Annotated in this window: 51 protein-coding genes, 1 tRNA gene and 1 other annotated feature (1 of these 53 running past the window's edge); of the genes, 11 read left to right on the plus strand and 41 right to left on the minus strand. The window is 41.2% G+C overall.

Features of this window, described 5'->3' with window-relative positions; translation table 11 throughout:
- Positions 1-162: 162 nt before the first annotated feature.
- From QOW94_RS05390 to QOW94_RS05430, 9 genes are all read right to left on the minus strand, one after another.
- Entirely contained in the window at positions 163-1350 is a 1188-nt protein-coding gene (locus tag QOW94_RS05390) for an MFS transporter (RefSeq protein WP_283679225.1), read from the minus strand.
- Positions 1351-1647: 297 nt separating this feature from the next.
- The gene (locus QOW94_RS05395; protein WP_283679226.1) at positions 1648-2388 is read right to left on the minus strand and encodes a CAP domain-containing protein; all 741 of its coding nucleotides are present in this window, start codon (positions 2386-2388) and stop codon (positions 1648-1650) included.
- Positions 2389-2666: 278 nt separating this feature from the next.
- Positions 2667-3611: a Dyp-type peroxidase gene (locus QOW94_RS05400; RefSeq protein ID WP_283679227.1), complete on the minus strand. Its 945-nt coding sequence runs from the start codon at positions 3609-3611 to the stop codon at positions 2667-2669.
- An 85-nt stretch (positions 3612-3696) separates the two neighbouring features.
- Positions 3697-4344, minus strand: coding sequence for a CBS domain-containing protein (locus tag QOW94_RS05405; RefSeq protein WP_283679229.1), 648 nt, complete (start codon positions 4342-4344; stop codon positions 3697-3699).
- A 4-nt stretch (positions 4345-4348) separates the two neighbouring features.
- Complete coding sequence (locus QOW94_RS05410; RefSeq protein ID WP_283679230.1) at positions 4349-5053, minus strand: ABC transporter ATP-binding protein; 705 nt, start codon at positions 5051-5053, stop codon at positions 4349-4351.
- Between the two features lie 2 nt (positions 5054-5055).
- Positions 5056-5835 (minus strand): ABC transporter ATP-binding protein, encoded by a 780-nt coding sequence (locus QOW94_RS05415; protein ID WP_283679231.1) that lies wholly within the window; start codon positions 5833-5835, stop codon positions 5056-5058.
- Positions 5828-6790, minus strand: coding sequence for a branched-chain amino acid ABC transporter permease (locus QOW94_RS05420; RefSeq protein ID WP_283679232.1), 963 nt, complete (start codon positions 6788-6790; stop codon positions 5828-5830). The genes QOW94_RS05415 and QOW94_RS05420 overlap by 8 nt, the downstream gene beginning before the upstream one ends.
- Positions 6791-6799: 9 nt before the next feature.
- Positions 6800-7678 carry a branched-chain amino acid ABC transporter permease gene (locus QOW94_RS05425; RefSeq protein WP_283679233.1) on the minus strand — a complete coding sequence of 293 codons (879 nt, stop codon included), beginning with the start codon at positions 7676-7678 and terminating at the stop codon, positions 6800-6802.
- Between the two features lie 40 nt (positions 7679-7718).
- Positions 7719-8915, minus strand: a complete 1197-nt coding sequence (locus tag QOW94_RS05430; RefSeq protein ID WP_283679234.1) for an ABC transporter substrate-binding protein — start codon at positions 8913-8915, stop codon at positions 7719-7721.
- 527 nt (positions 8916-9442) lie between these two features.
- On the opposite strand from QOW94_RS05430, the gene QOW94_RS05435 reads away from it, so the two are divergent.
- A tRNA-Leu gene (locus tag QOW94_RS05435) sits at positions 9443-9527 on the plus strand.
- A 43-nt stretch (positions 9528-9570) separates the two neighbouring features.
- Here QOW94_RS05435 and QOW94_RS05440 read toward each other — a convergent pair.
- A complete protein-coding gene (locus QOW94_RS05440; protein ID WP_283679235.1) occupies positions 9571-11382 on the minus strand; it encodes an N-acetylmuramoyl-L-alanine amidase in 1812 nt (603 codons plus the stop codon).
- A gap of 177 nt (positions 11383-11559) precedes the next feature.
- A complete protein-coding gene (locus QOW94_RS05445; RefSeq protein ID WP_283679236.1) occupies positions 11560-12066 on the minus strand; it encodes a hypothetical protein in 507 nt (168 codons plus the stop codon).
- A gap of 91 nt (positions 12067-12157) precedes the next feature.
- Positions 12158-12409, plus strand: a binding site (T-box leader).
- Between the two features lie 61 nt (positions 12410-12470).
- Between QOW94_RS05445 and asnA the strand changes: the two genes are divergently transcribed.
- From asnA to QOW94_RS05460, 3 genes are all read left to right on the plus strand, one after another.
- Positions 12471-13478 carry an aspartate--ammonia ligase gene (asnA, locus tag QOW94_RS05450; RefSeq protein ID WP_283679237.1) on the plus strand — a complete coding sequence of 336 codons (1008 nt, stop codon included), beginning with the start codon at positions 12471-12473 and terminating at the stop codon, positions 13476-13478.
- A gap of 11 nt (positions 13479-13489) precedes the next feature.
- Complete coding sequence (asnS, locus tag QOW94_RS05455; RefSeq protein ID WP_283679238.1) at positions 13490-14785, plus strand: asparagine--tRNA ligase; 1296 nt, start codon at positions 13490-13492, stop codon at positions 14783-14785.
- Between the two features lie 259 nt (positions 14786-15044).
- On the plus strand, positions 15045-16823 hold the full coding sequence (locus QOW94_RS05460; RefSeq protein WP_283679240.1) for a phosphatase PAP2 family protein: 1779 nt from the start codon (positions 15045-15047) through the stop codon (positions 16821-16823).
- Positions 16824-16911: 88 nt separating this feature from the next.
- Here the strand turns inward: QOW94_RS05460 and QOW94_RS05465 are convergent, their stop codons facing one another.
- The 4 genes from QOW94_RS05465 to QOW94_RS05480 all read right to left on the minus strand — a co-directional run bounded on the left by QOW94_RS05465 (position 16912) and on the right by QOW94_RS05480 (position 21237).
- The gene (locus QOW94_RS05465; protein ID WP_283679241.1) at positions 16912-17448 is read right to left on the minus strand and encodes a hypothetical protein; all 537 of its coding nucleotides are present in this window, start codon (positions 17446-17448) and stop codon (positions 16912-16914) included.
- Positions 17449-17520: 72 nt separating this feature from the next.
- Complete coding sequence (locus tag QOW94_RS05470; protein ID WP_283679242.1) at positions 17521-18204, minus strand: endonuclease/exonuclease/phosphatase family protein; 684 nt, start codon at positions 18202-18204, stop codon at positions 17521-17523.
- 105 nt (positions 18205-18309) lie between these two features.
- The gene (locus tag QOW94_RS05475) at positions 18310-18672 is read right to left on the minus strand and encodes a hypothetical protein (RefSeq protein ID WP_283679243.1); all 363 of its coding nucleotides are present in this window, start codon (positions 18670-18672) and stop codon (positions 18310-18312) included.
- Between the two features lie 30 nt (positions 18673-18702).
- Positions 18703-21237 carry a M1 family metallopeptidase gene (locus QOW94_RS05480; RefSeq protein WP_283679244.1) on the minus strand — a complete coding sequence of 845 codons (2535 nt, stop codon included), beginning with the start codon at positions 21235-21237 and terminating at the stop codon, positions 18703-18705.
- A gap of 193 nt (positions 21238-21430) precedes the next feature.
- On the opposite strand from QOW94_RS05480, the gene QOW94_RS05485 reads away from it, so the two are divergent.
- On the plus strand, positions 21431-21700 hold the full coding sequence (locus QOW94_RS05485) for a hypothetical protein (RefSeq protein WP_283679245.1): 270 nt from the start codon (positions 21431-21433) through the stop codon (positions 21698-21700).
- Between the two features lie 75 nt (positions 21701-21775).
- Here the strand turns inward: QOW94_RS05485 and QOW94_RS05490 are convergent, their stop codons facing one another.
- The 3 genes from QOW94_RS05490 to coaA all read right to left on the minus strand — a co-directional run bounded on the left by QOW94_RS05490 (position 21776) and on the right by coaA (position 25191).
- A complete protein-coding gene (locus QOW94_RS05490; RefSeq protein WP_283679246.1) occupies positions 21776-22486 on the minus strand; it encodes a plasmid pRiA4b ORF-3 family protein in 711 nt (236 codons plus the stop codon).
- Positions 22487-22625: 139 nt separating this feature from the next.
- Positions 22626-24179: a glutamine-hydrolyzing GMP synthase gene (gene guaA, locus QOW94_RS05495; protein WP_283679247.1), complete on the minus strand. Its 1554-nt coding sequence runs from the start codon at positions 24177-24179 to the stop codon at positions 22626-22628.
- 82 nt (positions 24180-24261) lie between these two features.
- Complete coding sequence (gene coaA, locus QOW94_RS05500; protein ID WP_283679249.1) at positions 24262-25191, minus strand: type I pantothenate kinase; 930 nt, start codon at positions 25189-25191, stop codon at positions 24262-24264.
- A gap of 148 nt (positions 25192-25339) precedes the next feature.
- Between coaA and QOW94_RS05505 the strand changes: the two genes are divergently transcribed.
- Positions 25340-26278, plus strand: coding sequence for an AEC family transporter (locus QOW94_RS05505; RefSeq protein ID WP_283679250.1), 939 nt, complete (start codon positions 25340-25342; stop codon positions 26276-26278).
- 124 nt (positions 26279-26402) lie between these two features.
- On the opposite strand, the gene QOW94_RS05510 is transcribed toward QOW94_RS05505, so the two are convergent.
- Positions 26403-27305, minus strand: a complete 903-nt coding sequence (locus tag QOW94_RS05510) for a magnesium transporter CorA family protein (protein ID WP_283679252.1) — start codon at positions 27303-27305, stop codon at positions 26403-26405.
- Positions 27306-27317: 12 nt separating this feature from the next.
- On the minus strand, positions 27318-29615 hold the full coding sequence (gene helD, locus QOW94_RS05515) for an RNA polymerase recycling motor HelD (RefSeq protein WP_283679253.1): 2298 nt from the start codon (positions 29613-29615) through the stop codon (positions 27318-27320).
- Positions 29616-29802: 187 nt separating this feature from the next.
- On the opposite strand from helD, the gene QOW94_RS05520 reads away from it, so the two are divergent.
- Positions 29803-30456, plus strand: a complete 654-nt coding sequence (locus tag QOW94_RS05520; protein WP_283679254.1) for a histidine phosphatase family protein — start codon at positions 29803-29805, stop codon at positions 30454-30456.
- Between the two features lie 959 nt (positions 30457-31415).
- Here QOW94_RS05520 and QOW94_RS05525 read toward each other — a convergent pair.
- From QOW94_RS05525 to QOW94_RS05555, 7 genes are all read right to left on the minus strand, one after another.
- A complete protein-coding gene (locus QOW94_RS05525; protein WP_502867247.1) occupies positions 31416-32054 on the minus strand; it encodes an N-acetylmuramoyl-L-alanine amidase in 639 nt (212 codons plus the stop codon).
- 132 nt (positions 32055-32186) lie between these two features.
- Positions 32187-33152, minus strand: coding sequence for an ABC transporter ATP-binding protein (locus QOW94_RS05530; protein ID WP_283679255.1), 966 nt, complete (start codon positions 33150-33152; stop codon positions 32187-32189).
- On the minus strand, positions 33152-34249 hold the full coding sequence (locus QOW94_RS05535) for an ABC transporter ATP-binding protein (RefSeq protein ID WP_283679256.1): 1098 nt from the start codon (positions 34247-34249) through the stop codon (positions 33152-33154). Before QOW94_RS05535 ends, QOW94_RS05530 begins: the two co-directional genes overlap by 1 nt.
- Positions 34250-34260: 11 nt before the next feature.
- Positions 34261-35292 carry an ABC transporter permease gene (locus QOW94_RS05540; RefSeq protein ID WP_283679257.1) on the minus strand — a complete coding sequence of 344 codons (1032 nt, stop codon included), beginning with the start codon at positions 35290-35292 and terminating at the stop codon, positions 34261-34263.
- A 14-nt stretch (positions 35293-35306) separates the two neighbouring features.
- Entirely contained in the window at positions 35307-36227 is a 921-nt protein-coding gene (gene opp3b / locus QOW94_RS05545) for an oligopeptide ABC transporter permease (protein WP_283679258.1), read from the minus strand.
- Between the two features lie 120 nt (positions 36228-36347).
- The gene (locus QOW94_RS05550; protein WP_283679259.1) at positions 36348-37970 is read right to left on the minus strand and encodes a peptide ABC transporter substrate-binding protein; all 1623 of its coding nucleotides are present in this window, start codon (positions 37968-37970) and stop codon (positions 36348-36350) included.
- A gap of 405 nt (positions 37971-38375) precedes the next feature.
- Positions 38376-39998, minus strand: coding sequence for a peptide ABC transporter substrate-binding protein (locus QOW94_RS05555; protein ID WP_283679260.1), 1623 nt, complete (start codon positions 39996-39998; stop codon positions 38376-38378).
- 313 nt (positions 39999-40311) lie between these two features.
- Here QOW94_RS05555 and hflX point away from each other — a divergent pair, with 313 nt between their 5' ends.
- Both hflX and QOW94_RS05565 read left to right on the plus strand, forming a co-directional pair.
- Complete coding sequence (gene hflX, locus QOW94_RS05560) at positions 40312-41592, plus strand: GTPase HflX (protein ID WP_283679262.1); 1281 nt, start codon at positions 40312-40314, stop codon at positions 41590-41592.
- A gap of 15 nt (positions 41593-41607) precedes the next feature.
- A complete protein-coding gene (locus tag QOW94_RS05565) occupies positions 41608-42978 on the plus strand; it encodes an APC family permease (RefSeq protein ID WP_283679263.1) in 1371 nt (456 codons plus the stop codon).
- A gap of 52 nt (positions 42979-43030) precedes the next feature.
- On the opposite strand, the gene QOW94_RS05570 is transcribed toward QOW94_RS05565, so the two are convergent.
- From QOW94_RS05570 to QOW94_RS05620, 11 genes are all read right to left on the minus strand, one after another.
- A complete protein-coding gene (locus QOW94_RS05570) occupies positions 43031-44020 on the minus strand; it encodes a hypothetical protein (protein WP_283679264.1) in 990 nt (329 codons plus the stop codon).
- 161 nt (positions 44021-44181) lie between these two features.
- Positions 44182-44919 (minus strand): amino acid ABC transporter permease, encoded by a 738-nt coding sequence (locus tag QOW94_RS05575; protein WP_283679265.1) that lies wholly within the window; start codon positions 44917-44919, stop codon positions 44182-44184.
- Between the two features lie 13 nt (positions 44920-44932).
- Positions 44933-45574 (minus strand): amino acid ABC transporter permease, encoded by a 642-nt coding sequence (locus QOW94_RS05580; RefSeq protein ID WP_283679266.1) that lies wholly within the window; start codon positions 45572-45574, stop codon positions 44933-44935.
- A complete protein-coding gene (locus QOW94_RS05585; protein ID WP_283679267.1) occupies positions 45571-46404 on the minus strand; it encodes a transporter substrate-binding domain-containing protein in 834 nt (277 codons plus the stop codon). Before QOW94_RS05585 ends, QOW94_RS05580 begins: the two co-directional genes overlap by 4 nt.
- Positions 46405-46429: 25 nt before the next feature.
- The gene (locus QOW94_RS05590; RefSeq protein ID WP_283679268.1) at positions 46430-47170 is read right to left on the minus strand and encodes an amino acid ABC transporter ATP-binding protein; all 741 of its coding nucleotides are present in this window, start codon (positions 47168-47170) and stop codon (positions 46430-46432) included.
- A gap of 338 nt (positions 47171-47508) precedes the next feature.
- Positions 47509-48327, minus strand: a complete 819-nt coding sequence (locus QOW94_RS05595) for a DUF6681 family protein (protein WP_283679269.1) — start codon at positions 48325-48327, stop codon at positions 47509-47511.
- Positions 48327-48965: a hypothetical protein gene (locus QOW94_RS05600; protein ID WP_283679270.1), complete on the minus strand. Its 639-nt coding sequence runs from the start codon at positions 48963-48965 to the stop codon at positions 48327-48329. Before QOW94_RS05600 ends, QOW94_RS05595 begins: the two co-directional genes overlap by 1 nt.
- A gap of 67 nt (positions 48966-49032) precedes the next feature.
- Positions 49033-49476 carry a Fur family transcriptional regulator gene (locus QOW94_RS05605; RefSeq protein ID WP_283679272.1) on the minus strand — a complete coding sequence of 148 codons (444 nt, stop codon included), beginning with the start codon at positions 49474-49476 and terminating at the stop codon, positions 49033-49035.
- Between the two features lie 102 nt (positions 49477-49578).
- Positions 49579-50136 (minus strand): guanylate kinase, encoded by a 558-nt coding sequence (locus QOW94_RS05610; protein ID WP_283679273.1) that lies wholly within the window; start codon positions 50134-50136, stop codon positions 49579-49581.
- A gap of 1 nt (position 50137) precedes the next feature.
- Complete coding sequence (locus QOW94_RS05615; RefSeq protein ID WP_283679274.1) at positions 50138-50560, minus strand: bis(5'-nucleosyl)-tetraphosphatase; 423 nt, start codon at positions 50558-50560, stop codon at positions 50138-50140.
- 2 nt (positions 50561-50562) lie between these two features.
- Positions 50563-51720 (minus strand): cation:proton antiporter, encoded by a 1158-nt coding sequence (locus QOW94_RS05620; RefSeq protein WP_283679296.1) that lies wholly within the window; start codon positions 51718-51720, stop codon positions 50563-50565.
- A 139-nt stretch (positions 51721-51859) separates the two neighbouring features.
- On the opposite strand from QOW94_RS05620, the gene QOW94_RS05625 reads away from it, so the two are divergent.
- Both QOW94_RS05625 and QOW94_RS05630 read left to right on the plus strand, forming a co-directional pair.
- Positions 51860-54271: a Xaa-Pro dipeptidyl-peptidase gene (locus tag QOW94_RS05625; RefSeq protein ID WP_283679275.1), complete on the plus strand. Its 2412-nt coding sequence runs from the start codon at positions 51860-51862 to the stop codon at positions 54269-54271.
- A gap of 62 nt (positions 54272-54333) precedes the next feature.
- The gene (locus QOW94_RS05630; RefSeq protein WP_283679276.1) at positions 54334-55245 is read left to right on the plus strand and encodes a proline iminopeptidase-family hydrolase; all 912 of its coding nucleotides are present in this window, start codon (positions 54334-54336) and stop codon (positions 55243-55245) included.
- 607 nt (positions 55246-55852) lie between these two features.
- On the opposite strand, the gene QOW94_RS05635 is transcribed toward QOW94_RS05630, so the two are convergent.
- The 3 genes from QOW94_RS05635 to trpB all read right to left on the minus strand — a co-directional run.
- Positions 55853-56128, minus strand: a complete 276-nt coding sequence (locus QOW94_RS05635; RefSeq protein ID WP_283679278.1) for a hypothetical protein — start codon at positions 56126-56128, stop codon at positions 55853-55855.
- A 115-nt stretch (positions 56129-56243) separates the two neighbouring features.
- Positions 56244-57035 carry a tryptophan synthase subunit alpha gene (gene trpA / locus QOW94_RS05640; protein WP_283679279.1) on the minus strand — a complete coding sequence of 264 codons (792 nt, stop codon included), beginning with the start codon at positions 57033-57035 and terminating at the stop codon, positions 56244-56246.
- A protein-coding gene (gene trpB / locus QOW94_RS05645) for a tryptophan synthase subunit beta (RefSeq protein ID WP_283679280.1) crosses the window boundary here: on the minus strand, positions 57028-57671 show its 3' portion. It continues 559 nt past the right edge of the window; 644 of the gene's 1203 nt are visible here — the last part of the coding sequence; its start codon lies beyond the right edge, outside the window; the stop codon is at positions 57028-57030. The genes trpA and trpB overlap by 8 nt, the downstream gene beginning before the upstream one ends.

A 57671-nucleotide genomic window follows, 5' to 3' on the forward strand; every position in this document is an offset into this window, starting at 1 on the left:
TAATGTCTATACATAGAGATTCGCTCCTATCCTTGGGTTTTCGTCGATTTAAGAATAGCAGAGTTGAATTCTCTGTGCTACATAGAATTCAAAAAAGCTTCGGAAAAATTAATTTCCGAAGTTTTTTGCGTTAGCTGGGACTTATGTCCCAGCCTCTTTTGATCACATAACCCGGTTTCTAACCGTTCTGATCAATGTAAATCCAATTGCAATCGTAATCACGGATAGCACCATCAGCACCATCATCGTTGTCGTCCAACCACTTAAAACTCCCTCGAGAATTCCAAATAGAGTTGGTCCCACGCTAGCAAGTAAATATCCTACTGATTGAACAAGGCCCCCGATTTCACCAGCTTCTTGAGGAGTTGATGAAATAACGGAGATCATTGTCAAAGACACTGAGAACGAGCACGAAGTCGTGATTCCAATCAATGCACACGAAATCACCTGAAGGACAATGTTTGCCCCACCGAATGCCAAGATTCCCATCCCTGAGAGATAGCCGACAAATAGCAAGGTCATCAACATCAGCAAACCTTTTCTAGTTTCGGTCGCCCTTGGCACAAAGTAAGCAAACGGAACGCCGGCTAACTGAAATACCCCAAAGAGCATTCCAGCAACCGATGCTGAAATCCCGTGCGATGTTAGTACACTAGGAACCCACGCAACCAAAGTGTAAAAAATGAATGACTGCATCCCCATGAACCCAGCAAGAGCCCAAATTTCTGGTTTACGCCAGTGAGCCGTCTTCACTGGTTCCGTAGTTCCAGTAGTTACTTTTCGCTCGACTTGGCGCTCCGGTTTCTTACCAACAAACAGCCAGCAAACAAATGCTAGCACAGCAGGAATCGAAAAAATCTGAATAGTAAACCGCCAACCAATCGAAGTAGCGATTGGCACCGCAACAGCACCAGCCACAGCGGATAGCAAACTCAATGATGAGGTGTAAATTCCGTTTAGTTTAGCTGATTGTTCTGGATGCCACTCGACAATCAGTGTTGGCATCAAAACATTAAGCATAGCGATGGCAGCCCCAACTAATACCGTCCCAGCAAATAAGCTCCAACTAGTATATACCCGGAGCGTATTGGAAATAATTAAGAGCAACAAAGCAATTTGCAGCGTCATACTTGTACCAAGCCGGTTGATCATTTTAGAAACTACAACCGATAAAAAGGCAAAACAAAGTAGTGGAATCGTTGTTAGCACACCCATTTGGGCCGTGCTTAGTCCCAACGATTTTTGAATCGTACTAACCAAAGGGGGAATCCCCGTAATGGCCAGCCGCAGATTGGCCGACAGCATAAAAATCATGAAGGTAAAGTTAATTACCCGCTTTGAATTATTCATTTGAATAATCCCTCCCAAATATTTAATTGTGAGTTAAAAGTTTACCGACTAATCTTCATTCAAGTAACGCTTCCACCAATAAATTCTGCGATCATTTATCAACTGTTTCATTGAAACTTAGCTCGCTTTCTAATTATCAAATAGTGGGAAGCTCCGGCAAAGCGGCAGCTTCCGTTTACATTTGTTTTCAAAAAGTCATGATAGTAAAGAACTCCGCTTTCAATCCTAACACCCTAGTGGGAATAAAAACAACAGCAAAAAAGCGGCCTCATTTTGAAGACCGCCATTTTATCTAGATTATAGCTTGAATAACTGAGCCATCATCCCTGACCCATCTGGTTTAAAACTAAACGCGACATCACTGTACTTTGACCAGGTATTTAATTCTGTGTCCCGATGTTGAGCGTCAATCGTCAACAATTCATTGCTGGCCGTTTTTGCGGTCTTTTTGTAATCAATCGTTCCCTTAGAATTGTAAACGATTTTGGCTCCTAAGCTTTGAACGTAGCTGAAACAGCTTGGAAATACAGCCATGACCTCGGCATAACCACTATTATATGAATTGTATGATGTTCCGTCTGGTCTAGTGTGACTAGTCTTTATCCACAATTCATTAGCCCTGACCGTAGCCTGTTTTTGCAAACTAGCATTGTGCTTAAGTTTTGAAAGTCCCTGCTTAACTCGGTACGAATTGATTTGACTCATGTAGTACTTGGCCACTTTCTTCTGGACCGTTGAAATTTTGCTGTACCTTACCTTCAAGCTACTTGGACAATTATTGAAGGAAAACGTCTTCGTGCCATCGTATGGAACATATCCTTTTATGTACTGCGAATGAGTTGCCTCAGCTGGATTAAAAATCGTTAACCCGCCAGCAGGTAGGGTAATCTTCTTTGGTGATTTCAACACCTTTCCCGTCGTTGACACATAGTGAACAGTCACTGTTTTGGCACTCGCAAAGTTGCCAAACTGACTGCCGACGATCAGGCAGAAACATGCCGTTGCTAAAATATAGAAAATGTACCTTGATATCTTCATAATCATCCACCCCGAATGTATTAAGTCTGACTTTATTATTTCAGATGGTGATGAATAATTCAAGAAGTGAGGTGTAGTAAAGTAGTTGGGACATAGTTAGGTAAATCGAAAAAAAGTAGCGATAATTTTTTCTGCAAATTATCGTTACTTTTTTTCTTTTATCCAAATACTTACTACACGCAGTAAACATCAAGAGTGAATCCCGCTTTTCGCAGAATTCACTAATTGTTGTTCTTGCTGGGGCACTAAGACGAAATCAAAGATTTCTGTAGTGCTCCCTAATACTCACCCTCCGCAATCTTATCCATCGTATCTACCGACGGAATGAAGAACAGATTTCCAGTAATCGGAGTCGAAAAATCAAGTAACCGATCACTTTGAGTGAACATATTAGTCAGCATTCGTTTGGTAATACTAAACGTCTTTGAATAACCGATAAAGTACGTACCCTTAACGTTCTTAGCTGGATCGGCAAACGGGACGTTCATCCGAACAATTTTATGTTCAACGCCACCCTCTTCGTCCTTAGAGGCAACATTATGAGCGTTAGGCAACTTCTCATCATCATCCAACTCGCGGTCGTTGAACTTATGCCGACCAATCGCCTTTTCCTGATCCTCAGTCTTCATGCTATCCCAATCATCCATCTTATGAATGTATTTCTGGGCAAACGCATAGGAACCGTTAGCAAACTCTGAATCCTGGTCGTCATCAATTAACGTGTAGTCCATTGACTCGACGCCTGCTGGGTTTTCAGTACCATCAATAAACCCAATAATGGCTCGTCCTTCAATGTACCTAAAACCATGAGTCTCATCCTCAACCGTTACAATTGGGCGGAGAATCTTCATGAACTGGTCAACAATTTCATACGTAATTGCTTCGCTATTTGCCCGCACATGGATAAAAATATCGCCAGGGGTTGAAACAGCTGTGTACTTAGGACCTTTTATTTCTGCAAACGGCTCGAGTTCCTTAGGTTTTGGCGCGTTGGGAAACAGATAGTCCCAGGCTCCGGATGAAAATCCCCAAGCAACTGCTAGTTGTTCCTTGGGACTTCTAATTCGCATACTGTTGATGATTGATTTGGACATATCCGCAAAATCCTGAATTACTTCTCGGTCACTATCCAAATTCTCTCGTTTTAAATTAAGTGTGACAAAAATAACGTTCTCACCAGCGTCTTTATAGACATCCTGGCCTCGTTTGATATCAACTGTCAAAAAAATCATCCCCCTAAAATTATTCTTCTGTTCAATAATAGTATAACCTAGATTAGAATAATTCTAAAAGGATGACAATCAATAATTATCGTTCCTTGTAGTGTTCAGCTTGTTTGGCGGTAAACCCAGCTGCTTGTAACTTTTCGGCAACCGAGACCCCGTCCTCACCGTCAACATGAATTTCAATCACCCGAGTACCTCCCTGGTGGGTTACCATCATTGTCTGAATATTAAAATTATTATCGGCCATGATCTTGCCCACTTCATAAATAACCCCAGTTCTGTCCTTTTCAATGAACACCTGGACCACCGTGGCGTCCTCCTTATAGTCAGTTACATCCAAAAACGCATCCAAAATATCGTTGTTGGTTATAATCCCCACAACCGTATCCCCATCCATCACCGGTAGTACTCCAATCTGGTGAGTCCTCATCTGGTAAATGGCGTCTTCCAAAAACTGGTTACTATTGATTGTGACAACGTCCTTGGCCATCACGTCACTTACGGTCATTTTATTAAGTAAGTAATTATATTCATAGATTGATAAACTAGTTGCTTCGGATGGTGACGCCTTCTCAATATCCCGTTGCGTCACAATTCCCACTAATTTACCATTATCAATCACCGGTAACCGGTGAATATTATTATCGCTCATTGTATTAATTGCGATATTGACCTTTGTGTCCGGGACAACCGTCATCACCTTTTTGGTCATAAAATCCTCAACACTCATTCAACTAGCCTCCCAAATATGCCTTTTGGACATCCTCATTTTGTAGTAATTCCCCACCAGTCCCAGTCATCTTAATCTCACCAGAGGCAACTACATAACCCCTATCCGCAATTGATAATGCCTTCTTAGCATTTTGCTCGATCAGTAAAACTGTGGTTCCGTTACTATTAATTTCCTTAATAATGTCAAAAATCTCATTGATAAAAATTGGTGCCAGTCCCATTGAAGGTTCATCTAGCAAAATCAGCTTTGGTCTGGCCATTAGAGCTCGTCCCATTGCTAACATCTGTTGCTCGCCACCAGATAGAGTAGCCGCATCCTGATTTTCTCTTTCCTTTAAGACAGGAAACCGGTCATAGACTTCCTGAAAGCCTTGTCTGATTTTCGAGCTATCCTTAACTAAGAATGCTCCCATCTGTAAATTTTCCTTGACTGATAAACCAGGAAAGATATGGCGTCCCTCCGGCACCTGGGAAATTCCCGCAGCAACGATTTTAGGCGCCTTTTGCCGATTAATGCTCTTTCCCTCGTATTCAATCTGGCCACTTTTCGCTTTCAACAGTCCAGAGATACTCTTTAAAATCGTTGTCTTACCTGCCCCATTTGCGCCGATCAAAGTCACGATTTCACCCTGATTAATTTCAAAGTTCACTTTTTTGACCGCGTTGATAACGCCATAGTTTACGACCAAATCACTTACTTTCAGCATCGCTACGCCTCCTCTCCTAGGTATGCCTTGATTACCTTATCATTTTGTTGGATTTCTTCGGGAGTCCCTTCCGCAAGAAGTGAACCATGCTCCAATACGTAAATTCGTTGGGCAATCTTCATTACTAGCGACATATCATGCTCAATCAACACCACTGTGATGTGAAAGGTTCGTTGTACTTTCATGATCAATTGGGTTAAATCTTCGGTTTCATCAGGATTCATTCCCGCTGCTGGTTCATCTAAAAATAATATCTGGGGTTTAGTTGCCAAAGCCCGCACAATTTCCAGCCGCCGTTGAATCCCATAAGGGAGGTTCTTCGCTGCGGTATCTAGCTGACCTTGAAACTCAAAGATTTTGAGTAATTCAATTGCTTCTGCCTTCATCTGAGCTTCGGTCTTATAAAACTTTGGTGACCGAAAAATACTACTCCAGAATCCTTCTTTGTACCGACTAGTCATTGCAATCATAACGTTATCCAGCACTGACAATTCCTTGAACAACCGAATATTTTGAAACGTTCGCGATAATCCCAACCTAGCAATTTTATGAGCGGACTTTCCGTTTAGCGCAACGGTTCCCTCTCGTCCCGCCAGAACAATCGAACCTGAGCTTGGAGGAATCACCCCAGTTAAAATATTGAACAGCGTCGTTTTACCAGCACCATTTGGACCAATCAAAGCCACTAATTCATCAGTGTTCAAAGTAAGTGAGACATCCGAAACGGCGGTCAGCCCACCAAAGTTTTTCACAACATTATCTACCTTTAGCAAACTAGTCATTGGCCACTCCCCCTGTCTTCCTTTTATGCTTAAAAATTCGTTGAAGTGACAGCTCCCACGTTCCTAATAATCCTGATGGTTTGAACACCATCAACAAGATCAACGCGATCGAGTAAATCACCATTCTCAGTGTGCCGAAGTTTTGCAGGATCGTATCAATGACACCTAGAACCGCAGCGGCAACAAACGTCCCGGTAATACTTCCAACCCCGCCAAGAACAACAACAATTAGAATTGAAATTGATTCCATAATGTTGAAGTCGTTCGGACCAATCGTTTGAAGATAGGAAGCGTGGAGTGAACCAGCGACCGCAGCGGTTGCAGCTCCAATGACAAAGGCTAGTAATTTCCACCTAAAGATATTGATTCCCATCGCTTCAGCAGCAATTTCATCTTCTCTAACTGATTTAACTGCTCGCCCACCTCGACTTCGAATAAAATTGACGATGATGATTGTTGTGATGCAGACCATCACGTACACAGTTGGCCAGGAAGCCAAGTTTGGAATATTGAAAATTCCAGAAGCTCCACCGGTAATCTTTAGATTATTGATGATAATCCGAATAATTTCGGCTGCTCCCATTGTCGCGATTGCCAAGTAGTCTCCTCGTAACCTAAGCGTTGGAATTCCAACAATCAATGCGGCGATAATTGAGAGAATGATTCCAACCACTAATGCAATGTAAAACCCGGCTGGTGTTTCCATTGAGCTGGTAATGATTGCGGTAGCGTATGAACCAATCGCCATAAATCCGGCATGACCTAATGAAAACTGCCCCGCAAACCCAATCACTAAATTTAGACCAGTTGCTAAGATTATGTTTATGCCAATAGTTACCAACATGTTTTCAATAAACGCATTAACGACCCCGACCAGAATCAGCGTATTGATTAGATAAAATCCAGCAACCATGATAATCAGCCAAATTATGTTTGTCTTGATATTTGCCTTCATACTATCCACCTACACTTTTTCCTTTTTATTTTTACCAAACAATCCCGCCGGCAATATAAGCAGGATAATGATCAACACGCCGTACACAACTGCATCTTTGTACGCTGATAGGCCAATCGATTGAAATAGAGTCTCCAAGATACCAATCAAGAAACCACCAACTGAGGCACCAGGTACCGATCCAATGCCTCCCAGAACCGCCGCAACAAACGCTTTAATTCCTGGAGTCATTCCCATCAACGGGTCAATCGAATTGTAGTAAAGACCAATCAGAACTCCCGCAGCCCCAGCTAGTGAAGAACCCAAGGCAAACGTGAATGAAATCGTCACATTAGTATTGATTCCCACCAATTCGGCAGCATCAGAATCGACCGATACTGCTCTCATTGCTTTACCCATCTTAGTTTTCTTAATAATTAGCTGCAGTAAAACCATCAACACACATGCGGTGACCAGAATCAGAATTTGAATGTTAGAGATCAGCACCCCACCGATGTTGTAATTATGTTGCTGAATAATTTGGGGAAAACTCCTTGTATTTGACGAGAATAGGTAAGACATCCCGTTTTCCAACAAGAAGGAAACTCCGATTGCGGTGATCAATGCGGTAATTCGTGGGGAATGGCGCAGTGGTCGGTATGCAAAGTACTCGATTACTACCCCGCTAACCGCTCCAACGACCATCGCACTCAATAACGCTTCAATGAAGTTAAAATGCCATGAATTGATTACGTAATATCCCCAGAAAGCCCCTAACATATAAATATCGCCATGAGCAAAATTGATGAGTTTGATAATCCCGTAAACCATCGTGTACCCTAGTGCTAATAGAGCATAAATACTTCCTAATGAGAGGCCATTGATGACCTGTTGAAAAAATATTTGCACGCTCCATTCCTCCTATCTAATTTACAACCTCATCAAATGCCTACTTGATTTGGTAAGTCTTTGATACTTTACCGTTAGTCAATTGCTCAATTGCGATTGGCTTTTCTGGATCGTGATGCTTGTTGACGGTAATGCTGCCAGTAACCCCATCGAAGTTCTTGATTTTAGCAAGGCCTTCAGCAATCTTTACTGAATCCGCTGACTTTTCTTCTTCAATTGCTTTCTTGATCATATAAACTGAATCATAGGCAAGAGCTGAGAAAGTTGGGGCTTCTGCGTGGTACTTAGCTTTGTAAGTGGCCATGAACTTTTTGGCAACCGGATTACTCTGAGAGGCTTTTGTTGAGAATGGAGTTGTGTAGTAAACGTTATGGGCATTGTTGTTGCCAGCAATTTGAGCCAACTTTGGATCGGCCATTCCATCAGTTCCTACGATTGGAACATTAATTCCAGCTTCACGGGCTTGTTTAACAATCAAACCAACTTCACTGTAATAGCCAGGAACAAAGATGGCGTTAACTTTCTTATTCTTAAACGATGTCAAAATTGCCTTGAAGTCCTTGTCTCCCTCTGTGTATGCTTGAGTATCAACAATTTGACCCTTAAATGACTTCTTGAATGCTTTTGCCAACCCGGTTCCATAATCGGTTGAGTTATCATACAAAACAGCAACTTTCTTAGCTTTCAAAGTATTGGAAATGAACTTAGCAGCCGTTCCACCCTGGAAGTTGTTTTGGTAACAAGCTCTAAATACATATGGTTGCACCTTACCGTTCTTTTGAAGAGTGAAGTTGGGATCGGTTGCCGATGGACTGATTGCTGGTACAGCAGCTTTAGTGATATTTGGGATTTGAGCTGTTCCGGCGTTAGTAGTTGCCGTTCCAACAATTGCGTTGACCTTATCGTTATTAACAAACTGGGCAGCAACGGAAGCGGAAGTCGTGGTTGAAGTCTTGTTATCCTTGACCTTCAAATCAATCTTCTTCTTTTTACCGTTAACGCTGATTCCACCCTTGGCGTTAATTTCATCTACCGCCATCTTAATTCCTTGTTTCATCTGATTACCATAACCACCAGCGGCACCAGACAGTTCCATGTTTTCCCCAATCTTAATTGTGTCGCCTGTTTGGGGGTTGCCCTTCGAACTTGTCTTAGCGGCAGTACACCCCGCAAACATCATTGCTACTGCTCCGACTGACATTACCATTCCAATTTTCTTAATCACTGATTTTTTCATATTTATTCCTACTTTCGTTTAATAATTTGTGTGTCGCAGATCCCTTTTCTATCCTCCTAATCGCATAAAAAAACCTCATTCTTTAACGAATGAGGTTTTTGATAGTTTCCATCAAGCCCTCATCATTAAAGATGCAAAATAAGGGCTCAACAGATTGATTTATTTTTGAGATCGATTATCTCAAAATCAACGTCGGGTCCTTCATCTTTAATAATAAGGCTAAGTTCTGACGAACAGAGGCTACTATGTATTCAACTGATTTTTGCGAGCTGTTATTGATCATGATGGTAACCTCCTGTTCAGAACTTTTATTTGATGATGAAAAGTATATCCTTTTCTAATTAAATGTCAATAACTCTAATAAAATATTTGCGATTTAGATTCTGTTTTCCTTGATGCAAACGGCTTTATTAATTTATTTTATTTTTTCACTGACACTTCTCTAATATTTTTAATGATTTTCTTTTCAAAAAAAGGTTTACAACCGCCCTAAAATTCGGTAAACTTTTATTATTGTTTTGATTCATGCCGGAGTGGCGGAACTGGCAGACGCGCTGGACTCAAAATCCAGTGTCCGTTGAGGACGTGTGGGTTCGAACCCCACCTCCGGTATAAATTTAAAAGGCCCCTGAGAATTTTCTCAGAGGCCTTTTTGCTACTTAGAATAGTTTATATCTGCTTTCTTTACATACGCAATTCGGTGATTGAACTGAATTTGCACGTAGCTTTCATTACTTGAAACCACTTTTTCTTTGGTTTCATCGTTTAAAGTCGAATTGTAGTAGTCAGCCTTGACTACATCATCAGCAACATACTTTTGACCAGCTTTTAGCTGAGCGAATGGTTTAATGGCAGCACTCTTAAATCCAGCTTTGGCAAGTGTTGATTCATCTGGGTACGCCCCACCATAAACATCAACTGTTTTCTTTGCTGGCGTAATCACTGCTCCTTCCGAAGTAGTAACGTTCTTATCATTAGGGTTATAGAACCAAGCCTTTTTACCGTCATAGTTGATTGCCGTCCAGTCACCCTTCTGATCAACCTTAACGAATTGTTGGCCGTAAACTGCTTTATCAGACCAATCGCTGACATCGGTTGTTCCTGATTTTCCTTGTTTGAAATTGTTATCAGTGATCAACTTACCATCAATGGTTGGTTTATCCCTAAGGTAAACAAAATTAGCCCCTGCTTTAGTCAATGTTTCCTTACCTGAAGTTAATTTTTCAGTCTTCGATTGTAGATTGGTTGCCTTGTTAGGCGTAATCGTAATTACATTTGTATGAACCTTTGATGGCTTACTGAAATCGACTCCGAGCAACTTGAAGTAGTGATTCCAATCCCAATAAGTACCTGGGTCCCAGTGCATTCCTGCCTGGTCCTTAGCCTCCAAACCAGGAACATTGTCGTGACCAAAAATATGTTGCCTGTCTAGAGGGATATTATAGCGGCTTGCCAAAACCTTAACTAGCTTAGCTGACTGCCGATACATTGGTTCGGTGAACCACTTACCACCGTGAACAGCGTATCCTTCATGTTCAATTCCCACAGAGTGACTATTCACATACCAGTTGCCTGCATGCCAAGCAACGTTATTGGGCCGAATGAACTCAGCAATCTGACCATCATTCGACCTAACCATAAAATTGGCAGCGGCGTAACTCTGACCTTGAAACAGCTTAATTGCATCATCGAATGAAGTTTCGGTATTGTGAATCACGATGTAGCGAATATCAAGACCGTTACGAGGTCGGTCTGACCGATCATAATTACCGTAATCTCCCTTATCATCAAACGCATCGTGCGCTGCTGGAATATACTGAACGTTTAAATTAGTGGGATAATTATCATCAAGATTATTTGTTTTGCTCAATTTTAAGGCTGCTAATTGTGAAGTTTCTGGCTCAAATCCATTCGCAACGAGGGTAACCTTGCTACCATCTCTAAATGTTTGACTTGCGCCATTTCTAATCGTAGCAAACACAGAGTCAGCAAATAGTTTGGCAGAATTGCTTTCTGTATCTTGACTATATTTTGCCACTGCCCCATACCATTGGTCAGGGCCACCATTGATATCAAACCCCAGCGACTTCTGGTAGTTGGCTAATAATGCCGCTCCAGCTTTAATATTTGCCGCATCATCTGATTTCACTTTCTCCAATGACTGGTTAGATAATTTTGCTGCGGTTTGGGCAGTAGTTAAAGCACTAACTGTGGAATTTTCAACATCAGTTAAATGCATTACCCCATACCCACCACCAACGCTAGGTTCGAACCCATGATTATTCCATAGTGTTTCGTTATATGAAACAGCCATCAATATTGATTTAGGAACGTGATATTCATTTGCTGCCTGATCAAAGGCCGATTGCAGGTCTCCTGCCTGATCAGCCTGAGCATTGATATTAATTCCAATCACCACCAAAAATGTAGTTAAGAGCGTTAAAATCACCAAATTAACTTTCTTCATTACCAACCCACTCCATTCAAATAGATTAGTAATATCATACTCCGTAATTAAAAAAACATGAAGAAAATTTAAATCTTGGTTTCACTGATAGAATAGGCTTTCATGACATGGTGACGACACATTTCTAATTTTCACGAATCAAGTGTCCTATCACTTTCCAATTATACCGACAATCAGCTACTTTTCCTCTTGATATGTATTAATTTTAACTAATTTACTATCAAGGCCAAGTACCATATTAGTTTTGAAGAACAAGCCAAAATCACCAGCTTGCTTTATCGTTACAACATAGTACAAAACCTTGCCGCTGCCTTGATTATCAGATTCAAACCTAACATCAGCGTGTTTAAGGGATTTTAATTTTGAAAAGGTTCGTTTGTCTGCACAAAGCTTTTTTAATTTAGCTTGATTCTTAGAATGAATAGCTGCATTAACCTCGCTCTGTCCGACCCATTCGATCCAGTAATCCGACAAATAAAACGTGACTGCTCCGACACTGAACATTACCGCTACCATAACACCTAATATTTTCAATCCTCGCTTCAAAGCCATCACATCCTTGTAAATTACTTTACCATTTTTAGTGTGAATCATTTCAGAGAGACAACAATTAAAAATAATTTTTAAAATATTTTCGGTTGTTTTTTGATGATTTACTTCTATATGTGGCCATACAAATTTCACTTTTAAAACTAGCCCCGGTTTTAACTTTTTAGATTTTCCTGCTTTACATCCCCCTTTTGATGTGCTAAATTTTTAATTGTTAAAACAAAATGAAAAAGCAAAAAGAAAGACGAGTAAGTTATCTCATACTCACAGTGAGTCGGGAATTAGTGCAAACCCGATGTGTCCCTGAGATTTCTGAATAACACTTTCTTAGCTGCAATCTGAACAACCTGTTAGGTCTAGTAGGAAATGCCGTAGACTGGAACGTTATCCTCAGTGGAGCATGTTAGTGCTCTTATTGAGGTGGTCTATTTTACATAGGCAACTTGGGTGGTACCGCGAAAAGTCTTTCGTCCCTTGGTTGGGAACGGAAGGCTTTTTTTGTTCCCTAAAAAATAAAAAAATTAGAGGAGCTACACATTATGCAATTAATTATTCCAGATCATTACGATCCAAAACTACCAGTTAGAAAAACCCAGGAAGCTATCCGTTATATCAGAGAGACCTTCCAAGACGAATTTGGAAAGGAAATGAACCTTTCTCGAGTATCGGCGCCAATGTTTGTCAAGAGATCAACAGGTCTTAACGATAACCTTAACGGGGTTGAAACTCCAGTATCGTTCACGATGAAGGAAATCCCTGGAGAGACCATTGAAGTTGTTCACTCACTTGCCAAGTGGAAGCGTTGGGCTTTGAAACGTTTTGATTTCAAGATGCACACCGGCCTTTACACCAACATGAACGCCATCAGAAAAGATGAAGATATCGACAACATTCACTCGATTTACGTTGACCAATGGGATTGGGAAAAGGTAATTGCTAAGGAAGAACGAAACGAAGAAACCTTAAAGGCAACCGTTCGAAAAATCTTCAAAGTTATCAAGCATATGGAACACGAAGTTTGGTACAAGTACCCAGAAGCTGTATACCACTTACCTGATGAAATTCACTTTGTTACTACTCAAGAACTAGAAGATCGTTACCCTGACCTTGACCGCCAAGCTCGTGAAGATGCTATTTGTAAGGAACTTGGTTGTGTCTTCTTAATGAAGATTGGTGGTCCATTGAAGAGTGGTAAGCGTCACGATGGCCGCGCCCCTGACTACGACGACTGGGAATTAAACGGCGATATCATCTTCTGGTATGAACCATTGAACCGTTCACTCGAGGTATCAAGCATGGGTATCAGAGTTGATGCTGATGCAATGAAGCGTCAACTTAAGATGGCAGACGCTGAAGATAGACTTCAATACCCATTCCATAAAGCAATCATGAACGAAGAACTTCCATTCACTATCGGTGGTGGAATTGGTCAATCACGTTTGTGCATGTTGCTTCTTGGTAAGGCTCACGTTGGTGAAGTTCAAGCAAGTATCTGGCCGGACGAAATGGACGAAAAGTGCGAAAAAGCAGGAATCCATATTCTATAGGAGGTAATTTTTTGGAAACCATCAACATCATTCATTCACCCAAATACGTTAACCAAAAGGTTCGCATTGGTGTCTGGGTAAGCAACAAACGAAGTAGTGGTAAAATTGCCTTTCTTGAACTACGGGACGGAACCGCATTCTTCCAAGGCGTTGTCTTAAAAAACGACATTGGTGAAGAAAAATTCAAGGAAGCAACTGAGTTACGCCAAGAAACCAGCCTGTACGTCACTGGTGAAATTCACGAGGACAGCCGATCAAAGTTTGGCTATGAAATCCAAATTGAGGACTTTGAAGTCGTAGGAGAAAGTAACGATTATCCCATCACACCAAAGGAACACGGAATCGACTTTCTGCTTGACCACCGTCATTTGTGGTTAAGATCATCAAAGCCTAACGCTCTGATGAAAATCAGAAGCGAGGTGATCCACGCTTGTTACGACTTCTTCTACTCACGTGAATTCACTAAGTTCGATGCTCCGATTTTGACTGGATCTGCTCCAGAAGGAACGACTGAGCTTTTTGAAACTGATTATTTTGGTCAAAATGCCTACCTATCCCAAACCGGTCAACTTTACGGAGAAGCCGGAGCAATGGCATTAGGCAAAATCTTTACTTTCGGGCCCACCTTTAGAGCAGAAAAATCAAAGACTCGGCGGCACCTCACTGAGTTTTGGCAAATTGAACCAGAAATGGCTTGGTACCACCAGGATGAAAGTTTGGAACTCCAAGAACAGTTCGTTGCTTACCTTGTTCAATCAGTTATTGACAACTGCCCACAAGAACTTGAGGTTATCGGTCGTGATGTTGATACGTTGAAGAAATACACTCAACTTCCCTATCCCCGCATATCATACGATGACGCTATCAGTCTCCTCCAAGACAATGGTTTTGACGTAAAATGGGGAATCGATTTTGGGTCACCTGAAGAAACATTCCTTGCAAACCACTTTGACAAACCTGTGTTTGTTATGAACTATCCAAAGGATATCAAGGCATTCTACATGCAACCACATCCAACGAGAGATGATTTAGTCATCTGTGCGGATTTGCTTGCGCCTGAAGGATATGGCGAAATCATCGGTGGTTCTGAGCGGTCAGCAGATTACGATTATATAGTTGGCCGGCTGAAAGAAACTGGTCAAGATTTAAGTAACTACACTTGGTACCTTGATCTCTTGAAGTACGGTCCAGTTCCTCACTCCGGGTTTGGAATGGGATTGGAACGATTCTTGACTTGGATCACCCATGAAGACCACTTGAGAGAAAACATTCCGTTCCCACGGATGTTGCATAGATTGGAACCATAGCTAAACACACTAAGTGGCTGAAACTTAAGTAGGCACACTGAAGAAATGCAGCGATATTTTTCATGAATATGAAATTATCGCTGCTTTTTTGTGCTTACGAAAATACTTGCTACCCACAGAAATCACTAATTGTTTTACCCATTTTTTACAAATAATCAACCGTCCTTTTACACTCCATTGGTAACTTAGTAGATGGAGAGAAGGAATACATACACCCCTTTGTGTTCTTCTCCCAAATTCTATTTGGAGAGGGATCATTATGCAAAACCATACCTTCAAGACAAAAATGTCCGTTTTTGTTTCAACGCTTGCACTTACCACAATTGCTGCAACAGGTGTTAGTGCAGTAGCTCCCCACACCGCTCACGCAGCCGGAGAAACTAAGTCACAAATTGCCCAACAATTAGCTCCAAAAAAAGCTAATTACGGTTACTACGTTGACTCGTACCAGAAAAACGTCAAGGATAACGACAAACCTGGAACCAATCCTGGAATCGATATTTTCGACAATACTTTCTTACAGTACTGGTCGCCAGCAAACGGTGGCAAAAAATTAGATCCAAATATTTTGCAACAAAATCTCGACAAATCGATTGCCATTACCAAAAAACGCAATCAGGATGAAACAGTTCGCTCATACCTCACTGATCGTCGGGATTTACGGTACAACCTTATCTCTGGTTTGGGACCGTACGCAAATGCCTTCATTAAGAACGCAGCTGCTCAAACTGATTACAACGATTACCCAAGCACCCCACTTCCAGGTAATACGCCATACAGTAGCATGACCTGGGCGGATGAAAATTCCAAACTTGGAGATTTAGTTAAGTTAGTCAACCTCACTGAGAACTCTGATTGGTCCGGAACTGGTACGCCAAAATCTTACATCCAGTTCACCCGACCTTATCGCCAAAGTGATCAAGTCTCAGTCAACCCAGCATTAAAGAACGTAATGGCCAATGCCAAAGCTAACGATTTTGACTTCCCATCTGGCCACACCACCGCAGCGTTCGAAACTGGTGAAACATTGGCCTATGCACTTCCCCAAAGGTTCCAACAACTAATTACTCGTTCATCTGAAGTTGGTTACGACCGCGTCTTAGCTGGTCGACACTCACCTCTTGCCGTTATGGGCGGCCGGGTGATTGGAACAGCCATCACCGCTTCTGTTTTAAATGACAAGAATAATTCAGACTTATTGAAGCAGGCAGCGAGTGAAGCCCAATCCAAACTACTAGCTAAGAGTACTGATAAGACTAGCAAGGATGACTTTAGTAGCTACCAGAAAAACAGAGCTGATTACCGCTACCGGCTAACTTATGGATTCAAAGCAACCGGCGATACCAACAAGCCAATGGTTGTCCCTAAGGGCGCTGAGGTTCTGCTCAAAACAAGATTGCCATACCTCAATGATTCCCAACGCCGAGAGGTTCTCTACACGACTGGATTGCCATCAGGATACCCAATGACAGGTGATACTGAGGGGTGGGGTCGCTTAGACCTCTTCTCAGCAGCCAATGGTTACGGTGCCTTTCTTGGAAACACAACTATCAACATGGATGCTTCCAAGGGTGGCTTCAATGCTAAGGACACCTTCATGAACAATATCTATGGTAAGGGATCATTAACTAAGGATGGCAGTGGTAGCCTCACCCTCGCTGGTAAGAATAGTTTCAGTGGTGGCACCACGGTTAAAGACGGTTCCCTTGTTATCACTAATAACTCTGGACTTGGTAACGGCGACGTTAAACTAAATGATGGTACTCTCAAAGTAGACACCTCTAAAGCAGTTGTTAAGGGCAATTTCAAACAAGCTAACAAAGCATCCCTAACCCTAGATGCCAATGACAGCTTGACCATTAACGACAATGCCAAACTAGGTGGTACTCTCTCAATCAATCCTACCCATCTCAAAGCTGGCCACTACCTGTTGAAGGCTGATCACCTCACTGGTAAGTTTGCCAAAGTCCACTTTGATGGTCACAAGGGCTGGACAATTCAATACACTAAGCACGGAGTTAAATTAGCAACCAAATAGTTTATCCCTCATTTCCTACTCCTCCATAAAAAATCCTCTCAGTTATCAACTACGCAGTTGAACTAAGAGGATTTTTTTATAAACATTTTTATTTACCATTCACAAACACTGCGTTAAACACAATGAGGATCACCCCAGTAGCCAATACTGGTAGCCATAGTTTCTTCACAGTTTGCAGCAACGACAACCACCATCGTTTTAGATAGCTATCACTCTGGACAAACTTATTGTTATTAATAACTTCGGCAGCTAACCACGTCAAAGCCAAATAAAAGATCATTCTAACAACAAACATAAGCACACTAACCAGACCGGTACCTAGGTTTCCTGACTTAATTGCCAATATTATGGCTGCGAGTGAAGCCCCTGTAAACATTGCATAGTATAGCGCTGGAATCCGCAAACCACCTAGGTAGGGAATCAATGAAATCAGCAGATATATGAATAGTGCTTTTACTGCCTCTGTAATTCCGTACCGTAAGAACTTGACTGAAAAACCTACTTGAAAGTTTCCAACAACAAATGAAGGATTAGCTTTATGCACTAACAGCAATAAGATCCCCATCCATACAACCGAACAAATTCCGTACCACACCGCCATTTTCTTTGTATAACTCACCGTCATCTAATCATCTACCCAACTTTATTATTAACCCAATTATAGCGAATGCTTTTTATATTGAAAGAACTCACTGGTTTACAACAATTCAATTTCTAAGGCTGAATGATCCGAAAGCTCATCTAAGTTATGAATAACTTTTGCCTCAACAATTCTGCTCTTTTTTGCAAACGCATAATCGATATAAAAAGGCTTATCTTTATGCCGATACAAACGAAATGTGTCTTCCGTTTCCTCACCAAATTTTTCATGATTAGATTCGTGATATGCACTCCGGTACCCATATGATTCGGCCAGATTATTGAAATCAGTTTGACTTCTAAAAGTATGCTTGCCATCCCAAATTGCATTGCTATTGAAATCTCCCATCATCAACAAGTTATCATCTCTAAACAACTCTTTTTGATTCAACTTGGTCAGACTATACAAATCCTCAATATATTTTGAATGAGTCCAAATGTTCAATACCCTAAATCCTTTAAACCTTACATACTGATAGTACCTCATGTCGAGATCTTCAAAGTGTGAATCAACATGAATTTTTTCCTTTTGAAAGCTAAATGCCAAAACTCCTTTTTTGTCCTCGTAAACATCATTAGCTTTTTCAGTGTAAATAAAATTATCAACAGGGAAACCAGGTAGTTTTACCCACTTCTTTGTATATTCAACTTCTTGAACTAAATACAGGTCAGCATCATACTTTATCAAATCACTGTACTTATGAGTAAATCCCCCATTACAATTCCAAGATATTACTTTCATATTTTCTCCTTCATAAAGACGTCTAAAAATCATTTCTAAAAAATAAGAACCCCCAACCATACCGTTGGCGATTCTTATAATTGACAGATATTATTCAAAACTCAACTACTTATCAAACTCTTTTCCTAGTTCAGTCAACAACTCAACCCATGACTTCTTACCTTGATATTTAATATCCATTCCGGCAACAAATCTGGCCAAACTATCTTGAGTAGACTGTGAGAATTCGCCTTTAACATCTTCTAAAGCTTCATTGATCCGCAAATCTTCCCACTTCATGTAATCCATGCTTTCCCAACTTGAACCGTCAAACTTAAGGGCGAAGGTCTCATCTGAAACTAGTTTGCTCAAATCAACCGCACTCTCTAAGCCAATCTCTGAAAGATCAACTTTAGTCCAGTCCTTATCAACATCAACGTTGAACATCTTTTGCTCTGGTTGGTTATAAACAATAATTGAATCAGCCATTATTCAAATACTTCCTTTAGTTTTATTTTCCTACTTTGCAGCTTCCGCAACTGCCTTGTTCACAGCATCTTTTTCGTCTTCAACTAACTTAACCCGGGTCTCAACGATCTTAATGTCCATCTTGATTTCACGAGTCAAACCGGGAGTTGGCAATTTTGGTTCAAAGAATTCTTTGAACTCTGCCAATCTTTCTGGGGTGTGGAATACGCCGGCTGTAACGGTGATAAACGTAGCAAATTCCATGTCACCACCAACTGTATCTTCCAACCATTGCCAGTCGTTTCTGATCCAGTCCCAAGCTGCTTGTTGCCCGTCGTTGTTAGCCAAGACGCCACGGTACCAACCACGTAAGTCTTGCGGTTTGATTGTGCCTGCGTCCTCAAACTTAGCAACCAATTTAGCAACTAAAGATTTATCTGGGGTACTAGTAAGAGCAGCCCGAATATCTGCCTTAAAACTGGCATCAGCAGTTTGGCGGTATTGTTCTAACAAATTATCAAATAATTCTTCACTACCAAAGTTCTTAACTTCGTTTCTCAGAACAAAGACCCGAACATCAGCTGACAAGCTTGCTAAATCATCCTTATTAGCTTCAAACAAGGTATGGGCTGAAGCAATCGCATCTGGATTCTTAGCGTAAAGTGAAGCACTGATTACATATGGCCGAGTTAATTGGTCATCATTAGATTCATCGTCCTTTGGTGTCCAGCCAAGCCGCTCTACCTGGTCAGCACTCAACTTGTCAAACAACTGTTGAAGTTTGTCCTCTTCATCTGAATCAGGAGTAACGAACTTCTTTAAGTTGTTAGCAACTTGGTACAAAGCAGCGTTGGCTAAGTTGTAATGGCTGTCAGCAAACTTGCTCAACAATGGCACAATGCTTGCGTATGAAAGTTGACCACCTTCAGCAAGTAGTCTCAAATCTTGGAGTAATTGCAGTTGTGAAATTGAATCCAAGTCATCAACGTTAGCTAAAATATCGTTCAACAACGTTTCGTCATACTTGACGATAAAGTGGGAATTGTTACCAACATTGAGGCGGAATGGCTTACCACTATCCTTTCTCAATTGGTCATATTCACCCAACTCAACTGTTTTATCCGCAAAGATTTCAGGAGCAGCATCATAATTACTGTTCAATGGAATTTGCCATTGGCGGCCCTTATCCTCACCTTCACCGATGAAGAATTGTTGTTGTGACAAGGTAAGTTTGCCGTCAACAACCTTTGCTTCAACGACAGGATAGCCTGGTTGTTCCAACCATGAGTTCATGATTTCACCAACGTTCAAGTTTGAAGCTTCCCCTAGGGCATCCCAAAGGTCTGATCCCTTAGCATTGTTGTACTTGTGAGCTGCAAAATAGTTCTTCAAGCCAGTCCGAAGAGCATCATCACCAAGAAGTGAGCGCACCATTACTAGCATTCTGGCACCCTTGGCGTACACAATGGCGGAATCGAATAATGAATCGATTTCAGCAGGGTCATTAACCGCAACGTGAACTGATTGCACCCCATCAGTTGCATCACGAGACAAGGCGCCTGGAACATCCGTAGTTTGGAATAATTCCCAAACGTTCCAGTCTGGTTCAATGGCGTCGATAGCAACGTATTCCATCATGTTGGCAAAACTTTCGTTTAACCATAAGTCATCCCACCACTTCATTGTTACGAGGTCACCAAACCATTGGTGAGCTAACTCGTGAGAGATAACCGTTGCAACTAATTGCTTGTTATCGAGAGCGGTATTATCTGGATCAATCAATAAGTATGCTTCTCGGTATGTTACCAAGCCCCAGTTTTCCATTGCTCCGGCTGAGAAGTCAGGCAATGCCAACTGCCATGAATGTGGTAGTGGGTATGGTGTCTGGTAGAAGTCTTCGTAAAATTCGATTGAGCGTTTTGCAATATCAAGCGCAAAGTCGAGTTCGTTGGCCTTGTGGGCCTTAGTGGCGAATACGCCGACCTTAACCCCACTCTTAGTGGTAGTTGTCTTACTTTGAAGATCACCAAACGCAAAGGCGATTAGGTAAGTTGACATCCGCACTGTGGTATCAAAGTAGTGAACCCCGTTTTCTTCACGAACTTCTGGCATGTTAGCCAAAATCGTTTCGCCTGGTTGCTCATCAAACTTGATGGCTAGGTCGAAAGTGGCTTTAGCTTCTGGTTCATCAACTGATGGGAAGGCTTGGCGGGCAAAAGTCGTTTCGAATTGAGTTCCGATAACTTGTTTCTTTTCGCCATCAACTTCGTAGTATGAAGGGTAGATGCCCATCATGGTATCAGTTAGCTTTGCACTATAAGTGATAGTCAAAGTAACGTTACCTGGTTGGCCAACTTCAACGTAGAAGCCGTCGTTAGCATCATCTTTTTCAAATGATAGTTGCTTTCCATCTGATTCCACTGATTGAATATCAAGGTACTTTTGGTGAATTGAAACGCGGTCTGATTTAGCCTCACCACTGATTGTGGTCTTACCGTTAATTTCTTTAGTTCCACGATTGATATCTAAATAGATATCGTAGTGTTCTGGTTGGAACGTCTCATAAAAATGGGTTACTTTACTCATGAATGTCTCCTCTGTTTTATTAGAATTACTCTAATTATAGCAGGAAAACGAGTGGATAACGCGACTTTTGTTAGAACCAAAACCAAAAATGTTAAGATTGTTTAAATCGCTTCCACTCCATCTAACTTTTAAGCTTCCCTTAATAACGGCCCCTTATGATAGCTATAATCAAATAACAAAGGCGGGTGTTACCATGTCAGTATTACTAGATGATAAAAAAATGTTCAAAAACATAGTTTCGGCCCAACTAGCCAAGGTATTCTACCCTTTCGTGGTTGTTAAAACCGAAGAGGGACAATATATAAAACTAAACCTATCAATGAACGAAAAATCCGATTCACTATTCTGGGACGTTATGCAACGAATTATGGATGCCAAGATTTGGATTCCAATTGGCAAACATCACCACCAGATGTTGGATAATGGCTGGGAGGCGGAAGCGGATCCGGTGGTGTATATGTAAGAAAAACGAGTCGGAAAATACGACTCGTTTTTTGCTATCTCTTCTACTTTTTTACCCTAGTTATTCCAATCAAATCTAGTATCTCATTATAAAATCAATCTGCTTTTCCGTTAATTTAGCTCCCTTTTCGTATACATTTGCATACCATCGAGGGATCTTTTTCAGTCTGTAATTAATATCGTCACGGTCAAAACTGCCAAACGAGCTAAACGGAATATGATTGATATATTTATACTCAAAACTATCGTTACCCTTAAGTAGTTTTAAGTCATCCAAAACTTGATTTAAGCCAGCTACCCCACCAATATCTTCAACAATTCCATAACTATTACCATGGATGACGACTGGATAGTCCTTTGAATTGACCATCGGATCATCGAAAGTGGTCAATACCTTAATGCCAACCGTCCAATCATCACCAAAATCATACGTGAAATTTAATTCATCATTTTCATCAAACACTTTATCCACCGTAACTTTTTTGGGGTCAAGTGTATCTGATTGTCGATCTTCATCAAGCTCTGGGAGCTGGTATAGCTGCTGGCTCCGTCTGTTAATTTCAAATTGTCGGTATTTTTCCGGAACTTCCTTTAACGTTGGGTCGTCAAGATCAATCTCTTTTTTATGGTCAAATGAGTACAGATGGCTTGCTTGCATCTCAAACATAACCATCATTGAATATGCTAGCTTGTTAAGCTTAAACGCTCCAGGAATCAAAAAGGTTCGATCAACAACCGGTTCAATATCATTAAGGGTAGCTTGAAGCATGTACACTTTAGTTTTCATACGTCACCATTTTCTTTAGATGTTGGTAGTTCTATCTTAGTTGCAATAACGCTACCATAAAAGATAATAAATCTAAAGTCAAACTAAAAAGCCCCCAACCTCAACGGCTAGGAGCTTCGTTTTTACCGAGCAGAAATTTCTATTCCCACTCAATTGTCGAAGGTGGCTTACTCGTAATGTCATACACTACTCGGTTAATCCCTTCAACTTCGTTTACGATTCTAGTTGAAATATGTTGCAATACGTCCCATGGAATTCTAGCAAAGTCAGCGGTCATCCCGTCAACTGAGTTAACTCCACGGATGGCAATGGTGTATTCGTATGTCCGGCCATCACCCATAACTCCAACTGATTTGAAACCAGGGAGAACGGTGAAGTATTGCCAGATATCACGCTTAAGACCAGCCTTAGCGATTTCGTCCCGAAGAACAAAGTCACTATCACGCACGATTTTTAGCTTCTCGGGAGTAACTTCCCCGATAACTCGAATTCCAAGACCTGGGCCTGGGAATGGTTGACGCCAAACAAGTTCCTCAGGCATACCCAACTTTTCACCAATTTCACGAGCTTCATCCTTGAACAACGAGTTCAATGGTTCAATCAATTGGAAGTGCATGTCTTCTGGAAGTCCACCAACGTTGTGGTGAGACTTGATTGTTTGGGCAGTATCAGTACCTGATTCGATAACGTCAGTGTAAAGAGTTCCTTGAGCCAAGAAGTCAATTCCATCAAGCTTTTGGGCTTCGTCATTGAACACTTGGATGAACTCGTTACCAATAATCTTCCGTTTCTTTTCTGGGTCAGATACACCAGCTAGTTTGGATAAGAACCGGTCCTGAGCATCAACTTTGATGATGTTCAAGCCGAATTTACCTTCCAAACTCTCCATAACTTGGTCAGCTTCGTACTTTCTCAGCAAACCATGATCAACGAAGATGCTCGTCAATTGGTCACCGATAGCCTTGTGGAGTAACACCCCAACAACTGATGAGTCTACCCCACCAGAAAGGCCAAGCAGAACCTTCTTATCGCCAACAACCTCACGGATATGTTCAACTTGAAGGTCGATAAAGTCGTTCATTGTCCAATTAGGCTTAGCTTCACAAACGTCAAACGCAAAGTTCTTCAGAATATCGTTACCGTACTCTGTGTTGCGAACTTCGGCATGGAACTGGATGCCATAGAATTTCCGGTCAACATCTTGCATTGCGGAAATTGGGCAGTCCTTGCTGGTTGCGACAGATTCAAACCCTTCGGGAACCTTGGTAACCAAGTCACCATGGCTCATCCAAACAGTTTGGTTCTTAGGCAATCCCTTGAACAAAGTTGCGTCTTCTGATGTCACTTCGATATCAGCATGACCGTACTCACTGTTCTCAGCTTTTTCAACTCCACCATTCAAGGTGTAAGCCATAATCTGCATTCCGTAACAGATACCAAGAATTGGAATTCCCAACTTGAAGATATCTGGGTCAACTTTAAATGCCCCATCTTCGTACACACTGTTAGGTCCACCAGAGAAAATGATTCCCTTAGGGTTCATTTCTTTGATCTCATTAGCGGACAATTTATGCGATTTAAGCTCTGAATATACGCCTAAATCACGAATTCGTCTGGTAATCAATTGGTTATACTGACTACCAAAGTCAAGCACCAAAATCTTATCAAATGTTGATAAATCGACGTTTGCCAAGTCTTCCACCCTTTCAAAATTGCTAGTTATATCATACGTGGAAATCATTCCAAGGTCAACCTTCAATTGAAAAGCCAAACAATCAGTATTTTCTGAGAAACAGCTTATCAATCTGATGACCGGTTGTCTTATGCATTATCATATCTGCCCGGGACCTAGTCGGTAAAATATTATCATTCAGATTTGGCATGTCAACAGCGTCCCAAACGTCCCTAGCCATCTTCATAGCGTCATCACGATTACCGATTGCATACTTATGGTAGTAATTATCCGGATCTCGAAACGCAGTATCTAGGAGTTTGGCAAACCGTTCAAGGTACCATTTCTCAATCAAGTCAGGATCAGCATCCATATAAATCGAAAAGTCCGTAAAATCGGAAATATAGATTTGTTCGTTTTGTGGTAATTGCAGGGTATTAATTCCCTCAACAATCAAAACATCTGGCCGGTTGATCACCTGAAATTGGTCGGGAATCACATCATAAACCTGGTGTGAATAAAGTGGCACCTTCAACACAGCTTCGCCGGACTTTACACCATTCAAAAAGTTAATTAGCGATTTCATATCATAACTTTCCGGAAAACCCTTTCGGTCCATGATTCCCCGGCGGTTCAGTTCATCGTTTGGATAAAGAAAACCATCGGTAGTAATCAACTGAATGTGTTCACCGGTGAAGTAGTTTGTCAGCAACTCTTCAAGTACCCGAGCTGTCGTTGACTTACCAACGGCCACACTTCCAGAAATTCCAATGATGAAAGGTACGTTTCTCACTGGTTTGTGCAAAAATCGCGATTTAGTCGTTTGCCATTGCTGAAAACTATCTTTCTGCAACCGAATCATGTGCACCAATGGTTTGTATATATCCGCAACGTCCTGCAAGGAGATTTGATCATTGAACGCCTTGATGTGGCGCAACTCGTTTTCTGTCAGGGTCAGCGGTAGTTCGATGTCACTATAAAAGTTCTTCCACTCGTCCTTTTCAAACGAATAGTAGTTGATTAAGTCCTGCATCCTGTTATCTCCGTTCGTAATATCCATTAAATTATAACATTGCTTAGCTTGATTCAGCAGATAAACCGCTCTCATTTCTGGAACTGGTTTACTTTAAGTTGTTCTCAAGCCTATAATTATTAGAATTTCTTTTGATTGGAGGAATTCTATGGATCTCGGACAACTAACTAATCAAATCGGACTAATTTTTGCCTTAATGTTGGTTGGTGTACTTATTAACAAACTGGGGTTCATGCACCCCCAAACTGCCAACGACCTTACCAACATCCTGTTATACATCGTTTCCCCCTGCTTAATTGTCGGAGCCTTTGAACAGGATTACTCCGCCAGTCGTTTCCACCAACTGCTGTTGGTAACCCTTGGAATCATTATTTTCTACATAGTTGAAATCATCCTCGCCAAACTAATCTTCAACCACGTTAAGGATGAAAATTTACAACGGACCGTCAAATACGGCAGCATCTATTCTAACGCTGGTTTTATGGGCGTTCCGCTAGCCAGTACGTTATTTGGTAACGCGGGAATTTTCTTCGCTGTCGCCTCCCTAGCCGGGTTTAATATCTTCAGCTGGACCCACGGAGTGTCGTTATTCAAAACGGACAATCGGAGCAAAACCACCGGCCAGACTATTCGGGAGATAGTTCTTAATCCCAATATCATTGCCATTATTCTCGGTTTAATCTTATTTATTTACTCAATTCAAATTCCCAAACCCGTTCACGAGGTCATCCATTACGTCAGTTCAATCAACACCCCGTTGTCGATGATCGTCATTGGAAACAGTCTGGGAAATATTAAGTTAAACCGCCAATTATTCAATCCCCACCTCTGGTTGGCAATCGTTCTCCGCAACGTCCTCTTTCCGATGGTCGCAATCATTGTTCTCCACTTACTATCCGTATCAAACGTGGCACTGTTCACGACGGTCGTAATGGCTGCCTGTCCAACCGCGGGGCTAGTCGTCTTGTTCACCTTACAAGCGAAGGGAGATACCAGTCCAGCCGTCGCGTTAATGAGTACATCAACAATTTTGAGCTTAGTAACCATTCCAATCGTATTCGCGATGACGCAGATCCCATTATTTTAGATGAGAATTAAAAACAAGCTAGGTAAACTAAAAAACGCAACGATAATTTGTTCTCGAAATTATCGTTGCGTTTTTAATCTTTTATCAATATTTTCTACACGCAGTATACATCAAGAGTGAATTTCTACTTTCTCTGATGCACATTCAACAAAATGCCACCCGCTATAAGCAGAAACGCCGACCAGGCAATTGTCATTATCCAGCCTTCATTTGCCAACGGTAACTTGACGTTTTGACCATAAAAGCCAAACACCAGTTGGGGCAACGCCAACAAGATTGAATAAATCGTCAACAGCTTCATCGTTCCGTTCAATTCAATGTCCAGGACGCTCTTATATGCATCAGCAACGTGCTCAATAACATCGCTAGCCATATCCGCCATTTCAAGTCCCTGCTTTAATTCAATCAGGTCGTCATCGATTTGCTCCAACTGCCCCTCATTGATATCAATATCCCGGTTATGTTGAAGGTCAGCCAGCAAACTTGAATTTGACCGCAACGAAGTCAAGTAGTAAACCAAGTGGGTCTGTAGCCCCATCAACTGAGAAACAGAAGACTTATTCACTTTAGTTTGCAAACTTTTCTGAAGTCGTTGCCTCGAAGTATCAATTTTATGAATCACGCCAAAATAAATTTTTGATAGCTCGTACATTGCCGCTAACACAACATCCAGTGGTTCATACTCCTGCTTCAACGCCTTCATTCCTCGAATCCGTTCAGCCACAAAATGAGTATCTTCAGACGTGAACACCAATAATTTTGAACGGTTGAACAAAAACATTACTGGCGCAGTAGGATCCTTTTCTGGGTTTTCCATGCCTGAGTCCATCACTGTATCATAAATAACCATCATTAGGTTCCGATCTTCATCAAACTCAATTCGGGCCCGCTCATCAATATCATAAGCGTACCCAAACATTTCGTCAGTAACCGCATACGTTTCCTTGACCTGCGTTTTTTCATCGGGCGTTGGTTCGTAAACTTCGATCATTTCGCATTTATCTGATACCTGTTCTTTTCTTATCATCTAAATCACGACCTAATCTTCCAGTTGGTACAAGCTGCTGTCTACCCGATCAAATAGCGGCGAAAGTTCGCCAACTGAAATAATCGTCAATCGATGCATTGCCCGGGTACAAATCGTGTAAACGAGTTGGCGTTCATCATCATCACTGTAATTAGCCTTTGATGCGTCCCACATGATAATACTGTCGAATTCAAGTCCCTTGGCTAGATACGATGGAACAACAATGATTCCATTAACCAATCGTTGGTTTTCAGTTCGAATGAACGTTGCCTTAACACCAGCTGCCTTTAGTTTATCAGTCAGTTGCTCACACTCTTTGAGCGTTTTAGCAATAATTGCGGTAGTGTCATGCTCACCAAGGTTTTCTTCGGCTTGCTGTTTCAAACGTTGAATGGCGTCTTGCTCATTGTTCTTAATTGAAATTACCGGTAACTCACCATTTCGGTTAAAAGCCTCGATTGCCTCACCATCTGCTAACAGCTGCTTGGTAAAGTCAGTAATCTGCTTAGTTGATCGGTAAGACTTGGTCAATTGCACAACACTCGTCTTTTCCTTATCGAACATCATGTTCAACTCACTAAGCAACCGGTGGCTGTTTTCGTGGGTGAAAATTGCTTGGTTAAGGTCACCAAGAAGAGTGAACTTAGCCCGCGGAAAACTGAACTTTAGGAAGGCAAGTTGGAAGGCTGAGTAATCCTGAACTTCATCAATGAATAGGTAGCGAATATCCCGGTCCCCTCGTTTACCAGTCATCTGATCATAGAGGTACAGGTATGCAGAAGCATCATCAAGTGACAGTGAACTATGCTTCAACCTATCAATCGTCTGGTTAACAACCTGCTTCCAAACAGACTCGTCAATTCCATACTTCTTAAGATCAATAATCAGTGGCAAGCTTCTCATCATATGCACAAACTGATTGTTGATGCTAAGGAAGTGATTCCGGTTGATCTGCTTCTGAACTTTTCTGAATGATTGGATAACGATTCGTCGGGCCAAGAATCTAAACTCTTTATCGGCGTTTTCGATTTCTTCCTCAGCGTCGGCGTGCATCCGCTGAATATCTTCCTTAGTTAGGTTTTGAACGGCGTCCTCAACCCACTTTTTCTTCATTTCTGTGTGGACTTTGCGATTCAAAATCTTAAGTAAGCTTTCCTTCGTTCCCTCAAGTCGGTTCCGTAGATTGTAGTTTTCATTGAACCCGTAGTAGATTTCCTCGATTTTTTCCTTTGGAATCAACACTTTGCCGTTGAACATCAAGTTCTTGAACCGCATATCTTCCTTATTCAAATGGTTAGCATATGCCGTAACTGCCTTGAAGTAGTCCAAACTACCCTTGATTTCGTTGATTTTGCGAGCGTTTTCTTCAAACTGATCATCGAAACGGCTAGATAAAGTTTCAACCTCAATACTTGGTAGTCTGTAAGAACTGTATTGATAGAAGGTCATTTGCACCATATTTTGTTCACCAAGTTCTGGCAAAACTTGGTTGATATAATCATTAAATAGTTGGTTAGGAGAGAAAAGAATAATTTGACCAGAGTGGAGTTTACCTGAATATTGGTATAACAAATAGGCAACCCGTTGCAGGACAGCAGCCGTTTTTCCCGAGCCAGCAGCTCCCTGAACAAATAACAATTCGGAATTAGTATCCCGAATAATCTTATTTTGTTCCTTTTGAATGGTGGTAACGATACTCTTCATCTTGGTATCTGAATGGCCACCCAATGCGTCAAGCAGCATTTGGTCACCAACTACCTCTTCGGTATCAAATACGGTCTTTATCTTACCGTCTTCGATTTGAAACTGTCGTTTTAACTTAACATCGACCGTCTGCTCCCCATCAGGCGTATCGTAGCTAACTTTGCCAATCCCACCATTATAGTAAATACTGGAAATTGGAGCTCGCCAGTCATAAATGAGATAATGGTCTGGCCGATCAGTAAACGAAGCCATTCCAATATAGATGGTCTCATCAGCCTTTTCTGAAGACTCACGAAAATCAATGCGAGCGAAGTATGGATTTTCCTCAAGTTTCTTTAACGTGGTCAATTGCTTGGCGGCGTATTCTTGCCGGTTTTCCCGCTCAGCGAGCATTTGTTGTTGTTGCCGAATAGACATGGCGGTTTCCATCATGCCACTGTATGTATCGGTTTTAATTCGGACATCATTTTCGAAGTTTTGGTTGATCTTCGAGATATCCTTTTTAGTTGATTTTACTTTTTTCTCAAGAACGGATTCAGCTGATTGAATCTTATCGGTGACATTATCCAAATAGCTTTGTTCTTGTGCTTTAATGTTATCTGCCATATCTTTTCCCCCTATAATTGACTAACTAGTTTATCATAATTTTGACCTTAAATCAAAAAAGCATTGACTTTATGACTGTTTTTGAAAAAAATTTACTTAAAACCAAATTGGTATATTTTGAAGGAATCCATATTTCATGGTAGAATTTAACTAATTTAATTTTAAATGTATACGTAGGAGGATCATCATGACAATTTCACTTTACTTTGTGCGACATGGTCAAACATTCTTAAACAAATACCACCGGATTCAGGGTTACGCTGATTCACCCCTCACTGATAAGGGAATTAACGATGCCATTGATGCCGGTAAGCGACTAAGCAAAATTAAATTTGACGCTGCTTACTCAAGTGACGCCCGAAGAGCCGTCCAAACTGGCAAATTGATGTTAGCTGAAAACCCAGCTGACATCGATGCTCCAACCGAGTTGGAAGAAATGCGTGAGCTTAATTTTGGTTACTATGAAGGCGAAGACGACGTTAAGACTTGGCACACCATTGGTGGTCCCCTTGGAGTCAACTCATTCCATGAAATGATTGCTAAGTTTACCATTGAGGAAGCTGAAAACATTATTGCTAAGGCGGATCCTTATGGTGATGCCGAATCAGGTGCTGAGTTCTGGGATAGATTTGTGCCTGGAGTTAAGAAGATGGTTGATGCCGCTAAAGATGGTGATCAAATTTTGGTGGCTACTCACGGGACGTTGATTAGAAACTTGGTTGCTCACTGGAGTGATATTCCGGTGGATGTGTCGACGAAGAATGGTAGTGTGACGAAGGTGAACTATGATGATGGTAAGTTCACGGTTGAGTACTTCAATAATGTGTCGGCGGATGTTTAATTAAAATCGGCATTTAGAAATACTTACATTTATTATGTAATCATTTACTAAGCATGATATTGGAACGCAGTGGACATAGCTTTAAGCCTTTAAAAAGCGAAAGTCTTAAAGTCTAGTCTTCTAGTAAGGCATAAATGCCTAACTAGAACGACACTGCTGAATATCATGCTTTTTTTAATGATTACGGGTAGCTATAATAATTACACACCTGTCGGTAAGTATTTTATCAGCCACACTTAATTACCATTTTCTCCTGAAATACATCACATTAGTTTGATTTGCCATGATTCTCCACATTAGCCAGATTATATTTACCCCCATCAAATAAGATCAACACTGGGAAAAGATTGAGGAATGGTCATCTACGACTAGGGTATCATTGCATTAATTCCAATCTGTGTAAGTGTATTTATTAAAAAACAATACTTATCAGCAGTGAAATTATCGTTAGGCGTTTACTCCTTACGATAAGGCTAGTATTTAAGACTTTTGTACTTTAAAGGCTTAAATCTATGCCCAACAGTAGCTGTCACGACTAACTCCACATTATGTTCGTTAGTTAGTGTCAGCCTTGCAGTGGCTCACGAACGAAATTTATAAATTTCTAGTTCGCACCCTGAGTCCCATAAGCATTGTTAAAAAATAAACACACATAGTCAACCTGTTACTGCATCGAGAATGAATTTTTGGTGTCGTCTTAGTAGGCGTGATTGAGCATAGTAATCATTTAAAGGCAATACATATCAGTGGTGAAATTATCGTTAGGAGTTTACTCCTTACGATAAGGCTAGTATTTAAGACTTTTGCACTTTAAAGGCTTAAATCTATGCCCACCACGTTCCATATGTATTGCAAAAAAGGATTACTAATTTGCTATCTCAATGCAAAAAAATGATTACTCATACGCTACTACAATCTAAAACAAAGCCAGGTCGCAAACGCAACCTGGCTTTTTCCTGTTATTTAATTTTTTCGTTGATAATTGCTTCCAAATAAGCCTTAGCAATCTTATCAATGTTCTTATTTAATCGGTGATAATCCCTCTTGCTTGTGATAAATCCACTTTCAACCAAGCTGTAATCAATCCCTCGTCTTCTCAACACATTACAATTTCTCAAATTAGTTCTAAAACTGTATCCATTGTAAGCCCGGTTCAAGCCAATATACTTTTTGATCACATGGGCCAACCGCTTATCACGATTGTTTGGTTTCCGCTTATGAATAATCACGTGACCACCGTGACCATAAGGTGCATCCAAGTGGAACATCACAACAGAAGTGTTCTTATGGATTTTGTAAGAACCTTTGTGGTACACAAGCGTATCCTTCACGATGTCATGCTTAGGACTATAAAACTTAATATCGCGGTTCTTAACCCGCTTTGCGTACTTTTCCATATGTGGCAATAATTTCTTACGTAGGAATGTTGCCTCAGTGGTACCATTTCCTCTAGCCCCAGGGTCACCTGCTCCATGACCCATAACAATCAAATATTCATGTCTCTTTGCAGCTGTCGCAGTGGTTGAACTAGTTTGCGCAAATAGACATCCAAACAACGCAAAACTAGCTACAGCCAGCAAAATCCGTCTAATTTTCAATCTCGCTACCCCCAACGTTTTTCTATAAGCTAAAAGATATAAACTTATATAAATAATTTTAATCTTAATGCCAGACTTTGTAAATATCAGGTCACAAAAAGGCCACCAATCAATGATTGGTGGCCTTTAAAGCTAGTCTTCGTCTTTCAAACGGGATTCTTTCATTGCCCGTTCTTTGTACATCGGAATTTCATCTTCACTGGCTCTAACCCAGTGGTGAGGAACAATTTCCACTAGTTTTCTTTCCTTACCGTCAAATTCTTGACTGGCATCGTAGTCCTTTTGAACCCGGGCCCGTTCGTACTCAGGATCGGGAACAGGAACTGCCGAAAGCAAACTAGCAGTGTAGTCATGAAGTGGGTGAGCATAAATTTCATCAGAAGTGGCAATTTCCAACATCCGTCCGTAATGCATAACCCCAATTCGATCACTAATATACTTAACCATCGACAAATCATGGGCGATGAATAGGTACGTTAAGTTATTTTCTTTTTGAAGCTTCTTTAACAAGTTAACCACTTGAGCTTGAATCGAAACATCAAGGGCTGAGATTGGCTCATCAGCAATAATGAATTGTGGTTGCACCGCCAAAGCTCTGGCAATACCAATTCGTTGTCGTTGACCACCAGAAAACTCATGGGGATAACGGCTTGAGTGGTCTTTGTTCAAACCAACGGTTTCAAGCAAATCCTCAACTTGTTTGGAACGATCAGCGTCATCCTTAGCCAAATGATTAATATCGATTCCTTCAGCCACGATATCCTTAACCTTCATTCTGGGGTTAAGAGAAGCATATGGATCTTGGAAAATCATCTGCATTTCCCGACGGAAGTGTTGACGTTTCTCCTTTGTATTAAGCTTCGAAACATCCTGACCATCAAAAATAATTTTACCTTCAGTTGGCTCGTACAAATGGATGATTGCTCGGCCGGTCGTAGTTTTACCAGAACCGGATTCACCAACTAATCCAAATGTTTCACCCTCATAAACATCGAAGGAGATGTCATCAACCGCATGAACTTCATTGGGCTTACCAATGTTGAAGTATTGCTTTAAATGGCTCACTTCTAGAACTTTTTTTGCTTTTGAATAATCCATTAAAGTTGCTCCTCCTGTTCATTAACGTGTTGATTTTTGTGGCTCTTCAAGGCAGCAGCGGTAAGTTCCTTGAAGTGCTTTTGCCGTTCGATAATTGGTTCCGGTGGCGTCACTTTAGGCGCACGCTCATCCAATAACCAAGTTGCGGCGTAATGAGTATCAGAAACCTTGAAGAATGGTGGTTCCTGTTCAGTATCAATCTTTAATGCGTATGGATTCCGTGGTGCAAACGCATCACCTGCAGGTGGATCCAACAAGTCAGGAGGCGTTCCTGGAATTGACGGTAATTCATCACCCGTGGTATCCATTGTTGGCATTGAGTTAAGCAATCCCCAAGTGTATGGGTGCTTTGGGTTGTAGAAAATTTCATCAACCGTACCGTATTCAACCAGTTTACCAGCATACATAACGGCAACTCGATCGGCCATACCTGCAACAACACCCAAATCATGAGTAATAAAGATGATTGAAGTGTTAATTTTTTCTTGGAGTTCCTTCATCAAGTCCAAAATTTGAGCTTGAATCGTAACATCAAGAGCAGTAGTTGGCTCATCAGCAATCAGAATTTCAGGGTAGTTAACCAGCGCAATCGCGATAACGATACGTTGTCTCATACCACCTGAGAATTGATGAGGATAGTTGTTGATCCGCTTTTCAGCGTCCGTGATTCCAACCAACTTCATCATTTCAAGGGCTTGAGCATATGCCTTTTCCTTCTTCATACCCTTATGAATCATTAATGGTTCGGCAATCTGCTTTCCAATTTTCATTGTTGGGTCCAATGACGTCATCGGATCCTGGAAAATTTCAGCGATGTCCCGACCACGAATAGCATCCATTTGTTTGTCGGACTTTTTAAGCAAGTCGTCACCCTTAAACTCAATTGAGCCGCCGGTAACAACTGCGTTTTGAGCCAACAAACCCATGATACTTCTCGTAGTAACTGACTTACCGGAACCTGATTCACCAACGATAGCTAATGTTTCTCCCTTACGGAGGTCAAAACTAACGTCACGAATAGCCTTAACGCGGCCAGCATAAGTCTTGAAATCGATTTTGAGATCTCTAACTTCTAGTATATTTCTTTCATCTTCCATCTCAAAATCACCTACTCTCTACTCTTTGGATCAAATGCGTCACGCAAACCATCACCAAGAAGGTTAAACGCAATCATCAAAATGACCAAAACAATTGCTGGGTACCACATTTGGTAAGGCAAGAACTGGAAGTTCTTCTGCCCATCATTGATCAAAGTACCAAGTGATGCTTGAGGTGCACTAATACCAATACCAATGTATGACAGGAAGGCTTCGTTAAAGATTGCAGTTGGAATAGTGAACATCATGTTGATGATGATAACACTAGTCAAGTTTGGCAATAAATGCTTGAAAGCAATCTTTAATGGACTTTCACCTAACGTTCTCGCCGCTAATATGAACTCTTGATTCTTTAATTCCAACGTCTGGGCTCTAACTAGTCGGGCCATGTTGATCCAACTAGTAATTGCAATAGCCAAGATGATGGCACTCATACCTGGTTTCAAAACCAGAATCAAAAGAACCATGATAACGATGTAAGGAATCGAAAGCATAATTTCGATAAACCGTTGCATAAAGTTATCGATTCGGCCACCCTTCCAGCCTGAAACGATACCGTAGATAACTCCAACAGTAAGGTCAAAGAAACTGGCAACTAAGGCAATTGTAAGGGAAATTCGAGTTCCATAAAGGATTCTTGAGAAGAGGTCCCGACCAAGGTAGTCAGTTCCCATCAAGAAGTGCACACTCTTACCAACACCGGCTTGAGCGTATGCATCAACCCTAGTTCCACCTTGATTTAAGGTTCCATTGAATCCGTTGATATCGATTCCGGGAATCTTTGGTGGTAAGTTTGCTAAGTTTGGATTGGCGTCATTAGGGTTATGGGGTTGCCAAAAACCTGATGTGAACGCTAATAGAAACAGAATAACGATCAGAACAAGGGAAATCATCGCTGCCTTGTTCTTTTTCAAACGACGCCAGGAGTCTTGGATGAAGGTCAATGATGGCGCCGTGATTTTTTCACTGTCGAGATTTTTCTTATCTTCGTCGGTGACTAATCTAAAATCATCAGCTGATAGTTGTTTTGGATTATCTGCCATTACTTTTCTTCCTCCTACTTATTGATTCTAATTCTAGGATCAATGACCCCGTATAGAATATCGGTTATCAAGATAACCACACACAACATGAAACTATACATAATCGTCAGTCCCATGATGGTTGGGTAATCGTTGGTCAATACTGACTTAACAAATTGTTCACCAATTCCGGGAATTGAGAAGATGTTTTCAACAACCATTGAACCGGTCATGATGTTAACGGCTAGTGGTCCGATAATAGTAACAATTGGAATCAAACTATTCCGCAAAGCATGGTGATAAATGATTCCCATCTTATTAAGTCCCTTAGCCTTAGCAAGCTCAATATAGTCAGAGCTCAGCACATCAACCATTTCAGTTCGCATAAACCGAGCCGTTTCGGCCAATGGCGCCGCGGCTAACGCAAGTGTTGGTAGCACCGTGTATGCAAATCCTTGCCAATCAGCAATTGGGAACATCTTTAATTTGAGTCCCAAATAATACTGAAGTAACACAGCAAGAACGAAAGATGGAATTGAAATACCTAGGATTGAAACGATTGTTGCAGTTGTATCAACCCAAGTATCTTTCTTAACGGCACCAACGGCACCGATAATAATTCCGATAATTGTACCCAATACCATTGCTTGGGCACCTAGTTGAAGTGATGGTCCAATTCTAGTTCCAATCAGGTACGAAACTGGTTGGTCACTGAACTGGAATGACGTTCCGAAGTTTCCGTGGAGCGCCCCACCAAGGTATGCAAGATACTGATACCAAAGTGGTTTATCCAAACCATACTGCTTGTAGATTTGATGAATTTGTTCAGGAGTCAATTTGGCCTGGTTGGTCAAGGGAGTTCCTGGCATAAATTTCATCAAGAAAAAGGTAACCGTTGTTACGATAAACAGGGTTAGCACTATATAAAAGATTCTTTTTCCGAGATACTTTACCATAAATGCTCCTCACGTTTTCTATAAGATCTAATCCGATGTCTGTATAACAGCAAATGAGACTGGCGCTATACTAATCCAGTCTCATCTGCATTATCAATTTGTGGTTATAAAACTGCTAGCTTATTTTGATGCTTTGGTGAAATCATATTCTGGTGATGTTGGGAAGAATTGGATTCCCTTAACGTTTGACTTAGTCAAAGTTGATACACCAGTTTGGTAAAGAGGGATAACCCCTTGTTCGTTCATCAAGATCTTTTCAGCTTGAACCATGTCGTTCCAACGAGCGCCTTCGTTGTTGGCATCGGCACCTTCAGCCTTCTTAACTAATGCGTCATACTTAGCGTTCTTCCACTCACCATTGTTTTGTGGGTTGTTAGAAGTCATCAAGTCAAGGAAGTTACTTGCATCTGGGTAATCAGCAATCCAACCTGAAACTACAAGGTCGAAGTTACCATCAGCAGAACGAGCAAGACGTGTCTTGAATGGCAAGTTTTGGTTGTTGATCTTAACACCAGGAAGTTTTTCCAATTGACTTTGAATAAACTCAGTTGATTTCTTTGCCTTATCAGTATCATCTGAAAGTAAGTCAAGTGATAATGTCTTCTTGCCTTCAGCCTTCATTCCTTTAGCAAACAACTTCTTAGCTTGGGCTAAGTCATAGTCAACACCGCTCTTAACCTTAGCAGCATCAGCGAAGTCTTGACCCTTGTACTTTTGCATATCAGTTGGAACGAATCCAGTTGGGGCAACGGAACCATCAGCTTGAACCTTGTTAGCTAATTGGCTCTTATCGATTGCCAATGCAAATGCCTTACGAATATCTTTGTTCTTGAATTCAGGGTGCTTCTTTTGGTTCATTTCAAGGTAGAAGTTTGAAGCTTCCTTGTTAACCTTGTATTCCTTGTTGTTCTTGTATTCTTTTACTTGAGTACCGTTAAGGGTAATGAAATCAAGCTTGTTGCTTTGGTATTGGTTCAACATTGTTGAAGGATCCTTAACAACTTGAACGTTAACCTTGCTCAACTTAATAGCTTTCTTGTTCCAGTAATTCTTGTTAGGAACTAACTTCCAAGAATCGTTAGTACCGTTCCATCCAGTCATCTTGAATGGTCCGTTATAAACCATGTTTGAACTAGTAGTACCGTACTTTGAACCAGACTTCTTAACTTGTGATTCAAGTTGTGGCATGAAGTAACTTTGAGCAACCATGTACTTGAAGAAAGTTTGTGGTTTGATCAAGTGAACAACCAATGTGTGGTCATCCTTTGCTTCTGCACCCAACTTAGAAGCGGCCATCTTGCCTGAGTTGATCTTAGTAGCATTTTCAATGTTACCGAAGATGTAGGCATATTGTGATGCAGTCTTTGGTGATACAGTCCGTTGCCATGAGTAAACGAAATCTTTGGCAGTAACTGGCTTACCATTGCTCCACTTTTCGTTACGAAGATTGAATGTCCAAGTCTTACCATCCTTAGAAACCTTGTAACTCTTAGCAACACCAGGAACGACTTTGTTGTTAGCTGCTAAACGAAGAAGACCTTCGTTAGTTGAGTTAACCATTCTTGATGACACGATATCGGTCATCTTTGAAACGTCCATGGTTGGTAAGTTTGCACTTTCAACCCAATTTAATTCTTGTTTCTTTCCACTTTGAGATGAACTACTGCCACTACCACAGCCGGCTAATACAAGCGCAACTAATGCAGCAGTACCTCCCAATTTAGCTACAGAGCTTAATTTCATTTCCAAGCACCCCTTTGGTTTTTATTCTGTTTCAGAATGGTTTCTATTTTAAATTAAAATTTGATTAAAATCAATGCTTAATTTGATTTTTTTAAGTTTATGTTTGGCTCACTTCTATCATTGATTGTGCATAATCATAAGCAAACGTTGCAATTTAAATAGGTAAAAGTATTTGACAAAATGCACAAATGTGCTTATCTGACGCGAACATGTTAGCACTAGTTAGATTTTAATATTGAAAACTTATTCAAAGTTAAATTCTCATATCATTTTTTCCTTATCTAACTTATATCTAATGTTTGCTATAAGCGGACTGTCTATGATGATAGGACAAGTGTTTACTAGTACATTTGAACTAAAAAATGGAACTACCATTATCGATAGATCCATTTTCAAACAAACTCTTTACTTCGACAAACTTACATAGCTCCAATCCCATACTGGTGCTGTTGGGTAGAACTTGATGTTCTTAACCTTGGACTTAACCAGCTGTGGTGTTACTTGTTGATAGAGAGGAACCACACCCTCTTCATTTACTAACAGTTTTTCAGCCTTAACCATGTCATCCCAACGTTTATCAACATTATTAGCATCCTTACCTTCGGCGTTCTTAACCAGGGTATCGTATTGCTTATTGCTCCATTGACCGTCGTTATAAGCGTTACCGGTTGACATCAACGTCAAAAACGTAATTGGATCAGGGAAGTCACCAGTCCAACCAGAAAGTACCATATCAAAGTCACGGCTTGCGGAACGAGCCAATCTAGTCTTGTATGGTAGGTTTTGGTTTTGAATCTTCATCCCTGGTAACTTGTTCAAACAACTTTGAATGTATTCAGCAGTCTTCTTACCTGAATCAGTATCATCGGCATTTAAAGTAAAGGTGACATTCTTCTTACCAGTTTCCTTTAATCCCTTTGCCCAGTACTTCTTGGCCTCGGTAAGATTTGAAGATACTGCATCCTTAACGGCCGCCTCATCAGCGAAATCCTTACCGTTATGGTAAGCCATGTTTGATGCCACAAATCCCTTAGCTGGAATTGAGCCATCAGCCAAAACATCATTAGTCAATTCTTTGCGGTCAATTGCTAAAGAAATTGCCTTTCTAATGTTCTTGTTTTTAAAGAACGGAATCTTCTTTTGGTTCATTTCTAGATACCAAGTTGCCGCAATCTTTCTTGACGCAAACTCTTTATTGTTTTTGTAGTTTTTAACTTGCTGACCACTAAGAGTTGCCACATCAAGTTTGCCACTTTGATATTGATTTAGGCCAGTTGATGGATCCTTAATGGTCGTGAATTTAACCTCATCAAGTTTGACCCGTTTCTTATCCCAGTAGTTCTTGTTCTTAACGATCTGCCAGGTATCGTTAGTTCCGTTCCAACCCTTCAAGATATAAGGGCCATTGTATGCTAGTGCTTTAGCAGTTGTGCCGTATTTAGAACCATACTTCTTAACGTAAGATTCTTTCTGAGGAGCAAAGTAGGCTTGGGCAACTAAGAATTTGAAGTAACTTTGTGGTCGATTAAGAGTAACCACAAGCTTATACTTACCTTCTGCCTTAACTCCTAACTTACTAGTTGGCATTTTCCCAGCATTAACCGCGTTAGCATTTTTAATATGATCAAATATGTAAGCGTACTGTGATGCAGTCTTGGGTGCTAATGTTCTGCGCCATGAGTAAACAAAATCCTTGGCAGTAACTGCGCTACCATCACTCCACTTTGACTTTCTCAAATTAAACGTCCAAGTTTTACCATCCTTTGAAATGGTGTAATTCTTGGCAACTCCGGGTACAACCTTACTGTTGGTCGACATTCTCAGTAACCCTTCATTAGTGTTGTTAATTGTTTGGGCTGCAATTAAATCAGTAACCTTCGATAAATCCATCGTCGTTAAACTACTGATTTGCATCCACGTAATCGACTTCTTCGCCGGTTTTGACGAAGAATTAGAACCACAACCAGCAAGAACCAATGCAGATGCAAAGGCCACTCCTGCCAGCTTCGCAACTGAACTGAGTTTCATCTAATCCACCCCTTTTTATAAATTAAGATTTATTTTAGATTAGATTTTGGTTAAAATCAACATCTATTTTTAATTTTATTAAATAGTCTACTATTTTAACCGTTATAACTGCATTTAAACATTAGAAAGGTAAAAATCGTCAATCTTAATCAAGTTGAAAACCGGTCGATGCCCATCTTACTCTCCAAGCAGGCTTTAATTGCCGTCGTTTCATGAAAACGCTAACTTTAACAAGCAAGTTACAAAGCAGTTTTGTTTACATATTTTTAACACTTGTATGTTATAATTAGACAAAAATTGTGGGAGGAAATTAATGGAACAATCAGATAACAGAACAGAAGTCATCACAATTGGTTTGAACAAAACCGGTCGTAACTTTGACTACCTAATGGAAGAACTTAACAACCTTGTTGAAGCAAATAACATGGTTGCAAAGGAAACCCTCACCCAAAAACTAGACCGTCCAGATCCCGCTACCTATTTTGGTAAAGGAAAAATTGAAGAACTTGCTACTCTTATCCAAGACACAGGAATTGAGACTGTCGTCGTTAATGACGAACTTTCACCCAGTCAGATTAGAAATATCGAAAAGCAAGCCAATGCTCGCATCATCGATAGAACTGGCTTGATTCTTGAAATCTTCGCCAATCGGGCCCAGTCAAAAGAGGCAAAACTTCAAGTTGAATTAGCAAAACTTAAATATCAAATGCCCCGTCTTCACACTTCAGCTAGTCAACGACTTGACCAGCAAACTGGTGGGGGTGGCGATGGTGGCTTTACCAACCGTGGTGCTGGTGAATCTCAACTCGAATTAAACCGGCGAACCCTTCAAAACAAAATTGCTCATGTTAATCAGGAGTTGAAAGAGCTTAGTAAATCTGCTGATGTTAAGCGAAAGCAACGTGACCGGAGTGAATTACCGACCGTTGCCCTTGTAGGGTATACCAACGCAGGTAAGTCAACGGTAATGAACGGTTTGATCAGCATGTTTGATGACGATGAAGATAAACAAGTAATGGTCAAAGATATGTTGTTTGCCACTTTGGACACATCCGTTCGGAAAATTACCCTCCCGGATCAAAAGACATTCTTGCTAAGTGATACCGTTGGATTCGTTAGCGAGCTCCCCCATCAACTAGTTGAAGCCTTTAAGTCAACTCTTGCCGAAGCAGCGAATGCTGATTTACTCATCCAAGTTGTTGACTATTCAGACGATAACCGCGATTTGATGATGGAAACAACTGAATCAACCCTTAAGGACATTGGAGTTGAAAACATTCCAATGGTAATTGCCTACAACAAAGCAGACAGAATGGGAATCAGCTATCCAAGTCGCGAGGGTGATAACCTCATCATGTCAGCCCTTGATGAATCGTCACTTAAAGACCTCATCAAAATCATTTCCGAAAAAATATTTAAAAACTATCAAACTGTTTCCCTAATGATTCCGTTTGACCGTGGCGACGTCGTTTCTTACTTAAATGAAAAAACTAATGTGATTTCAACTGATTATGATGCTAACGGCACCATGATCACCAGTGAGTTAAGCGATGTTGATGTTAAGCGCCTCAAGCGATTCATTATTCCGGAATAAAGGAGTCAATTTAGCATGAAAGAAGAAAATAACAAGGTCCATTTGGATAGAGACCTTGGCCTATGGTCAGCTCTATCGTTAGTTGTTGGTACGATTATTGGTGCCGGTGTCTTTGTTCGGCAGTCAGCCGTTCTTGATGATGCTGGTAGTACAACCGCAGGGTTACTCGCTTGGTTAGCCGGTGGTGTGCTGACCCTTACCGCTGGATTGACAATTGCAGAAATTGCATCGCAAATGCCCCAAACAGGTGGCCTTTATGTATATATGGAAAAGCTTTACGGTAAACTCTGGGGATTCCTGTCAGGCTGGATGCAGATTGTTATCTACGGTCCAGCGATGATTGCCTCTCTGGGGGCTTACTTGGCCATCCTCTTATCGGACTTTTTCGGCTTTCCTCAAAGCTGGAACGTTCCGTTGGCAATTGGAACCGTCGTCGCCGTCGGAATCTTGAACCTCTTTTCAAACCGCTATGGAGCAAGATTTGCTATTATTACAACTCTTTGTAAATTGGTTCCCTGTGCGGCTTTGATTATATTCGGATTATTCTTTGGTAAGCACAACGCTCTTGGCCAAAGTATTAAAGAAGTCCACGCTACTGCCGGCAATTTTGGAGTGGCAATTCTGGCAACACTGTTTGCCTTTGATGGTTGGATCCTCGTTGCCAACCTTGGTGGTGAAATCAAGAACCCCCGAAAGTTATTACCCCAAGCAATTACTTACGGAATTCTCGGGGTTCTGGCAATCTACATGCTCGTCTCGTTTGGTGTCTACCGAGCAGTGCCAGCAGAACAAATTCACAAGTTAGGAACTAGTGCTATTCCTTACATGGCCAACCAAGCCTTCGGTGAAGTTGGTGGTAAGATTCTCAGTATCGGAATTATTATTTCAATCGTTGGTTGTATGAACGGTAAAATCATGACGTTCCCACGAATCATGTACGCAATGGCTCGACGTCATCAATTGCCTTTCTCAAAGACTTTAGGTTACTTACATCCAAAGAGTCACACTCCTGTTTTCTCAACGGTAGTAGAACTAGTAATCGTTGCATTCATGATTGCCTTTGCAGACGCTGACCGACTATCAGAACTTTGTATCTTCACGGTGTATTGTTTCTACGTAATGGCCTTCGTGGGAGTATTCTTACTTAGAAAACGGAACCCAGGCCAAAAAAGAGTATTCTCAGTGCCACTATTCCCAATTACTCCGGTTGTAGCCATTCTAGGTTCGCTGTTCGTAATCGTTAGTGAGATCCAATCAGATATGGTTGGAGTTCTAACATCGTTCATATTCGTGCTTATCGGGATCCCTGTCTTTTACTACGAAAGTAAAAAGCACGCAGGTGAACCAGATGAGATGGTTGACGAAGCCGTTGACGATGAAATTTAAATATTAATCCGCATAAAAAAGAGAGACCAAGGCCTCTCTTTTTTTATGCCGTTTATGGCGTTAATTTAATTGATTTAACCAGAATCCCTGGTACTTTTGAAACTGCCCCACTGGCATTTGTATTGGTGAATCCATCATAACCGATTCCCTTAACATCAACCCAGTCATCCTCTTCAAGGGTGTAAGATAATTTATCTAAATCAGAGTCGGCGATTGACGCAACAAACTCGTGATCATAATTACCATCAACAATCGAAATGAGATATTCTTCGTTATCCGCATCGTGTTGAATTGAAGAAATTACTCCCTGCATCGCCACTCCCTTAGAAAGATACTTTTTAGAATAGCGTTCAAAGGTGCTAAGCATTATTGGTGTGTATTTAATTCCGCTTGGAATATCATCAGCAGTAACTGTCTTGCTTGAACTTTCATCGGGTTCATCTGAACTTGAATCTTCCTCTTCCTCATCATCGGTATCGGTGTCATCAGAATCAGTATCTTCATCAGTATCGGTGTCTTCATCATCGTCACTATCGTCATCGTCCTCCGAAGTAATATACTCAGCTTGATCCCCGTTCACAGTAAACTCATACAAGCTACCATTATTTTTAACATCACTGACCCGGTTAGTTTTAACCTCCGAATCCAATTCTTCTTTTTCAGAATCACTGAGAACCTTAGGATTAATCGCAGTTATGTATACTGACGTTTTTTCACCTTGAGTTCCATCTTCGGTTGCACTTATTGCGCTAATGTTACCCGAAAATTCACCGTTATGAACTCGAACAGCGTTCCCATCTGAATCATTAAGTTGCTGAACTGGATTATCAGAATCATTTTTATTAACCGCAACAACGTAATAGTCATCTGGTGCCTTGGTCGTTCCCGTTAATACCCAGTAATCGTCATCCGTGCCACTATTTTTAATCTTAGTTGAATAATAATCCGCCTTACTAGTAACTGACCAAATCCCAAAAACCAGCAATAGAAATGCGACTGCAGCAAAAATTTTGTACTTTCCCGTCTTTTTGTGTGTAGTCAAAATAAAACCTCCAAGAATAATTGCCGGTTTTTAATAGGCCTATAAAAAATGCGACCATATTAGCTTAACAAACGGATTATGTAAGGGCAACCGCTAGTTTACATTGACTGTTTACAAAAAACGTCACCCTCATTTTCAGAGAGCGACGTTTTTTTAATTTATTAAGCATCTAAATTAGCAATGTTATTTGGGTTGTTTGGATCATCTGGGTTAGTTGGCTGGTCCTCTGGATCAACCGCCTTAGACCGCCCGATTCTTCTCTCCAAGTACTCAGAAAGAAGGGATAGTGAGTAACAAACAATAAAGTACATAACCGCCAATGCAATAAACATCGGAATTGTGTAATTTGTGTTCTGCCCATAGATAATTTGAGCATGGTTCATCAAGTCAGGTAACACAATGATTGTTGCCAGTGACGTATCCTTAACCAATGAAATGAACTGACTAACAATGGCAGGAATCATGTTCTTGATAGCCTGAGGTAGCACAATGTACCTCAGAGCTTGCCAATAAGTTAGCCCATTGGCCCTGGCACCTTCCATTTGCCCAATCGGAATCGAGGCAATCCCGGCCCGAACAATTTCAGCAACCATCATTGCTTCAAATATTGATAAGGCGATGATGGAGGCCCAAATTGGGGCTGGTTTGAAACCAAGACTTGGTAAGCCAAAGTAGGTAAAGAAGATAACCAGAATCAAAGGTAAGTTTCTGATAATATCGATGATAAACCCAACGATTGCCGAAACGTACTTAAAGTTAACGTAACGGATAATTCCTAGGATAACTCCCAGAATATAACTAATGATAATTGAGACAACTGATACAAAGACGGTAACACCAGCACCTTCGAGAAGGAACTTGATGTTGACCCATGAATATGCGCATAAAACATTTAACATAACTGTTCCCTCCTTATGCTGCTAGTTTCTTTTCAAGGTATCTCATGTAATAACTGAGCGGTAGCGTAATGATCAAGTATAACAAACCAATGCAAAGGTAAGTTGCCATACTTCTCAATGAATCAGAGGCAATAACGTTACCTTGGTACATCAAATCCATTCCCGCAACGAAGGCTAAAACGGATGAATTCTTGATCAAGTTGATAAATTGGTTTCCCAGTGGTGGCAAAACATACTTGAAAGCTTGAGGCAAAACAATGTACCTCATGGCTTGCCAGAAGCTAAGTCCGTTTGCACGAGCCCCTTCCATTTGACCAGGATCAACTGACTGAATTCCTGACCGAACGGTTTCAGCGATAAACGCTGACGAGTATAGGGTAAGACCAATCGTTCCGGCTGCAAACCCACTGATTTTAGCAATGTACATTGGGATAACAACGTAGAAGAACATTGTGATAACCAACAGTGGAATGTTCCGGAATAATTCAATGTATGCTTTAGCAAGGCCGTGAATTAACTTGTTTGGCATAACTTCCAAAATAGCAAAGCCAGATCCAATAACTAAAGCAAAGAACAGCGCAATAATACTACATATCAGGGTTTGACCAAATCCTTGAAGGAGAAGGCCACCATAGTTTTGAAAAATACTTATCATTGTCTATATGCCTCCTTCAAATCAAATCCCTTAACGTGACCGAACCACTTGTAAATAAGCTTATTATACTGGCCGGATTTCTCCACCTTAGTGAGAGCTTTGTTCATAGCGTTCTTCAAACCAGTTTGGCCTTGGTCAACCGCGATTCCGTATGGTTCCTTAGTGAACGCCCCACCACGAACAACGTAACCTGGGTTTTCAACTGACATACCATAAAGGATACCGTTATCAGTAGTCAACGCATCACCTTGACCAGACTTCAATGCCGTCAAAGCTTGTGAGTAATCAGTAAGCTGAAGCACTTTTGCCTTTGACGCAAATTTCTTAATGTTTTGAACTGAGTTAGAACCAACAACTCCAAGGATAACCGCACCCTTTTTGTTCAAACTCTTAACGCTCTTGACCTTACTATTTTGCTTAACCAAGATAGCTTGACCAGCGTCAAAGTATGAACGAGTGAAATCAACTTGTTTTTCCCGTTCTGGGGTAATTGTCATCGTCGCCATAATGGCATCAATATTACCGTTTCTAAGTAATGGCATCCGGGTTTGACTAGTAACCTGAAGGAAACGAGCCTTACCGTCCTTGCCAAGAATTTGCTTGGTCATTGCCTTAGCAAGATCAACTTCAAATCCTTTAATTTGGTTATCCTTAACGTCCATCAAACCAAACAACTTGGTATCAGCCTTAACTCCCCAAGTAATCGTATTTGACTTTTTGTCGTCCGCCAGGACATTTTTCTTTGAACTCGAATTACTACATGCACCTAAACTCATAACCATTACAACTAGTGCAAATAAAAGTCCGAGCTTTTGATAGACTTTTTTCATAGTGCAATCCTCCAATTGTAATGAATTAGTGAGTGATAATCTTTCCTAAGAATTGACGAGCTCTTTCGTTTGAAGGTTCGCCGTCGAAGAATGTTTCACTACTATCATCTTCAAGGATTTGACCATCAGCCATGAAAATAACCCGGTCGGCCACTTCACGAGCAAATCCCATTTCGTGGGTAACAACCAACATCGTCATATTGGAATCCCGAGCAATGTCCTTCATAACGTTAAGAACATCATCAATCATTTCTGGATCCAAAGCACTGGTTGGTTCATCGAAAAGTAAACACTTAGGTTTCATTGCAAGTGAACGAGCAATTGCAATTCGTTGTTGTTGACCACCAGATAGCTCAGCTGGAATCTTATTTGCTTGATCCGCTAACCCAACTCGGTCCAATAGTTCCATCGCAAACTTCTTATTTTCCGCTTCATCTCTATGTAGCACGATTCTTGGGGCAAGCATGATGTTTTCCAAAATCGTCTTGTTAGCGTATAGATTAAAGTGTTGGAACACCATTCCGACGTTCTTACGAATTCGGTTAATATCAGTTTTCTTATTAGCAAAATCTTGACCATTAACAATCAACTTACCATCTTGAACTGGTTCCAACCCGTTAACCGTTCTGATCAAGGTTGATTTACCTGAACCAGAAGGGCCAATCAAAACAACGGTTTCTCCAGCCTCAATGTTGAGATTAATATCCTTTAATGCGTGAAAATCACCGTAATACTTTTGTACGTCTTCAAATTCGATCATTGACATAACGTATTCCTCCGTTTTCTAAGATTTTAATTAAAAAATCCTAAGAATAATTGCTAAGTCCATCATAAATTAAAGCAGGGAATTCGTAAAACTATTTCCCCTTTAAAACCTATAATAGACCTTAAATACCACTAATAGTAGTATTTAAAACCACTAAACAAAACTCGAATATTCAAGTAACTTTTGTTACTAGTACTTAATATTCTACCGAACTATTCTAATTTTTGCACTATTTTTTTGAAAATTCAACGCCAAAACCAGAATATTTGCGATATTTTTTAGTTCCATGTTATATTTTCTCACAAAAAAGGATGACTTTCAAAAGTCATCCCTTTTATTTATCTTCTTTTTTTGTAGGCAACCTTAACGGCTACCGTATACGGCTGATTATGCTCAATCATTTGGGAGCGACCAAACTCTTTATAGGGCCCACCAACAACCGCCACTGATGCAAGGAAAAACTTAAGTTCCTCCCGATCAACGGACTTGATTGATTGTAATCCAATTCGCTTTATAGTACCGACTGGGCACGACTCTGCCTGATTGATTCCGGCGTAGACTACCAACTCGTGGTTAATATCCTTCATCCCAAAGAAGGGAGCCATTGCACCCTTCCCAATCTTAAACACTGGTTTTCCAGTGGCCTTGAGCAAGCTTTGAAGTCGCGCATCACTGTAGCCAGCATAATTATCAGTCACTATTTGATGTCTAATCAGGGTTGCAGTAAGTCCGTCGATATTTTGTTGCTGCTCAGCACTGATCTCAACCTTAGCTGGTAAAACGTGCCGGTCATCGAATATTCCGTTTGATGGATTTTCAGTGATAACTGCTGAACCAAGTCCAGAGGTTGCATGAACTTCCTTCGGTTTCTCAGCAATATGCAGTTTCTTGGCGATAAATGGAGAAACGTCAAACTTTGCCTGCTTATTAGTGAAGTAGTAAAAAAGATTACACAGCGCAAAGTACAACAACACGATTGCAACTGCCATAAAGAGGATTCCTTTTGACAGGTAGCCATTTTGGAGGAATCTGAACGCTATGTAGAACAGATAGCCGTCACCTAAAAGTCCTAAAATCGTATAAATTCGACTCTTCAACGTCAAATTGATATTGAAGTAGCCCATATAGTGGTTGACCATATCTAAAAAACTAAACATTAATTAGTCCCCCCTTCATCGACGGCGTCATCTGCAGTCGTTGACTTTTGGGTTCCTGTATTCGACTTAGTCTGAGTAGTGTTGCCATTAGTAGCAGCCGTTCCCTGTTTCTGAGTCGTTGCTTTAGTCTGATTTGTACTGGTTGTGGTATCAGTATTTGTCGATTGCTTTGGCGTAGTGGTCGTTGCCTTGGTTGTCGTATTCCGGTTTGTTGGCGTAGTAGCCTTAGACTGTGTCGTCTTATTTGTACCAGATTTTTTAGCAGTTGTTGCCTTTTTGGTACCGGCCGTTGAATCAGTGACTGCTTCGTCATTAGTAGCCTTTTTCTTAGTCGTTGGTTCTTCACTTGAATCTTTAACAGCTTGTTTTTTCTTATCCTGATCTTTATCTGATTTTGTTTGCTTCTTCTTATCAGTAGTCGTTTCCTCAGGCTTCAACTTCTTACTATTCGTCGCTTTGGCTTGAGTCTTACCATAAATCGATGAAGTAAGGTTTCGCTGACTAGCCGTTTGGTGGGTCGTCGGGGTTCCCTCGTTAGTCGCGGTAACCTTATTGACCACAACGTTAGTCGCTCCCAACGCTAACGAAATCGATAAGATAGCAAACGGTGTAATTAGTGGTGGGATTCGATTATCCATTGATGCACTTCCTAACTAAATTTTACTGATTATCTCACACAAAGCTGCATAATCACTTAATATTTAGTTAATTATTGGTTAAATTTTGGCACTCTTGGCATAATCCATAAATCTGGAACAGGTGGCCTGAAATTTTGCATCCTGGTAATTGAGCTACAATTTCTTCACTTAGTGGGCAGTCGTCCAATTCAATTACCTTCCCACAGTTATTACAGATGAAGTGGTGATGATGTTCATTTTTGAAGTCACACTGAAACTTGACGCTTTGGTGATCGCCATTTGCCTGCTTTTCAACAATTCCTAAGTCTTCGAATTCGGAAATGTTCCGGTAAATTGTGTTATGACTCATTTTGGGAAATGACTCCCGCATGTAAGCATCGAGCTTAGTAACTTCCACATACTTCTTACTTGCTTCCTCTACAAGATAGTTAAGCATCGCAAGTCGTTGCTTAGTAATTTTATAGTTGTTAGTTTTTAAAACGTTAGTTGCTTCTTCAATCGCAGCTGGCATATGAATTCCTCCGATTAAATGTAATAATTACTGTTTGTCCAATTTGACTAATCATAACACAAAAAAAACCGTTTGATTCAAAATGTCACTCAACAAATTAAATCAACGGTAATTTTCAACGATGTCATCCACTAATCGCTGCGTTTTTTCAAGGTCTGAGTTTTCAATAATATGAGCCTTCCCCTTCAGTCCCACGGGAAGTTCAAGATCACGACGATACTCATGGCTTTTCACTCGCTGCATGATTTTGGATGTGTCATCCCCACGTAAAGTCATTCGTTTCAGTAGTAGCTCTGGACTTGGTGCTTTTAAAAAGATGACTACTACTTGAGCTCCAAGTTTTTCTTGATAAGTAATCGCTCCAGCAGTATCAAGAACGATGCAAATATCATCACTCTTGTCCCAAGCCCGTTCCAGGCCTTCATATGACGAACCGTATAGATTACCGTCATACTCAACCGATTCCAAGAAATGATTAGCAGCAAACGTACTGCGAGTCTCAAAATAATAGTCGACTCCATTCTGCTCTTTCCCTCGTGGTTGGCGCGTAGTATGGGTAATCACCTTAGTCATCCCAAACTTAGCGGTCAAATAGTTACGAACAGTTGTCTTGCCACTCCCGGCAGCCCCAGTAATCACAAAAATCTTCTTTCCTGCCATTCTACAAATTTTCCTTTGTTCGAATGTATTTATCTGCAGCGGTCAAAAGGCCCTTCAAATTGTCATAGGTCAATGTATCCAAAGCCTCATCTAATTCAAACCAACCGTATGAATTGATTTCCTCTTCCTGACGAGAAACCTCGACCCCATCATCAACCCGGCTGACATAAAAAGTAACGTCCTTGTGGTGACCGTTTTTCATATCGTATTCAACTTTTTGTTCAAACCCCGTGTCGATTTTAGTATCCAAATCCGTTTCTTCTTTGATTTCACGAATCGCAGTTTGTACCTTGTTTTCGTGCTCCTCAACGTGTCCTTTAGGCAGACCCCAGAAATTGTCCGTTGCACTCTGCAATAGTAAATAGCACACTAACCCATGTCTAATCTGATAAACGACTGCTCCACTTGCATATTCCGTAACCATAATCAATTATCTCCCTTACCTAATTTCTGTAATCCCATCTTTAGCATCAGTGGTGCCATGATAGTTGTTAATACAATTACAATTATTATCTCTGAATACAATCCTTTTGCAATCAAACTAGCTTCGAGCCCAATCTGAGCAATAATTAGGGCCATTTCACCTCTGGAAACCATCCCGGAACCAATAACCATCGAACTATTTTTGGACATCTTGGAAATTCTGGCTCCAATCGCTCCACCATACAACTTGGTAACTAATGCGAGCAATGTCATAACGATGATAAAGCCGATGTTTTTAAGCACCCCACCAAACTCCATGTCCAACCCGATGCTGACAAAGAAGATTGGAATGAAGAAAGTATAACCGACAGAACTCACGCTAGACGAAACTTCCTTTTCGTAACGAGTCTGGGCGACAGCAACCCCAGCGAAAAAGGCACCAACAACGGCACTCAAGCCAATCTCATCGGCCAACCAGGCCATTGCTAAACACAACGCTACTGAAATAATTGAAGTAGCTCCGTGAACTGGCAACCGCTCCGCTATTCGAAGTAAGATTGGGGCAATCCACTTGACCACAATAACAACTCCAACAAAGTAGAGGACTTGGATCAAACTAGCAACTAATAAATTTGTTTTGCCATCGTTGCCGACTCCAAAAACACTAACGAAAATTGATAGTAAGACGACCGCAATGATGTCATCGACAACGGCCGCTCCCAAGATTGTTGCCCCCTCCTTAGTATTCAATTTTTTGAATTCCCGGAGAACTTCAACACTGATTGAAACAGACGTTGCTGCAAAGATAACACCCCAGAAAATTGACCGTTCAAAACCTTGATGCATCATCTGACCATATATATAGAAGACAATCATCGGGGCAATAACCCCAAATGTCGCCACACTAATTGCCGGTTTGAAATACTTCTTCAGCAGATCAAGGTCACTTTCAATCCCAGCAATAAACATCAACATGATCACCCCAAGTTCGGAGCCAGCATGCATCAATTCAGTATTGCTAAGTAATCCGAAAACACCCGGGCCAAGCAACACCCCAACTAGCAACTGTCCAATCACAGCGGGCATCCCAATTCTAGAACTGAGCGCTCCTGCAATTAAGGTTGTCACTAATATTAACGATATTTGACCAACAAATTCCATGTAATCTCCCATTTCAGCGTCATTTATTGTTTCCATTATAACCAAAAACCAACATCAAAATAAACAACCAGCTTGCAAAGTCAGCAAATCTGTCGCAATCTTATTGTAAGTAAAATTCTGTGTAGCGGAGGGATAATTAATGAAAATCAATCAATTTGCGTACGTTCCGACTGACCACGCCCAAATAATCAACGAGTTAAAGGACGTTCGGTTTCTAACCCCAAAAACGGAGAAGATGTCGGACCCCGTAATGCTGTTTCGCCAATTTTTAATGAAATTCTTTATGGAAAAACAGGGTCACTCGACTAGAATCTACAAACTGTCCACTATCATGGCCACTCCCGATGAAGATGCCAATGAATACACTAAGACTGAACCCAAAGTTGAGAAGAACGCTTTTTACAACATTGCCCTTCAACTACTTCAGTTTGAAGTTGGCCTTGATTTCAACCTAGATGAGCCACTTAAAAAGATGAACGAACTAGGGCTACCCGTTGCGGACGTTGCGGACACCCTAACCGTTGGTGAGTTAATTGATGCCTGGTATTTATTGCTTAATACCCGCACCAAGTTTGGTCAGACCCTAATCGACTACTTAGCTGGCCAGGGCTTTTTTGCTCAGATGGGAACTGACGAATCATTAAAGGCACCGCTTTTCTTTAACGGAAAGTCCCAAGCCGTATTCAACACCCAAAAAGTCATTCGGGAAGTCGTTTACGTCGAAGCTCCTCAAGATAACGACAATGACGGCAAACTTGATCTAATCAAAGTTGAAGTTCTTCGCCCGGCCGAAACTGACGAAGGAGTGGTTGTTCCTGCTGTCCTAACTGAAAGTCCATACGACCAAGGAACTAATGACGACTCCGCTGATAAGTTGACTCACGACGTCAATGGTGAATTGAAGCGAAAAGAACCAAACAACTTCACATACGATGACATTAAATTCGTCCCTGAACACAAGCCCCTCCCAGCCCCAAGAAAGATTGAATCAACCACTGAAACCGCTGAGGAAACTTTCACCAAAACGTGGACCTATCCGCTAAATGATTACCTTCTTTCCCACGGTTTTGCCGTTGTCTACTCATCAGGAGTTGGAACCAAGGACTCTGACGGTTTTCGTACCACCGGTGATGAAGATGAAACTATCAGTACCACTGCAGTAATCGAATGGCTGAACCACAAACGAACTGCTTTCACTAACCGGACTGATAATGTTGCTATTGAAGCCTGGTGGAGCAACGGAAATGTTGGGATGACCGGTCGTTCCTACCTTGGAACTCTAGCCAACGCTGCTGCCTTATCAGGAGTTGAAGGCTTAAAGACTGCCGTGGTAGAGGCCGGAATTTCAAACTGGTATGACTACTACCGCGAAAATGGTTTGGTAGTTGCCCCAGGTGGATTCCAAGGTGAAGACGCCGATATTTTGGCTGAATTGACCTTCTCAAGAAAACAGGAGGCTACTGATTACGTCAAGACCAAGGATGAATGGGCAAAACGATTAAAGGAGATTGAAGCTGGCGAAGACCGTGATACTGGAAACTACAACCGATTCTGGGATCGCCGTAATTACCTCAATCATGATAATATCAAGGCTGATATCCTTCTCGTTCATGGTTTGAACGACTGGAACGTCAAGCCTTCCCACGCGTTTAACTTGAGAAACCTAATCAAAAACGATGACATTACTTTGAAGACCGTTCTCCATCAAGGTCAACATGAATACCTGCATAACTTTAGATCCGTAGACTTTACCGATATGGTGAACCTCTGGCTCGTGAACAAGCTTTACGGGGTGGATAACGGTGCTAATACCGTTCTCCCAGACGTATTAGTTCAGGATAACGTTACCGAACAAACCTGGACACCCGAAAAGGATTGGGGCGATAATCACAACGTTAAGCAGTATCAACTTGATGATAACTGGTTGACCAACGTTAATGGCAACACTGAATTCTCCAACCATATGAATGATGATGATTTCAAAGTGTTTAGCAAGGACACAGCTCAATGGCGGTCTGAGCTATACAAACTAGATGAATCTAAAACTGACGGCAGTGCAATCAAACTAATAAGTCAAGAGATGAGCGCTGACACAACTATCGACGGCCAAATCAAAGTTTCTCTTAACGCAAAGAGTGATCACGACTTCGGGGCTCTCAGTGTCGCAGTTGTTGATTACGGTACCGCCAAACGGTTGACCCCTACGCCAACTATTCTGGACCGGATGCGAATCTTCACCGGCTTTAATTGGCGCAAGGATGATCTGCGTGAGTTTACCTACCAAGATAAAGAAACTGAATTCAAAAAAATTACTGATGGACATATCAACATGCAAAACCGGGAAAATAGCTACAAGGTTGATGATTTAAAGGCGAACGAAAGCTACCAAATCGAGTTTGCCCTGGAACCAACCTTCTTTAGAATTGCTAAGGGCCACAAACTGGGAATTCTGATTTTCTCATCTGATCTCGATTTCACCGTTAAATCCAATCAAGATATTAAATACGCAATCGACCTCAGCAAATCTTCAATTGATTTACCACTCTTATAGACGTAAAAAAGTCCCTTCAAAAGTGGTATCATAATTATTAAACTAAAGGAAAAGGTGATTATATGCGACAAGGTACCAAGATCATTACACTCGATAACGGTTATCATCTCTGGACAAACACTCAGGGTGAAGGCGACATTCATTTGTTAGCCCTTCATGGTGGTCCTGGTGGTAATCACGAATACTGGGAAGATGCTGCCCAACAATTGAAAAAGCAAGGACTCAACGTCCAAGTTCACATGTACGATCAATTAGGTTCATGGTACTCAGATAGTCCTGATTTTTCAGACCAAAAAACTCGTGATGACATTTTAAGTTACAATTACTACTTGGATGAAGTTGAAGAAGTTCGTCAAAAGCTAGGCATCGACAAGTTCTACCTCATTGGCCAATCATGGGGTGGCTTGTTAGTTCAAACGTACGCTGAAAAGTACGGTGAACATTTAAAGGGTGCAATCGTTTCATCAATGGTTGATGATATCGATGATTACACCGATCACTTGAACCAAATCAGAGAAAAGACATTCTCAGCTGAAGATTTGGCATTCATGAAAGAATGCGAAGCTAAGAACGACTATGACAATGACCGTTACCAAGGTCTAGTTGATATCTTGAACAAGAGCTATATCGACAGAAAGCAACCTTCAAAGCTCGATCATTTGATCAGCACAATGAACACTGACATCTATGGTGCATTCCAAGGTGACAACGAGTTTGTTATTACTGGTAAGTTGGGCGAATGGCACTTCACTGACAAGTTGAAGAATATTAAGGTTCCTACTCTGGTTACGTTTGGTGAACATGAATCGATGCCAATCGCAACTGGTAAGAGAATGGCAGAAATGATTCCAAACGCTAAGTTTGTGTCGACGCCAGAGGGTGGTCACCATCATATGGTTGATAATCCAGACGTATATTATGATCATTTGGCAACGTTTATCCGTGAGGTTGAGGCGGGAACGTTTAATAAATAGAGTGTGAGGAGTTTTGGGAATTCCTGAGCACTATGGGAATAACGGGTTTTACGAGTGGGCTTTCTCGTGAAGCCCGTTATTTTCATAGGCACAGGGAATTGAAACTCCGAACACGTTTTAGCTATGTTGCAATCATGACGAGCGAGCAAACGAAGTGCGCGGTCGTCATTTTTATTAAACAAAGGAATCAGATTGAATGAACACGTTTTGGCTATGTAGCATACGTAGCATAGGAATAACGGACTTTACAAGCGATTTTTCTTGTGAGGTCCCTTATTTTTATAGACGGAGGTGACTGAAAGGGCGAACGCGTTTTGGCTATGTAGCATACGTGACATAGGAATAACGGACTTTACAAGCGATTTTTCTTGTAAGGTCCGTTATTTTTATAGGCGGAGAGAGAACCAGAAATCTTAGATTTCGTCTGTGAAACTTCACAAGGTTATCGCTAACTATTGAACACGCAATGGAGATAGTCGCGATAACTACTGTGAGGGAATTAAAACTCCGAACACGTTTTAGATATGTTGCAATCACGATGAGTGAGCAAACAAAAAAGTGGCAACCCCAAAGCTCATCACCCATGGTTACCACTCATTCATCCTATTCAAATCATTTCAAACACAATTACAATAAACATTATAATCATCATCGCCGCTAACGACGATAACTCCAAGTCAGAATACAACTTTGCATGAACCATTCCAACTACTACATACAAAATTGAAAGCCCCATTGTTGTCGCTAACACAGCGTTTCCCATCATTGTCACACTATCAGGTGAGGCAATCAAAACAATCGCTGATGCAACAAATACCAGAAAATCAAACATCAAGATACTATAAGCAGTCATTTCTTTGAGATCAAACACTTTAGCAAACACATCAAAGGCCCCTTTCAAATGAATTCTTAATCCACCTTCAGTTTACCTTAGTATTAGCTAAGTTCAACCCTTTTGACCGTTTATTTTAAAGCGCTTTCACTAACTCTCGTTTTCCCTATATTGCTTTCGATACCTCGGCATCAACTCCCTGCCGAATTTCCCTTACAAACTGTTCAACCGCCTTAGGAGCATCCTTGCCATTTTGACCGACAACTTCAACGATAGCACTACCAATAATAACGCCATCAGCGATGTCTGCCATTGACTTAGCCTGCTCAGGGGTATGAACGCCAAAACCAATTGCCAACGGTACGTCAGTCACCGCCCTAATCCTGGCAATCAATGCCTTCAGGTCATTATAGAATTCATCCCGTTCACCAGTAATTCCTTCCGAAGAAACAACGTAAATGAATCCTGAAGCTTCCTTAGCAATCATTTCAACTCGGTCTTTAGACGTTGGCGTAATCAATGAGATAATATCAATTCCCAGTGGTTTAGCATATCTATCAATTTCATCCTTGCTTTCAAACGGTAAATCCGGAATTACTAACCCCGAAATATTTAGCTCGACACACCGATTCAAAAAGCGTTCATAGCCGTACTTAAATGGAATGTTCAAATACGTCAGGAACACGATTGGCACGCTTGTCAGTTTTCTAGCAGCAGCCACAATTTCAAACACCTTTTCAGTCGTTACCCCCGCGTCAAACGCTCGTAGGTCAGCCTTTTGAATGACCGGACCATCAGCAACCGGATCAGAGAAAGGAATGCCTAACTCCACAATGTCCGCCCCACCATTTGCTAAAGCCACAATATTGGCCACCGTCGTATCAAAATCGGGATCATCCGCAACTACAAATGGAATAAATGCTTTTCTGTTTTTAAATTGATCTGCTAAATTACTCATCAACGTCAACTCCTCTATACTTTGCAATGCTTGCGACATCCTTATCACCACGACCAGATACGGTACAAACAATGATTTGGTCTTTGCTCATGGTTGGAGCAAGTTTTTTAACGTACGCAAGGGCATGGCAACTCTCGATAGCTGCAATAATCCCTTCGGTTTTGGCAATGTACTCAAACGCGTCCACTGACTCATCATCGGTAATTCCCACGTATCCAGCCCGGTTGGCTGCAGCAAGAGCAGCATGTTCTGGCCCAACGCCTGGATAATCAAGACCAGCCGAGATTGAGTAAACCTTATCAATTTGGCCATCGTTATTCTGTAAGAACAATGACTTCATCCCGTGAAAGATACCAACGCTTCCCCGTTCAACCGTTGCAGCGGTTTGATCAGTATCTACCCCTTTACCAGCGGCTTCAACCCCAATCAGCTTCACGCTCGGGTCATCTATGTAGTCTGCAAAGCTACCAATGGCATTACTCCCGCCACCAACACAGGCCACAACAGCATCTGGTAAGCAACCCTCAACGGCATTTAGCTGTTGCTTTGATTCTTTGCTGATCACACTCTGAAAATACTTAACCATCGCTGGAAATGGGTGGGGACCAACTGCGGAACCAAGAACATAAAAGGTAT

The sequence above is a fragment of the Lentilactobacillus sp. Marseille-Q4993 genome (assembly GCF_951230165.1).
In the GTDB taxonomy this organism is placed as follows: domain Bacteria; phylum Bacillota; class Bacilli; order Lactobacillales; family Lactobacillaceae; genus Lentilactobacillus.

Excerpts from the sequence above, each read along its gene's own strand:
- QOW94_RS05580 (WP_283679266.1), bottom strand. The coding sequence starts at position 45,574 with ATGATAAGTATTTTTCAAAACTATGGTGGCCTTCTCCTTCAAGGATTT.
- QOW94_RS05430 (WP_283679234.1), bottom strand. The coding sequence starts at position 8,915 with ATGAAAAAATCAGTGATTAAGAAAATTGGAATGGTAATGTCAGTCGGA.
- QOW94_RS05415 (WP_283679231.1), bottom strand. The coding sequence starts at position 5,835 with ATGACTAGTTTGCTAAAGGTAGATAATGTTGTGAAAAACTTTGGTGGG.
- QOW94_RS05605 (WP_283679272.1), bottom strand. The coding sequence starts at position 49,476 with ATGCCAGCTGCGATTGAAGAAGCAACTAACGTTTTAAAAACTAACAAC.
- QOW94_RS05575 (WP_283679265.1), bottom strand. The coding sequence starts at position 44,919 with ATGTTAAATGTTTTATGCGCATATTCATGGGTCAACATCAAGTTCCTT.
- asnA (WP_283679237.1), top strand. The coding sequence starts at position 12,471 with ATGCAATTAATTATTCCAGATCATTACGATCCAAAACTACCAGTTAGA.
- QOW94_RS05480 (WP_283679244.1), bottom strand. The coding sequence starts at position 21,237 with ATGAGTAAAGTAACCCATTTTTATGAGACGTTCCAACCAGAACACTAC.
- QOW94_RS05610 (WP_283679273.1), bottom strand. The coding sequence starts at position 50,136 with ATGGCAGGAAAGAAGATTTTTGTGATTACTGGGGCTGCCGGGAGTGGC.
- helD (WP_283679253.1), bottom strand. The coding sequence starts at position 29,615 with ATGGCAGATAACATTAAAGCACAAGAACAAAGCTATTTGGATAATGTC.
- QOW94_RS05520 (WP_283679254.1), top strand. The coding sequence starts at position 29,803 with ATGACAATTTCACTTTACTTTGTGCGACATGGTCAAACATTCTTAAAC.
- QOW94_RS05590 (WP_283679268.1), bottom strand. The coding sequence starts at position 47,170 with ATGTCAATGATCGAATTTGAAGACGTACAAAAGTATTACGGTGATTTT.
- QOW94_RS05565 (WP_283679263.1), top strand. The coding sequence starts at position 41,608 with ATGAAAGAAGAAAATAACAAGGTCCATTTGGATAGAGACCTTGGCCTA.
- QOW94_RS05505 (WP_283679250.1), top strand. The coding sequence starts at position 25,340 with ATGGATCTCGGACAACTAACTAATCAAATCGGACTAATTTTTGCCTTA.
- QOW94_RS05460 (WP_283679240.1), top strand. The coding sequence starts at position 15,045 with ATGCAAAACCATACCTTCAAGACAAAAATGTCCGTTTTTGTTTCAACG.
- QOW94_RS05555 (WP_283679260.1), bottom strand. The coding sequence starts at position 39,998 with ATGAAACTCAGTTCAGTTGCGAAGCTGGCAGGAGTGGCCTTTGCATCT.
- trpA (WP_283679279.1), bottom strand. The coding sequence starts at position 57,035 with ATGAGTAATTTAGCAGATCAATTTAAAAACAGAAAAGCATTTATTCCA.
- QOW94_RS05440 (WP_283679235.1), bottom strand. The coding sequence starts at position 11,382 with ATGAAGAAAGTTAATTTGGTGATTTTAACGCTCTTAACTACATTTTTG.
- QOW94_RS05390 (WP_283679225.1), bottom strand. The coding sequence starts at position 1,350 with ATGAATAATTCAAAGCGGGTAATTAACTTTACCTTCATGATTTTTATG.
- QOW94_RS05395 (WP_283679226.1), bottom strand. The coding sequence starts at position 2,388 with ATGAAGATATCAAGGTACATTTTCTATATTTTAGCAACGGCATGTTTC.
- QOW94_RS05530 (WP_283679255.1), bottom strand. The coding sequence starts at position 33,152 with ATGGATTATTCAAAAGCAAAAAAAGTTCTAGAAGTGAGCCATTTAAAG.
- QOW94_RS05490 (WP_283679246.1), bottom strand. The coding sequence starts at position 22,486 with ATGAAAACTAAAGTGTACATGCTTCAAGCTACCCTTAATGATATTGAA.
- QOW94_RS05550 (WP_283679259.1), bottom strand. The coding sequence starts at position 37,970 with ATGAAATTAAGCTCTGTAGCTAAATTGGGAGGTACTGCTGCATTAGTT.
- opp3b (WP_283679258.1), bottom strand. The coding sequence starts at position 36,227 with ATGGTAAAGTATCTCGGAAAAAGAATCTTTTATATAGTGCTAACCCTG.
- QOW94_RS05485 (WP_283679245.1), top strand. The coding sequence starts at position 21,431 with ATGTCAGTATTACTAGATGATAAAAAAATGTTCAAAAACATAGTTTCG.
- QOW94_RS05595 (WP_283679269.1), bottom strand. The coding sequence starts at position 48,327 with ATGTTTAGTTTTTTAGATATGGTCAACCACTATATGGGCTACTTCAAT.
- QOW94_RS05535 (WP_283679256.1), bottom strand. The coding sequence starts at position 34,249 with ATGGAAGATGAAAGAAATATACTAGAAGTTAGAGATCTCAAAATCGAT.
- QOW94_RS05420 (WP_283679232.1), bottom strand. The coding sequence starts at position 6,790 with ATGAAGGCAAATATCAAGACAAACATAATTTGGCTGATTATCATGGTT.
- QOW94_RS05625 (WP_283679275.1), top strand. The coding sequence starts at position 51,860 with ATGAAAATCAATCAATTTGCGTACGTTCCGACTGACCACGCCCAAATA.
- QOW94_RS05620 (WP_283679296.1), bottom strand. The coding sequence starts at position 51,720 with ATGGAATTTGTTGGTCAAATATCGTTAATATTAGTGACAACCTTAATT.
- QOW94_RS05600 (WP_283679270.1), bottom strand. The coding sequence starts at position 48,965 with ATGGATAATCGAATCCCACCACTAATTACACCGTTTGCTATCTTATCG.
- QOW94_RS05585 (WP_283679267.1), bottom strand. The coding sequence starts at position 46,404 with ATGAAAAAAGTCTATCAAAAGCTCGGACTTTTATTTGCACTAGTTGTA.
- QOW94_RS05465 (WP_283679241.1), bottom strand. The coding sequence starts at position 17,448 with ATGACGGTGAGTTATACAAAGAAAATGGCGGTGTGGTACGGAATTTGT.
- QOW94_RS05405 (WP_283679229.1), bottom strand. The coding sequence starts at position 4,344 with ATGAGTGTTGAGGATTTTATGACCAAAAAGGTGATGACGGTTGTCCCG.
- QOW94_RS05510 (WP_283679252.1), bottom strand. The coding sequence starts at position 27,305 with ATGATAAGAAAAGAACAGGTATCAGATAAATGCGAAATGATCGAAGTT.
- QOW94_RS05470 (WP_283679242.1), bottom strand. The coding sequence starts at position 18,204 with ATGAAAGTAATATCTTGGAATTGTAATGGGGGATTTACTCATAAGTAC.
- QOW94_RS05630 (WP_283679276.1), top strand. The coding sequence starts at position 54,334 with ATGCGACAAGGTACCAAGATCATTACACTCGATAACGGTTATCATCTC.
- QOW94_RS05615 (WP_283679274.1), bottom strand. The coding sequence starts at position 50,560 with ATGGTTACGGAATATGCAAGTGGAGCAGTCGTTTATCAGATTAGACAT.
- QOW94_RS05475 (WP_283679243.1), bottom strand. The coding sequence starts at position 18,672 with ATGGCTGATTCAATTATTGTTTATAACCAACCAGAGCAAAAGATGTTC.
- coaA (WP_283679249.1), bottom strand. The coding sequence starts at position 25,191 with ATGCAGGACTTAATCAACTACTATTCGTTTGAAAAGGACGAGTGGAAG.
- QOW94_RS05540 (WP_283679257.1), bottom strand. The coding sequence starts at position 35,292 with ATGGCAGATAATCCAAAACAACTATCAGCTGATGATTTTAGATTAGTC.
- QOW94_RS05410 (WP_283679230.1), bottom strand. The coding sequence starts at position 5,053 with ATGCTGAAAGTAAGTGATTTGGTCGTAAACTATGGCGTTATCAACGCG.
- hflX (WP_283679262.1), top strand. The coding sequence starts at position 40,312 with ATGGAACAATCAGATAACAGAACAGAAGTCATCACAATTGGTTTGAAC.